Source organism: Sinomonas terricola (genome assembly GCF_034931225.1).
Taxonomy (GTDB): Bacteria; Actinomycetota; Actinomycetes; order Actinomycetales; family Micrococcaceae; genus Sinomonas; species Sinomonas terricola.
This window is the reverse complement of the sequence record NZ_JAYGGQ010000022.1, coordinates 1-52400: the sequence shown is the minus strand read 5'-3', so window position 1 is coordinate 52400 and position 52400 is coordinate 1. Positions and strand designations below refer to the sequence as shown.

The 52400-nt window shown below is 70.9% G+C and carries 58 protein-coding genes; 16 read left to right on the top strand and 42 right to left on the bottom strand.

Features of this window, described 5'->3' with window-relative positions; translation table 11 throughout:
* The coding region (locus SPF06_RS20755; RefSeq protein WP_323281065.1) for a hypothetical protein at nucleotides 1–207 on the top strand (207 nt) is incomplete at its 5' end.
* A gap of 97 nt (nucleotides 208–304) precedes the next feature.
* Here the strand turns inward: SPF06_RS20755 and SPF06_RS20750 are convergent.
* Genes SPF06_RS20750 through SPF06_RS20695 form a run of 12 tightly spaced genes read right to left on the bottom strand, consistent with a single transcriptional unit; the run spans nucleotide 305 to nucleotide 10597 of the window.
* A complete protein-coding gene (locus SPF06_RS20750; protein ID WP_323281064.1) occupies nucleotides 305–1480 on the bottom strand; it encodes a flagellar hook protein FlgE in 1176 nt (391 codons plus the stop codon).
* Nucleotides 1481–1519: 39 nt separating this feature from the next.
* Nucleotides 1520–1939 (bottom strand): flagellar hook assembly protein FlgD, encoded by a 420-nt coding sequence (locus tag SPF06_RS20745; protein ID WP_323281063.1) that lies wholly within the window; start codon nucleotides 1937–1939, stop codon nucleotides 1520–1522.
* A 14-nt stretch (nucleotides 1940–1953) separates the two neighbouring features.
* On the bottom strand, nucleotides 1954–3459 hold the full coding sequence (locus SPF06_RS20740) for a flagellar hook-length control protein FliK (RefSeq protein WP_323281062.1): 1506 nt from the start codon (nucleotides 3457–3459) through the stop codon (nucleotides 1954–1956).
* Nucleotides 3456–4505, bottom strand: coding sequence for a C40 family peptidase (locus SPF06_RS20735; protein WP_323281061.1), 1050 nt, complete (start codon nucleotides 4503–4505; stop codon nucleotides 3456–3458). Before SPF06_RS20735 ends, SPF06_RS20740 begins: the two co-directional genes overlap by 4 nt.
* Nucleotides 4502–4945 (bottom strand): flagellar export protein FliJ, encoded by a 444-nt coding sequence (locus tag SPF06_RS20730; RefSeq protein ID WP_323281060.1) that lies wholly within the window; start codon nucleotides 4943–4945, stop codon nucleotides 4502–4504. Before SPF06_RS20730 ends, SPF06_RS20735 begins: the two co-directional genes overlap by 4 nt.
* Nucleotides 4942–6252 carry a FliI/YscN family ATPase gene (locus tag SPF06_RS20725; RefSeq protein WP_323281059.1) on the bottom strand — a complete coding sequence of 437 codons (1311 nt, stop codon included), beginning with the start codon at nucleotides 6250–6252 and terminating at the stop codon, nucleotides 4942–4944. The genes SPF06_RS20730 and SPF06_RS20725 overlap by 4 nt, the downstream gene beginning before the upstream one ends.
* Nucleotides 6249–6893: a FliH/SctL family protein gene (locus SPF06_RS20720; protein WP_323281058.1), complete on the bottom strand. Its 645-nt coding sequence runs from the start codon at nucleotides 6891–6893 to the stop codon at nucleotides 6249–6251. Before SPF06_RS20720 ends, SPF06_RS20725 begins: the two co-directional genes overlap by 4 nt.
* On the bottom strand, nucleotides 6883–7902 hold the full coding sequence (fliG, locus tag SPF06_RS20715) for a flagellar motor switch protein FliG (RefSeq protein ID WP_428985811.1): 1020 nt from the start codon (nucleotides 7900–7902) through the stop codon (nucleotides 6883–6885). The genes SPF06_RS20720 and fliG overlap by 11 nt, the downstream gene beginning before the upstream one ends.
* Complete coding sequence (fliF, locus tag SPF06_RS20710; protein WP_323281057.1) at nucleotides 7899–9527, bottom strand: flagellar basal-body MS-ring/collar protein FliF; 1629 nt, start codon at nucleotides 9525–9527, stop codon at nucleotides 7899–7901. Before fliF ends, fliG begins: the two co-directional genes overlap by 4 nt.
* Nucleotides 9527–9853: a flagellar hook-basal body complex protein FliE gene (fliE, locus tag SPF06_RS20705; protein ID WP_323281056.1), complete on the bottom strand. Its 327-nt coding sequence runs from the start codon at nucleotides 9851–9853 to the stop codon at nucleotides 9527–9529. Before fliE ends, fliF begins: the two co-directional genes overlap by 1 nt.
* Complete coding sequence (locus SPF06_RS20700) at nucleotides 9850–10245, bottom strand: flagellar basal body rod protein FlgC (protein ID WP_323281055.1); 396 nt, start codon at nucleotides 10243–10245, stop codon at nucleotides 9850–9852. Before SPF06_RS20700 ends, fliE begins: the two co-directional genes overlap by 4 nt.
* Before the next feature lie 10 nt (nucleotides 10246–10255).
* Entirely contained in the window at nucleotides 10256–10597 is a 342-nt protein-coding gene (locus SPF06_RS20695) for a flagellar basal body rod protein FlgB (RefSeq protein ID WP_323281054.1), read from the bottom strand.
* 234 nt (nucleotides 10598–10831) lie between these two features.
* Here SPF06_RS20695 and SPF06_RS20690 point away from each other — a divergent pair, with 234 nt between their 5' ends.
* Both SPF06_RS20690 and SPF06_RS20685 read left to right on the top strand, forming a co-directional pair.
* Nucleotides 10832–11401: an SRPBCC family protein gene (locus SPF06_RS20690; protein WP_323281053.1), complete on the top strand. Its 570-nt coding sequence runs from the start codon at nucleotides 10832–10834 to the stop codon at nucleotides 11399–11401.
* A 169-nt stretch (nucleotides 11402–11570) separates the two neighbouring features.
* The gene (locus SPF06_RS20685) at nucleotides 11571–11918 is read left to right on the top strand and encodes a VOC family protein (protein WP_323281052.1); all 348 of its coding nucleotides are present in this window, start codon (nucleotides 11571–11573) and stop codon (nucleotides 11916–11918) included.
* A gap of 27 nt (nucleotides 11919–11945) precedes the next feature.
* On the opposite strand, the gene SPF06_RS20680 is transcribed toward SPF06_RS20685, so the two are convergent.
* Together SPF06_RS20680 and ilvD are read right to left on the bottom strand one after the other, a co-directional pair.
* Nucleotides 11946–13604 (bottom strand): HNH endonuclease signature motif containing protein, encoded by a 1659-nt coding sequence (locus tag SPF06_RS20680; protein WP_323281051.1) that lies wholly within the window; start codon nucleotides 13602–13604, stop codon nucleotides 11946–11948.
* Nucleotides 13605–13936: 332 nt separating this feature from the next.
* Nucleotides 13937–15820, bottom strand: a complete 1884-nt coding sequence (ilvD, locus tag SPF06_RS20675) for a dihydroxy-acid dehydratase (RefSeq protein ID WP_323281050.1) — start codon at nucleotides 15818–15820, stop codon at nucleotides 13937–13939.
* Between the two features lie 77 nt (nucleotides 15821–15897).
* On the opposite strand from ilvD, the gene SPF06_RS20670 reads away from it, so the two are divergent.
* Entirely contained in the window at nucleotides 15898–16761 is an 864-nt protein-coding gene (locus SPF06_RS20670) for a helix-turn-helix transcriptional regulator (protein ID WP_323281049.1), read from the top strand.
* 7 nt (nucleotides 16762–16768) lie between these two features.
* A complete protein-coding gene (locus tag SPF06_RS20665; RefSeq protein WP_323281048.1) occupies nucleotides 16769–17404 on the top strand; it encodes a VanZ family protein in 636 nt (211 codons plus the stop codon).
* 57 nt (nucleotides 17405–17461) lie between these two features.
* Here the strand turns inward: SPF06_RS20665 and pdxR are convergent, their stop codons facing one another.
* On the bottom strand, nucleotides 17462–18802 hold the full coding sequence (gene pdxR, locus SPF06_RS20660; RefSeq protein WP_323281047.1) for a MocR-like pyridoxine biosynthesis transcription factor PdxR: 1341 nt from the start codon (nucleotides 18800–18802) through the stop codon (nucleotides 17462–17464).
* A gap of 72 nt (nucleotides 18803–18874) precedes the next feature.
* Here pdxR and SPF06_RS20655 point away from each other — a divergent pair, with 72 nt between their 5' ends.
* Nucleotides 18875–19552 (top strand): pyridoxamine 5'-phosphate oxidase family protein, encoded by a 678-nt coding sequence (locus SPF06_RS20655; protein ID WP_323281046.1) that lies wholly within the window; start codon nucleotides 18875–18877, stop codon nucleotides 19550–19552.
* Nucleotides 19553–19560: 8 nt separating this feature from the next.
* On the opposite strand, the gene SPF06_RS20650 is transcribed toward SPF06_RS20655, so the two are convergent.
* The 7 genes from SPF06_RS20650 to SPF06_RS20620 all read right to left on the bottom strand — a co-directional run bounded on the left by SPF06_RS20650 (nucleotide 19561) and on the right by SPF06_RS20620 (nucleotide 25706).
* Nucleotides 19561–19854: a hypothetical protein gene (locus tag SPF06_RS20650; RefSeq protein WP_323281045.1), complete on the bottom strand. Its 294-nt coding sequence runs from the start codon at nucleotides 19852–19854 to the stop codon at nucleotides 19561–19563.
* Complete coding sequence (gene fliS / locus SPF06_RS20645; RefSeq protein ID WP_323281044.1) at nucleotides 19847–20263, bottom strand: flagellar export chaperone FliS; 417 nt, start codon at nucleotides 20261–20263, stop codon at nucleotides 19847–19849. The genes SPF06_RS20650 and fliS overlap by 8 nt, the downstream gene beginning before the upstream one ends.
* Nucleotides 20264–20273: 10 nt before the next feature.
* Nucleotides 20274–21686: a flagellar filament capping protein FliD gene (gene fliD, locus SPF06_RS20640; protein ID WP_323281043.1), complete on the bottom strand. Its 1413-nt coding sequence runs from the start codon at nucleotides 21684–21686 to the stop codon at nucleotides 20274–20276.
* Nucleotides 21687–21789: 103 nt separating this feature from the next.
* Complete coding sequence (locus SPF06_RS20635) at nucleotides 21790–22653, bottom strand: flagellin N-terminal helical domain-containing protein (protein ID WP_323281042.1); 864 nt, start codon at nucleotides 22651–22653, stop codon at nucleotides 21790–21792.
* Between the two features lie 91 nt (nucleotides 22654–22744).
* Complete coding sequence (locus SPF06_RS20630; protein WP_323281041.1) at nucleotides 22745–23158, bottom strand: DUF1801 domain-containing protein; 414 nt, start codon at nucleotides 23156–23158, stop codon at nucleotides 22745–22747.
* Nucleotides 23155–23976: an SMP-30/gluconolactonase/LRE family protein gene (locus SPF06_RS20625; RefSeq protein ID WP_323281040.1), complete on the bottom strand. Its 822-nt coding sequence runs from the start codon at nucleotides 23974–23976 to the stop codon at nucleotides 23155–23157. The genes SPF06_RS20630 and SPF06_RS20625 overlap by 4 nt, the downstream gene beginning before the upstream one ends.
* Before the next feature lie 182 nt (nucleotides 23977–24158).
* On the bottom strand, nucleotides 24159–25706 hold the full coding sequence (locus tag SPF06_RS20620; RefSeq protein ID WP_323281039.1) for an FAD-dependent oxidoreductase: 1548 nt from the start codon (nucleotides 25704–25706) through the stop codon (nucleotides 24159–24161).
* A 208-nt stretch (nucleotides 25707–25914) separates the two neighbouring features.
* Here SPF06_RS20620 and SPF06_RS20615 point away from each other — a divergent pair, with 208 nt between their 5' ends.
* The 5 genes from SPF06_RS20615 (at nucleotide 25915) to SPF06_RS20595 (ending at nucleotide 30385) form a co-directional block, all read left to right on the top strand.
* Nucleotides 25915–26397, top strand: coding sequence for a flagellar protein FlgN (locus SPF06_RS20615; protein ID WP_323281038.1), 483 nt, complete (start codon nucleotides 25915–25917; stop codon nucleotides 26395–26397).
* 14 nt (nucleotides 26398–26411) lie between these two features.
* Entirely contained in the window at nucleotides 26412–27833 is a 1422-nt protein-coding gene (flgK, locus tag SPF06_RS20610) for a flagellar hook-associated protein FlgK (protein WP_323281037.1), read from the top strand.
* A 1-nt stretch (nucleotide 27834) separates the two neighbouring features.
* Nucleotides 27835–28719, top strand: coding sequence for a flagellar hook-associated protein FlgL (gene flgL, locus SPF06_RS20605; RefSeq protein WP_323281036.1), 885 nt, complete (start codon nucleotides 27835–27837; stop codon nucleotides 28717–28719).
* Nucleotides 28716–29087 (top strand): flagellar assembly protein FliW, encoded by a 372-nt coding sequence (locus tag SPF06_RS20600; RefSeq protein ID WP_323281035.1) that lies wholly within the window; start codon nucleotides 28716–28718, stop codon nucleotides 29085–29087. The genes flgL and SPF06_RS20600 overlap by 4 nt, the downstream gene beginning before the upstream one ends.
* A gap of 113 nt (nucleotides 29088–29200) precedes the next feature.
* Complete coding sequence (locus tag SPF06_RS20595) at nucleotides 29201–30385, top strand: permease (RefSeq protein WP_323281034.1); 1185 nt, start codon at nucleotides 29201–29203, stop codon at nucleotides 30383–30385.
* Between the two features lie 44 nt (nucleotides 30386–30429).
* Here the strand turns inward: SPF06_RS20595 and SPF06_RS20590 are convergent, their stop codons facing one another.
* From SPF06_RS20590 to SPF06_RS20565, 6 genes are all read right to left on the bottom strand, one after another.
* The gene (locus SPF06_RS20590) at nucleotides 30430–30984 is read right to left on the bottom strand and encodes a sulfocyanin-like copper-binding protein (RefSeq protein WP_323281033.1); all 555 of its coding nucleotides are present in this window, start codon (nucleotides 30982–30984) and stop codon (nucleotides 30430–30432) included.
* A 10-nt stretch (nucleotides 30985–30994) separates the two neighbouring features.
* Nucleotides 30995–31258: an SHOCT domain-containing protein gene (locus tag SPF06_RS20585; protein WP_323281032.1), complete on the bottom strand. Its 264-nt coding sequence runs from the start codon at nucleotides 31256–31258 to the stop codon at nucleotides 30995–30997.
* Nucleotides 31259–31383: 125 nt separating this feature from the next.
* A complete protein-coding gene (locus SPF06_RS20580) occupies nucleotides 31384–32775 on the bottom strand; it encodes a phenylacetate--CoA ligase family protein (RefSeq protein WP_323281031.1) in 1392 nt (463 codons plus the stop codon).
* Between the two features lie 44 nt (nucleotides 32776–32819).
* Nucleotides 32820–33557 (bottom strand): ABC transporter ATP-binding protein, encoded by a 738-nt coding sequence (locus SPF06_RS20575; protein ID WP_323281030.1) that lies wholly within the window; start codon nucleotides 33555–33557, stop codon nucleotides 32820–32822.
* A complete protein-coding gene (locus tag SPF06_RS20570) occupies nucleotides 33554–34660 on the bottom strand; it encodes an ABC transporter permease (protein ID WP_323281029.1) in 1107 nt (368 codons plus the stop codon). The genes SPF06_RS20575 and SPF06_RS20570 overlap by 4 nt, the downstream gene beginning before the upstream one ends.
* A 189-nt stretch (nucleotides 34661–34849) precedes the next feature.
* Nucleotides 34850–35539, bottom strand: a complete 690-nt coding sequence (locus tag SPF06_RS20565; protein WP_323281028.1) for a hypothetical protein — start codon at nucleotides 35537–35539, stop codon at nucleotides 34850–34852.
* Between the two features lie 271 nt (nucleotides 35540–35810).
* Here SPF06_RS20565 and SPF06_RS20560 point away from each other — a divergent pair, with 271 nt between their 5' ends.
* Genes SPF06_RS20560 through SPF06_RS20550 form a run of 3 tightly spaced genes read left to right on the top strand, consistent with a single transcriptional unit; the run spans nucleotide 35811 to nucleotide 37721 of the window.
* Complete coding sequence (locus SPF06_RS20560; RefSeq protein ID WP_323281027.1) at nucleotides 35811–36296, top strand: hypothetical protein; 486 nt, start codon at nucleotides 35811–35813, stop codon at nucleotides 36294–36296.
* A complete protein-coding gene (locus SPF06_RS20555) occupies nucleotides 36293–37279 on the top strand; it encodes a hypothetical protein (protein ID WP_323281026.1) in 987 nt (328 codons plus the stop codon). The genes SPF06_RS20560 and SPF06_RS20555 overlap by 4 nt, the downstream gene beginning before the upstream one ends.
* Entirely contained in the window at nucleotides 37272–37721 is a 450-nt protein-coding gene (locus SPF06_RS20550) for a hypothetical protein (protein ID WP_323281025.1), read from the top strand. Before SPF06_RS20555 ends, SPF06_RS20550 begins: the two co-directional genes overlap by 8 nt.
* A gap of 24 nt (nucleotides 37722–37745) precedes the next feature.
* On the opposite strand, the gene SPF06_RS20545 is transcribed toward SPF06_RS20550, so the two are convergent.
* The 8 genes from SPF06_RS20545 to SPF06_RS20510 all read right to left on the bottom strand — a co-directional run bounded on the left by SPF06_RS20545 (nucleotide 37746) and on the right by SPF06_RS20510 (nucleotide 45845).
* Nucleotides 37746–38180: a VOC family protein gene (locus SPF06_RS20545; protein WP_323281024.1), complete on the bottom strand. Its 435-nt coding sequence runs from the start codon at nucleotides 38178–38180 to the stop codon at nucleotides 37746–37748.
* A gap of 104 nt (nucleotides 38181–38284) precedes the next feature.
* Entirely contained in the window at nucleotides 38285–39859 is a 1575-nt protein-coding gene (locus tag SPF06_RS20540; RefSeq protein ID WP_323281023.1) for a hydrogenase large subunit, read from the bottom strand.
* On the bottom strand, nucleotides 39856–41364 hold the full coding sequence (locus SPF06_RS20535) for a proton-conducting transporter transmembrane domain-containing protein (protein WP_323281022.1): 1509 nt from the start codon (nucleotides 41362–41364) through the stop codon (nucleotides 39856–39858). Before SPF06_RS20535 ends, SPF06_RS20540 begins: the two co-directional genes overlap by 4 nt.
* The gene (locus SPF06_RS20530; protein WP_323281021.1) at nucleotides 41364–42026 is read right to left on the bottom strand and encodes a hypothetical protein; all 663 of its coding nucleotides are present in this window, start codon (nucleotides 42024–42026) and stop codon (nucleotides 41364–41366) included. The genes SPF06_RS20535 and SPF06_RS20530 overlap by 1 nt, the downstream gene beginning before the upstream one ends.
* Nucleotides 42023–42979 carry a respiratory chain complex I subunit 1 family protein gene (locus SPF06_RS20525; protein WP_323281020.1) on the bottom strand — a complete coding sequence of 319 codons (957 nt, stop codon included), beginning with the start codon at nucleotides 42977–42979 and terminating at the stop codon, nucleotides 42023–42025. Before SPF06_RS20525 ends, SPF06_RS20530 begins: the two co-directional genes overlap by 4 nt.
* A complete protein-coding gene (locus SPF06_RS20520; protein WP_323281019.1) occupies nucleotides 42976–45018 on the bottom strand; it encodes a proton-conducting transporter transmembrane domain-containing protein in 2043 nt (680 codons plus the stop codon). The genes SPF06_RS20525 and SPF06_RS20520 overlap by 4 nt, the downstream gene beginning before the upstream one ends.
* Complete coding sequence (locus SPF06_RS20515) at nucleotides 45015–45500, bottom strand: NADH-quinone oxidoreductase subunit B family protein (protein ID WP_323281018.1); 486 nt, start codon at nucleotides 45498–45500, stop codon at nucleotides 45015–45017. Before SPF06_RS20515 ends, SPF06_RS20520 begins: the two co-directional genes overlap by 4 nt.
* A 6-nt stretch (nucleotides 45501–45506) precedes the next feature.
* Nucleotides 45507–45845, bottom strand: a complete 339-nt coding sequence (locus SPF06_RS20510) for an ArsR/SmtB family transcription factor (protein WP_323281017.1) — start codon at nucleotides 45843–45845, stop codon at nucleotides 45507–45509.
* A 93-nt stretch (nucleotides 45846–45938) separates the two neighbouring features.
* Here SPF06_RS20510 and SPF06_RS20505 point away from each other — a divergent pair, with 93 nt between their 5' ends.
* Nucleotides 45939–46217, top strand: a complete 279-nt coding sequence (locus tag SPF06_RS20505; protein WP_323281016.1) for a YciI family protein — start codon at nucleotides 45939–45941, stop codon at nucleotides 46215–46217.
* 16 nt (nucleotides 46218–46233) lie between these two features.
* Here SPF06_RS20505 and SPF06_RS20500 read toward each other — a convergent pair whose 3' ends face one another.
* Nucleotides 46234–47463: a helix-turn-helix domain-containing protein gene (locus SPF06_RS20500; protein WP_323281015.1), complete on the bottom strand. Its 1230-nt coding sequence runs from the start codon at nucleotides 47461–47463 to the stop codon at nucleotides 46234–46236.
* A gap of 85 nt (nucleotides 47464–47548) precedes the next feature.
* Nucleotides 47549–47737, bottom strand: a complete 189-nt coding sequence (locus SPF06_RS20495; RefSeq protein ID WP_323281014.1) for a YegP family protein — start codon at nucleotides 47735–47737, stop codon at nucleotides 47549–47551.
* Nucleotides 47738–48111: 374 nt separating this feature from the next.
* On the opposite strand from SPF06_RS20495, the gene SPF06_RS20490 reads away from it, so the two are divergent.
* Nucleotides 48112–48354 (top strand): hypothetical protein, encoded by a 243-nt coding sequence (locus tag SPF06_RS20490; RefSeq protein WP_323281013.1) that lies wholly within the window; start codon nucleotides 48112–48114, stop codon nucleotides 48352–48354.
* Nucleotides 48355–48363: 9 nt separating this feature from the next.
* Here the strand turns inward: SPF06_RS20490 and SPF06_RS20485 are convergent, their stop codons facing one another.
* The 4 genes from SPF06_RS20485 to SPF06_RS20470 form a co-directional block, all read right to left on the bottom strand.
* Nucleotides 48364–48648, bottom strand: coding sequence for a MoaD/ThiS family protein (locus SPF06_RS20485; protein ID WP_323281012.1), 285 nt, complete (start codon nucleotides 48646–48648; stop codon nucleotides 48364–48366).
* Nucleotides 48649–48651: 3 nt separating this feature from the next.
* The gene (locus SPF06_RS20480) at nucleotides 48652–49791 is read right to left on the bottom strand and encodes a WD40/YVTN/BNR-like repeat-containing protein (protein ID WP_323281011.1); all 1140 of its coding nucleotides are present in this window, start codon (nucleotides 49789–49791) and stop codon (nucleotides 48652–48654) included.
* A gap of 242 nt (nucleotides 49792–50033) precedes the next feature.
* Nucleotides 50034–50393 carry a UBP-type zinc finger domain-containing protein gene (locus tag SPF06_RS20475; RefSeq protein WP_323281066.1) on the bottom strand — a complete coding sequence of 120 codons (360 nt, stop codon included), beginning with the start codon at nucleotides 50391–50393 and terminating at the stop codon, nucleotides 50034–50036.
* Between the two features lie 111 nt (nucleotides 50394–50504).
* A complete protein-coding gene (locus SPF06_RS20470; protein WP_323281010.1) occupies nucleotides 50505–51971 on the bottom strand; it encodes an alkaline phosphatase family protein in 1467 nt (488 codons plus the stop codon).
* Nucleotides 51972–52400 lie beyond the last annotated feature (429 nt).

Here is a 52400-nt window from a genome sequence, read left to right as displayed (position 1 = left end):
ATCCCGGACGCCCAGGAGAAGACCTTCACCACCGCCGACGGCCGCTTCACCGGCACCCGCGCGGACCTGGTCTTCGGCTCGAACTCCGAGCTCCGCGCCCTCGCCGAGGTCTACGCCTCGGACGACGCGAAGGAGAAGTTCGTCGCCGACTTCGTCAAGGCCTGGGCCAAGGTCATGGACAACGACCGCTTCGACCTGAAGAAGTAGGGCCCGGCCCCGGGCTGCCGTAGGTGCCCGCGGTTTCGGACTTTGCCCGCCGCCGAAGCTGAAGGCTGTGTCCGAAACCCGCGGCGGCTCCGGCGGATCAGTGCTTCAGGTCCACCAGCTCCTGCAGCACCTGGTCCGACGTCGTGATGATGCGCGCGTTCGCCTGGAAGCCGCGTTGCGCGACGATGAGGTTCGTGAACTCCTGGGAGAGGTCCACGTTGGACATCTCGAGCGCCCCACCCGTGAGAGTGCCGAAGCCGGGCGTCCCCGCCTGGCCGATTTGCGCGGTCCCCGAGTTCGCGGTGCCGGTGTAGGACGAGTCGCCGGCCTTCTCGAGCCCGCCCGGGTTCGTGAACTTCGCGAGCGCCACGCGGCCCACGGTCTGCTTGAGGCCATTGCTGAACGCGCCGACGAGCGAGCCGTCGCTTCCGAGCGTGAAGGACTCCAACGTGCCCGCGGCCGAGCCGTTCTGGCCGATCGCCGCGATGGTCGTCATGCCTGCGTATCCTGTGACGGTCGAAAGGTCCACGGTGATGCCGCCCACCGCGAGCGAGCCGCCCGACGTGAGCGTGCCATTGGTGAACGCGAGCGAGCCGGTGCCCGTGCTCCCGTTCGCGTCCGCGCCCGCAACGTCCCAGCCCGCGGCGGTCCGCGTGAAGGTGAGAGCCAGATTCCGGCTCACGCCCGCGCCGTCGTACACGCGGACGTCCCGCTCGAGGGTCGCGCCGACGGCGGCGTCCGAGGGCAGGTTCCCGTCGACGGTCGCTGCCGTCGTCGCGACGGCGGGGATCGTCGCGGTGGGCGAGAGGGCGATCGTCCCGAGCGGCGCGCCCGTGTTGACCACTCCGGAAGCATCGGCGGTCCAGCCTTGGAGGAGGCCGCCGTCGGGCGTCACGAGCTGCCCCGACGCATCGAAGCCGAACGACCCCGCGCGAGTGTAGAGCTGCTGGCCCCCGCGGCTCGTCACAAAGAAACCGTCGCCGGAGATCATCATGTCCGTGGCCTTGCCCGTGGACTGGGCTGAGCCCTGGTTGAAGTTGGTGGCGACGGCGGCCACCTTGACCCCGAGGCCGATCTGGGCGGGATTCGTTCCGCCCGTCGTGGGCTGCGGCCCCGAAGCGCCCTGTGTGAGCTGCGAGAGCGTGTCCTCGAACTCCGTCGCGGACCCCTTGAAGCCCACGGTGTTGACGTTCGCGATGTTGTTGCCCGTGACGTCGAGCATGGTCTGGTGGGCGCGGAGGCCGGAAATGCCCGAGTAGAGGGAGCGGAGCATGGTGCTGCCTTTCTGTGGGTTGGGAGGCGGGCCGGGGTGTCAGGCGCCCGTGATACCCGTGATCGCGGTCAGGGGGATGGAAGCGCCGCCCACCGACAACGAGGGCACGCTGCCGCTGTACGAGACCGAGCCCACGGTGCCGCTTCCCGAGGCGCCGCCCGCGGTCAGGTAGGTCACCGAGCGCCCGAGGAGCGCCGCGGCCTCGGACCGCTGCTGCACGGACAGCCCCGACGCGGAGTCCGTCGCGAGCTGGGTGAGCTTCTCCATCATCGAGAGCTGCGTGGTCTGGCTGATCATCGCGTTCGTGTCCATGGGGGAGCTCGGGTCCTGATTCTTGAGCTGCGTGACGAGCAGCGACATGAACACGGTCGAGTCCATGGTCTGCTGCGGCGCGCGCGTCGGCGCCGCGGACGTGAGGCTCGTCGGGCCGACAGGCGCGGCGATGGGGCTGATGCTCATGGTTCTGCTTTCCCTTACGCGAGGATGTCGAGGCCGGTGTCATGGGAACCCGGCGGAGCGGGCGACGCGCGGGCCCCGACGAGGCGCGCAAGGCTCACCCCGGCCGTCTGGCGCCCATGCTGGGTGCCCCGATCCGCGGTGCCGCCGCTCCCGCGCTGCCCGCCAGCGCCGGAATCCTGCGGCGTGCTGCGGCTCGAGAGGTCGAGGCTCGCCCCGATCCCCGAGCTCGCGAGGTCGCGCCGGAGCTCGGGGAGCGCGGCCTGGACGGCGGCCCGCCCGGCGTCCGTGGGCGCGAACAGCTCGACCCGCACGCCGCCCGCGCCGATGTGCGCCTGCACCGTGACGGGCCCGAGATCCTCGGGCGTGACCTTGACGATCATGACGTGCTCGCCCGGCGCCGCGGCCGTCAGCGTGAAGAGCGGCTTCGCAAGCTGGGGCGCGAACGACGGCGGCGCAGGCACCGGCACGCCTTGGGCGGCCTCAAGAACGACGGCGCCTCGCGTCGCGTACGGCGCGGGAGGAGCGAACGACGGCGGGAGTCCGGCCGACGGTGCCTGGGGTGCGTCGGCAGAGCTCGCGGTCTCGCGACGCCCCGACGCGGCGCCCGCGGCGAGGGCCGGCTGCCAGTCGCTGCCCGACGCGGGAGGGGCCACGGAACCAGCCGGGATTCCGGCGGCCCCGGGCGGGCCCGCCACGCGATCCGCCCCCGCCGGGATCAGCGCTCGAGCGCCACCGGCGGCTCCAACACCTCCGGCCGCTCCAGCGCCTCCGGGCGCCGCGGGATCGAGGCCACCCGCACCGGCACCCGTGCCGAGGGCCGCACTGCCACCCGCACTGGCGCCCGCGCCGTGGACCGCACTGCCACCACCCGCACCAGCGCTGCCGACGGCGTCGGCGCCCTCCTGCCCCCTAGGAACCGCGCCCGGGCCTAACCCGACGGACCCCAACGTTCCGGTCCCCGAAGCTGGCGAGGCGGCGCCGTCGTCCACACCGATCCCACCGGCAGCCACCGCATCTCCGACCATCACCCCAGCCGTCGAAAGCCCGGCCGCGCCCACGGCGCCGGGAAACGGCCCGCTGGGATCGGGCACGCGTGAACCTGTGCCCTCCTGCCCCGGCAGCTCCGTCCGCATCACGCCCGCCCCCGGCAGGCCCGGCCCCCCGGCCGCCACCAACGCGCTGGCCGACCCGGGCGTTGGCTCTCCTCCCCCACCGTTCGCGTCGAGGCGCGGCACGAGGCCCGCGCACGAGGCGACCAGCAGCGGATCCTGCGCGTCGGACGGCGCGGTGGCGGCGCCGTCGTCGTCCGTCGTGTCAGCCCGCGCTCCCTCGGGACGCACGCGGTCGTGCCGAGGTGCCGCACCGTCGGCGCCGCGGCCTCGCGCGAGCGATCCGGCGTCCATCCCCGCGAGCGCCGCGGCGAACGCGCCAGCGGAGTCCCGGCCGGAGGCCGAGCCGGCAGCCGACCCGGACGAGCCCGCGGGCTGCGCGACGGGCGGGGCGACGGTCATCGACGTCATGCGGCACCTCCGAGTCCAGCGGCGATCTGGCGGGCGGCCGGCTCCCAGGCCGCGTACGCGTCCGGGTAGGCCGAGCGCTGGACGGCCTGGTCCGCGACAGTGACCGGGAGGCTCTGCCAGCCCGGAATCGCTGTGAGGCGATCGAGGAACATATCCGTGGACCGCACGGGATCCATCGCGTCCGCGACCGTGCCCCACGAGAACTGGCTCCCGTTGACCTGCTGCTGGAACAGCCCGACCGAGAAGCCGTCGGTGCCACGCGCGGACGGGTCGGGCGCAAGGGCCTGCGAGCCGGGCACCTTGGGGTTCCAGTACATGCGCAGCGACGATTCCTGCAGGGCCGTCGAGACGGCGGCGACCGCGGCCTGCGCGGGAAGCCCGCGAGCGCGCACCTCGCCCACGATCGCCCGCGCGTAGCCGAGCTGGGTCGCGTCGAGCCCCGCGACGCCGTGCCGTGCCGCGCCCGGCCTGTCCGGCAGCGGCCCGTCCGGCACGATCCGGCGGATTGCGGTGAGGCTCGCGTGCTGCTCCCACGCGTCCCGAACCTGGATCGTCTTGCCGGGCTCGGGCGCGTCGATGGCCTTGCCGTTGCCGAGGTAGATGGCCACGTGCTCGCCGCCGAAGCTCACGAGAAGGTCTCCCGGGCGGGCGTCGGCGAGCGACGCAACCGGCGTCCCCTCCCGCATCTGGTCGTGCACGACGCGCGGGAGCCGGATCCCGAGGTCGGCGTAGACCCGCTGGACGAACCCGGAGCAGTCCATCCCCGTGGCGGGATCCGTCCCGCCCCACACGTAGGGCACGCCGACGTAGCGCTGCGCGTCGGCGGCGACGGCGTCCCCGGTCACCCCGGCGCCCGTGGCCCCGGTGTCGCCCGCCCCGACGGCGCCCGCGAGCGCGGCGCCGAACGCGCCCGAGGCGCTGCCGAGGGCGTCCGACGACGACACGCGGCCCGCCATGCGAGTCCCCGCGGGCGTGTGCGACGGGTCGAGCCGGCCGAGGGCCGACTGGATCTCGTTGATCCGGCCGATCGCGGCGTCGAGTGTCACGGTGTTACCCCTGTGTCGCCACGATCCCCGCCGGGCCGGGCGCCGGACCCGAGGTCGTCAAGGAGACCCTGCTCGGCCGCGAGGTCCGCGGCCGCCACGGCGTCGGCGTGGCGGGCCTCGAGCTTCTCGAGCCCGATCGTCCGGGCGCGGGCCGCTCCGAACTCGAGCAGTGCCTCGTCGCGTTCGGCGTCGGCGAGCTCGGCAAGGGCGTGGAGTTCGGCGAGCATGCCGAGCGAGGAGGCTCGCGCGGCGGCGACCGCGCGCAGGGCAGCCGCGCCGTCGACGTCGGACGAGATCCGCTCGGCCTCCGCCCTCGCCGCGTCCTCGCGCGCCGACAGGGCGCGGAGGCGCGCGTTGGCGGCGCCGAGCCGCGCGGCGGCCTGATCCTGCTCGAGGCGGCGGAGCCGCAGGAGCCCCGCGAGCGGGAACTGGGGGTTCATCGGGCACCTCCGAGGGTCGCGTCGAGCCGCGCGAGACGATCCCAGGCCTCGGGGCTCGGCGTGCGGTCGTCAAGGGGCTGGCGGAGGAACTCGCCGATCTCGGCCTCGTGGGCGAGGGCCGCGTCGACGAGCGGGCTGCTCCCTCGCTGGTAAGCGCCCACGTCGATGAGGTCCTGCGCGGCCTTCCGTGCGGCGAGCACGCGTCGGAGGCCCGCTGCGAGCTCGGTGCGCTCGGGCGGGTTCACCTTCGCCGCGACGCGTGAGACCGAGCCGAGCACGTCGATCGGCGGGTAGTGGCCGCTCACGGCGAGGCGCCGGTCGAGGACCAGGTGGCCGTCGAGGATCGAGCGAGCGGCATCGGCGACGGGCTCGTTGTGGTCGTCGCCGTCGACGAGGACCGTGTAGATGCCGGTCACCGAACCCGCCTCGGCCGTGCCTGCGCGTTCGAGGAGCCGTGCGAGGAGGGCGAAGGTCGACGGCGGGTAGCCGCGGGTCGCGGGCGGCTCGCCCGCGGAGAGCCCGATCTCGCGCTGAGCCATCGCGACGCGTGTGAGCGAATCCATCATGAGCAGCGCGTGGGCGCCGCGGTCGCGGAAGGACTCGGCGATGCGGGTCGCCGTGAACGCGGCGCGGCGCCGCATGAGGGCGGGCTCGTCCGACGTCGCGACGACGACGACCGCGCGAGCGAGCCCCTCCGGGCCGAGGTCGTCGTCGAGGAACTCGCGGACTTCGCGGCCGCGCTCCCCCACGAGCGCGATGACGGAAACCTCTGCCTGCGTGCCGCGCGCGATCATCGACAAGAGCGAGGACTTCCCGACACCCGACCCCGCGAAGAGGCCCAGGCGCTGGCCGCGCCCGAGCGTCACGAGGGTGTCGAGCGCGCGCACGCCGGTCTCGAGTGGCGCGTCGATGCGCGCTCGGTCCATTGCGCGCGGTGCCTCGCGGTCGAGCGGGACGCGTTCGACGGCGCCGAGCGGCCCCTTCCCGTCGATGGGCCGGCCGAGGCCGTCGAGCACCCTCCCGAGCAGGCCCGCGCCGGTCGGGACGACGTCGCCGCCTCGCCGCGCGCGCACAGGGTCGCCCGGGCGGAGGCCGGTGATGCGGCCGAGCGGCATGCACGTGGCCCGACCCCGCGCGGAGGCGACGACTTCCGCTTCGGTGGCGGCGCCGTCGTCGTTCGTCACGACGACGAGGTCGCCGACGGCACACGGCAGCCCGGCTGTTTCGAGGCCCAGCCCGAGCACCGAGGTGACCACTCCGACGCGCTCTGGCGCGGCCGCCTCAAGCGCCGCAGCGAGGCCCCTCACGCGCACTCCTCGGCGAGCGCCTCGGCCGCACGCGCAAGCGCCGTCCCGATCCGAGCGTCAAGCTCGCCATCGGGATAGACAGCGACGGCGTCGCCGCGCGCGAGCGTCGGGTCTGCGACGAGGACGACGGCGGGCGGCGCGCCGGGCGATGTGCCGGCGTCGGGCGCGCCCTCGCGCAGACCCTCAAGGAGCGCAAGATCGTCGGGGTGCAGCCGCACGCGGAGGACGCTCGCGGCATCCGGGGCGGACAGCGCGCGCTCGAGCGCGGCGCGGGCGGCGCGCGGGGCGTCGCTCAGCTCGCGCCCGAGCACGGCCTCGGCGAGGGCGACGGCGGCCGCGGCGAGCTGGGCCTCCGCCTCGGAAAGGACCGGGGCGACACGCTGCGCGAGGGCGTCCGCGGCGGTGTCGAGAACGGTGACGGCCCGCTCGACCCGCTCGCGGCCGGCCGCGAGGATGGTGGCGAGTTCGGCGTCGTGCTCCGCGCGCCGCGCCCGTGCCTCGGCCTCGGCGCGGCGCAGCCCGGCGGCGTAGCCGGCCGCGTGACCGCGCGTGAAGCCCTCGGACTCCCCCGGCGCGCGGAGGGCGGGGAAGACGACGGGCTGAACCTCCGTGCGAGGCTCGGCAAACAGCTCAGTAGACAAGGTCGTCCTCCTCCCCGCGGCGCACGGTGATCGCGCCCGACGCCTCGAGCTCGCGGATGGCCCGGACGATCGACGCGCGGGCCTCCTGCACCTCGGAAGCCCGGACGGGCCCGACGGCGGCGATCTCGGACTGGAGGATCTCGCGATTGCGGTCGGAGACGTTGCCGTTGATCGCGTCGAGCACGGGCTGTGCCGCCCCTTTCATGGCGCGCGCGAGGACGCCCGCGTCGACGCCACGGAGGATCTGCTGGATGTCGCGCCGCTCGAGCTTGACGATGTCCGCGAACGTGAGCATCTTCGAGCGGACCTCCTCGGCGAGCTCGGGATCGCGCTCGTGGAGGCCGTCGAGGACCGTGCGCTCGGTCGCGATGTCGGAGCGGTTGATGATGTCGACGAGGGGCTGCACCCCGCCGAGGATCTCGACCTGCCGGCGCCCCGGGGCGAGCGCGGTCCCGGTGCGTGCCCTGAGGCTCTCGGCGACGATGCTCACGGCCTCTGGCGTCGCGGAGCCCATCGTCGCGAGGGCCTGGGCGACGTCGATCGCCTGGCCCTCGCCGAGGCCGGCCATGACGGCGGAGGCCCTGTCCGGCCGCAGATGCGCGAGGACGAGGGCGATGGTCTCGGGGAGCTCGCCGTCGAGGAGCGTGAGGAGCTGAGAGGGGTCCACGGACTCGAGGAATTCGAACGACTTGCCCGCCATCGTCGAGGCGAGGCGGCCCATGACGCCCGCGGCCCTGTCCGCCCCGAGCGAGGATTCGAGGAGGCCGGCGGCGAGCTCGCGCCCGCCGCGGGTCGTGCGCCGCCCGGCCACCGCGATCTCGTGGAACTCGGCGATGACCTCCTCGGAGAGGGCCGGATCGACGCGGCTCAGCCGCACGATCTCCGCCGCGACGTCCTCGGCCTCGGCCTCGCTGAACTGGGCCATGACCTTCGCCGCGTTCTCGGGGCGCATCTGCATGAGCACGATCGCGACCTTCTGCGTGCCCGTGAGGGTCGCCATCGGGCTCATACGGGCTGCCTCTCGTCCATGAGCCCGCGCAGGTACTCGGCCGTCTTCTGCGGGTCCGTCGCGCCGAGGCGGTCGATCTGGGCGCGGCGCCGCTCGGCGTCGAGCACCTCGACGGCGGGATCGGGAAGCGCGGGGAGCTGTTCCGCGACGGGGAGCGCCGCCGTCGCCGGAGCCTCGATCGCGATGGGCTCCTCGATCTCGTCGAACACGATGCTCGCGCCGACGTCGAGGGGCTCGCGGATCGCCCCGCGGCGGGCCCGCAGCCACGCGATGGCCGCGGCCGCGAGGATCGCGAGCAGCGCGATCGCCGCCCACATGATGTTCGTCCACATGGCCGCCTGCGCCTTCGCGGCGTCGTCGGCCTGCGCCTGCGCGAGCTGGGCCTTGGCCTGGTCCGCGGCCGCCGTGCTGAACGGGACCACCTGCATCGAGAGCACATCGCCGCGCGCCGTGTCGATCCCTGCCGCGGCGGAGACGAGCGCGTTGAGGTTCTGGATGTTGAGGCCGTTCGCCGCGGCCTGGTTGATCGCGACGGAGACGGACTGGCGCTTGAGCGCGCCCGCGGGGACCGTGCGATCCTCGGTCACCTTGTTGACGGCATTGTCCCGCGTGTCCGTCGTCGAATCGTACGTGCCGTTCTGTCCTGCACCACCCACGCCGCCCGAACCCCCGCCGGACGGGACGGCGATGTTGTCCGGCCCCAGCACGCCCGATGCCCCCGAGCCCCCGGTTCCCGTGTACTTCTCGGACTTCGAGGACTGGCTCAGAGGGGCCGTGTCCTTCGAGCTCGAGAACGTCTCCGACTTCTGCTGCGCGGATTCCTGGTTGACGTCGGGGATGACCGCGACCGTCGCATTGCCCGGCCCGACCACGCGATCGAGCACGGCCTGCACGGCCGCCTGCGTCCGCACCTGGTAGTCCGCTGCTTGCTTCGCACCGTTCCCGGACGTCCCGGCCCCCACCGCGGAGAGCACGTTCCCCTGCGAGTCCACGACCGAGACGTTGGCCGGCTTGAGGCCCTGGACCGCGGCTGAGGTGAGGTGGACGATCGCGTCGACCTTGTCGCTCGCGAGGGCCATGCCCGGCTGCGTCTGCACGAAGACGGACGCGGTCGGATCCTGCTGCTGGGACGTGAAGACCGTCTTCTCGGGGATCGCGAGCTGCACCGTCGCGGCCCGGACCCCGTCGAGGTGCGAGATCGTCGTGCCGAGCTCGCCCTCGATGGCCCTCTTGTACGTCACGTTCTGCTGGAACTCCGAGGACGTGACGCCCATCTTGTCGAGGAGCGAATACCCCGTTGCCGGGGCCGCGGGAAGGCCCGCGGAGGCGGCCCTGAGCCGCTCGTCGTACACCTTGTCCTGCGGGACGAGGACGGTGGCCCCGCCGTCGGCCAGCTGATACGGCACGTTGTCCTTGCCGAGCTGCTGCACGACGGCGCTCGCGTCCGAGCTCTGCAGGCCCGTGAAGAGCGGCGCGTAGCTCGGCTTCGTGAGCCACGAGACGAGCGCGGCCGATCCGAGGGCGAGGACCGCCAATCCGATGATCGCGACGGTGCGCTGGCCGAGCGTGAAGCCCCTCACGGTCGCGGAGAAGCGGCGGAACGCGGCGGTGGCAAACGGCGGCATCAGCCCTGCATCCTCATGATCTCGTTGAACGCGTCGACGCCCTTGTTGCGGACGGTGGCCGCGAGCTCGAGCGTCACCTGGGCGCGAGTGGCGGCAAGCGTGGCCTTGTGGATGTCATCGAGGTTCCCGGTCACGGCCTGCACGGCGAGCTGGTTCGACGTCGACTGGAGCTGCTGGAGGTTGTCGACGGCGCCCGCGAGGCTCGCCGCGAAGTCGCCGCCCGCCGTCGTCGGCCCTGGCGCGAACGACGGCGGGGTCCCCTGCGCCGCTTGGGCGGCGTAACCCTCGAGCGGGCCCCCCAGGGAAGAGATCGGTGCGACGCTCATGCCTGCTTCCCGATCTGGAGCGCGGCCTCGTAGATGTCCCGCGCCCGGTCCACGACCTGGGCGTTCGCCTGGTACCCGCGCTGCGCCATGATGAGCGCCCCCATCTGCTCGTTGAGGTCGATGTTTGGGTACCGCACGTAGCCGTCCTTGTCCGCTAGCGGGCTGTCGGGCTGGTAGACGAGGCGGCCGGTCGCGTCGCCCTCGGGCGTGCCCTTGATGTAGACGCCGCTCGTGCCGGGCCCTGCCTGCGCCTCGATGTACCGGGCCTGGAACGCGGGCCCGCTCGTCGGGGCTGCCGTGTTGACGTTGGCCAGATTGTCCGAGATCGCGTCGAGCCACTTGCGGTGCACGGTGAGCGCAGTGCCCGCGATGCCGATCGTGTCGAAAGTCATTCTGCTGCCCTCACGCGGTCCGCATCGCCGTGCGCAGCCCCGAGAACTCCGCTCCCGCCGCCTGCGAAGCGAACTGGAACCGGAGCACCGTGTCGATGTTCGAGAGCGTCTCGGTGTCGAGGTTCACGTTGTTCCCGTCGAGCCGCGTGGGCTCGAGCGACGTCGCAGTGGTCGCGGCGGCGTGCCCGTCACCCGCCTGCACGGAAGCGGCCAGGGCGTCCTCGAACCGGACCCGCTTGGCGTGGTAGCCGGGCGTGTTGACGTTGGCGATGTTGTCGGCGATGGCCTGCTGGCGCAGCGAGAGGCCGTCGAGTGCGCTTGAGAGCGCGGCAGAGGTCACAGAATCGAGCACACAATCCTGCCTGGGGTACGAATGGTGCCGGCCGGTCCGTGGCCAGAGTGTCGAGCAGTCCGTGCTCAGTGGGGACTATCGGCAACGAGCTGCGAACGGTTAGCAGCAGGCGCCGCCGGACGGCGGAGCGCGTCGGCAAGGCAGTGGTCGTGCGCCGTCCGGGCTGTTTCCGATCCATTGCGGGGCGTCCGGGCCGAACTTAGACTGCGCGCAAAAGGGAGGAGCAGGAGCATCGTGACTGCGCGGTATCACTTCATCAGCACCTTTCGATTCGACGGCGCTCTCGATCCGGTGTGGACCGAACTCATGGAAGTCGAGCAATGGCCGCAGTGGTGGCCATGGCTGAAACGCGTCGAGGTTCTGCGAGCTTCTGTCGGCGACGGCGTAGGGGCTGTGTATCGCAACACGGTGCGCGCGCCAGCCGGGTACGGCTTCGTCTACGAGACCGAAACCACCGCCGTCGAGCCACGCCGGCTGATTGACGCGCGGTCGTCCGGAGACCTCGTAGGCAGAGGGCGTCTCGCCGTCGAGTCATCCTCTGGCTCCGAGTTCACGTTGCGGTTCGCTTGGCTGGTGGAGACCCCGAAACTCTGGATGCGGGCGTTGGCGCCCATCGCACGCCCCGCGTTCACCTGGAATCACGGGTGGATGATGAACGCCTTCGGTGCAGGTCTGGCCGATCGATCGGGCGCCCGCCTCGTCTCATCGGAACACACCACCATCAAGCCGGGCCGTCCGGGCTTCTGGATCATGCCCGAATTCGGCGGCAACACAGACCCGAACGCCAAGGCCGACGAGGTGTAGCGCGTGGCCCGGGGCGCCTCACGAACGGACACCTGACCTTGCGCAGTCTTGTCGGGGTTTCTTGGCCGCGTTAGCCTGCAGCAGGGATCTTGGTCGAGGGGCATCCGAAGGAGGCGAGTCGACCTTGGCAAACAGCACAAGGCTAGGACATGCGCAGGCGTACGCGACCATGCCCGCCCAAGATATTGACCGGGCGCGGCGGTTCTATTCCCAGACGCTGGGCCTTGTTCCAACCGACGATACGGCGGACGGCCTGACGTACGAGCTGGGCCAGGGCAGTCGGCTGCTGGTCTTCCCGAGTTCGGGCAAGGCAAGCGGAGACCACACCCAAATCGCCTTCTCGACCGCAGACGTCGAAGCCGCGGTGGAGGAGCTCCGCTCTCGGGGAGTCCAGTTCGAGGAATACGATCTGCCCGGTCTCAAGACCGTGAACGGCATTGCCGACATGGGTGGGCGACGCTCCGCGTGGTTCCACGACTCTGAGGGCAATCTGCTCGCCGTCACTCAGCCCAGCTGAATCAAGCTGTCATAGTCACGTGGGAGCTTAGAACGGTGGCGGTGGGTCGCCTTCGGGGTAGGTGACGTATCTCCGGCCGGAAGGCGCGGTCCACTCGAGGGTCCCGGGCGGCGGGGAGGCTCCCCGGCTGGCGGTGCGGGCGCTGGGGGTGCCGGGCACGTCGGGGGGTGCGGGGTCGGCGGGGTCGTCTGGGACACGGGTGGTTGCGGGGTCGGCGGGGGCGGTGCCGGCCTGGCGGACCTCCCAGTGCCCGAGGGTCTTGAGCCGATGGTGCTGCGGGCACAGCAGGGCGAGGTTGCCCGTGTCTGTCGCGCCGCCCTCGGACCATTCCCGGGTGTGGTCCGCCTCGGTGGCGGCCGCGGGCTTGTCGCAGCCGGGGAATCTGCAGGCCCGGTCGCGGGCCCCGAGGAAGCGGCGCATCGCCGGGGTCGGGGTGTAGCGCCGCCTGCCCAAGGCGAGCGGGGCGCCGGTGCCGGGCTCGACGCAGAGCCGGGACCACGTCGCGGCCTCGGCGGCCAGCAGCCGCACCGCGCCGGCGTCGATCGGCCCGTAGCCGACGATCTCCCCCGGTGCGTCCTCCCCCGCGTCGTCCTCGCCCGGGGCGTCGGCCCCCCGCGTGAGGGTGCGGGCCGGGACGGTGACGATCAGCTCGGTGCGCACCCCGCCCAGCGGGGAGGAGCCGGTGCCGGCGAGGAGGTCCGCGAGGGCGTCGGCGCGCAGCTGGCCGAGGGTGCGCTCCTCGCCCGGGCCCTGCAGGGACCGGGCGATGGCCTCAAGCCGGGTGTCGATCGCGGCCCCGGCCTCCAGCGGCAGGTACGCGCTCAGCCAGCACATCCCCTCATGGTCCGGCTCGAGATCGACCCGCCGGTGGGCGGCCGCCCGCTCCTTCCGCACCACCAGGGGCTCGCCCGCGTGCCTCTCCGCCAGGCGGCGCAGGCGCCGCCTCAGCGCCCCCTGGGCGGGGATGCCCTCCGAATCGGGCGGGTTGGCGATGGCCGCCGCCTCGGCGGCGAACTCGTCGAGCCGCTCCGGGGGCACGGGGGCGGCGGCGTCGAGGATCGCGGCCGCGCGGCGGCGCGGCAGGGCGCCGGAGGCCATCCCCTCCAGCACCGGCGCCCACGGGGCCTTGGTGACGGCGAGGGCCTCGGCGACCGCGGCGGAGGCCGTGCGCTGGGAGATCCGCAGGGCCGCGGCCAGCTCCGACGCGGCCACAGTGGGGGCGTCCAGCCTGCGCGCGGGGTCCTCCGAGGAGCCGCCCACGGCCGCGGTCAGCGCCGCGAGGGTGACCGCCCTGCGGGCCTCGAGCCGCGCCTGCGCCGCATCGATGCGCTCCAGCTCAGCGACAAGCCCGTCGGCGCGCTCTGCCCGCGCCCGCGCCATGAGCGCCGCCGGGGGAAGCGCCGCCTCCCACAGGAACTCGGCCTCCGGGTCCTCCTCGCCCAGCCCGTCGAACGCCTCGAACACGGACGGGTCCACGGCCGGGGGCTCGACCAGCCGCGCCAACGGATCCCCATAGAAGTCCCAGCCCACCGCGCCCAACGGATCGGCACCCCACGGCCCCGCGCCCGGCCGATCCGCGCCCAACAGATCCGCGCCCAACAGATCCGCGCCCAGCCGTCCCGCGCCCCGCGGATCCGCGCAAACGCGGTCCCCCTCCACGGGGCTCAGGACCTCCTCGACGATCATGGAACGAGTCTCCCCGAGGGGTCCGACAAACTAAGCGCCCCGCCCCGCGAGGATCGCATCCGTGAGACCCGCCTTGAGTCACCCCTCAGGCACGGCATTCGCCTGAGACCCAAGGCAGCCGCCGCCTCCGTCGTTCCCAGAGGAGTCCCGTCCTGACTCGACTGGGGCGGGCGGGCGAGCGCGAGCGGCCCTCTGTCATCCGCGATCCCGAGCCGCGGAACAGTCGCCCCGGCGCGAGCGTGACCTGTGATTCTGCCGCGGCGCGCGGCCAATGAAGCGCCCAAGACAGCCCGCGCCGCCCAAAGGACAGCGGTCCCGCCAGGTGTAGTCCGTCAGGCCACCGGCTGGGGCGACGTCAGACGCGTGAGGGCGTCGACGTCGCGCACGGCCCCCTTGTCCGCCGAGGTCGCCATCGCAGCGTACGCGCGCAGCGCTGCCGAGACGGCCCGCTCGCGGTTCGCCGGGTGGTAGCCCGTGGTCGCCTCGAGACGTTCGCGGCGGGCGTCGAGCTCGGCCGCGTCCACGAGCAGCTCGAGCGAGCGGCTCGGGATGTCGATACGGATGAGGTCGCCGTCCTCGACGAGGGCGATCATGCCGCCCGAGGCCGCCTCCGGCGAGATGTGCCCGATCGAGAGCCCCGAGGTTCCGCCCGAGAAGCGGCCGTCCGTGATGAGCGCGCACTTCTTGCCGAGGCCGCGACCCTTGAGGAACGACGTCGGGTACAGCATCTCCTGCATGCCCGGCCCGCCCTTGGGGCCCTCGTAGCGGATGACGACGACGTCGCCCTCCTTGACCGTCTTGTCGAGGATCTTCGAGACGGCCTCCTCTTGCGACTCGCACACGACAGCTGGTCCCTCGAAGGTCCAGATCGACTCGTCGACGCCTGCGGTCTTCACGACGGCGCCATCCACAGCGATGTTCCCCCGCAGCACGGCGAGGCCGCCGTCCTTCGAGTACGCGTGCTCGGCGGAGCGGATGCAGCCGCCCTCGGCGTCCGTGTCGAGCGACGTCCACTCGCTCGACTGCGAGAACGCCGTCGCGGAGCGCTGCCCGCCGGGCGCGGCGTGCCAGAGCCGCTGCGCTTCCTCGGTCGCCTTGCCGCTGCGGATGTCCCATGCGTCGAGCCAGGACTCGAGGTCCGGGGAGTGGACCGAGTGCACGTCCGTGTGGAGCAGGCCCGCGCGGTGAAGCTCGCCGAGCAGCGCGGGGATGCCGCCCGCGCGGTGCACGTCCTCCATGTAATACGTCTTGCCCTTCGCGACGTTCGGCGCGACCTTCGCGAGGCACGGCACGCGGCGGGACTTCGCGTCGATCTCGGCGAGCCCGTACTCGACGCCGGCCTCCTGCGCAGCGGCGAGGAGGTGCAGGATCGTGTTGGTCGAGCCGCCCATCGCGATGTCGAGCGCCATCGCGTTGTCGAATGCGGCGGCGGTCGCGATCGAGCGCGGGAGCACGGAGGCGTCGTCGTCCGCGTAGTAGCGCGTGGCGAGGTCGACGACGGCGGCGCCCGCCTTCTCATACAGCGCCTTGCGCGCGGTGTGGGTTGCGAGGAGGGAGCCGTTGCCCGGGAGCGAGAGGCCGATCGCCTCGGTGAGGCAGTTCATCGAGTTGGCCGTGAACATGCCGGAGCACGAGCCGCACGTGGGGCACGCGTTCTCCTCGATGAGCTGGATGTCCGCGTCGGAGATCGACTCGTCAACCGCGTCGGAGATCGCGTTGACAAGGTCGAGGGAACGGACCGAGCCGTCGCTGAGCGTCACGCGACCGGCCTCCATCGGCCCGCCGGAGACGAAGATCGTGGGGATGTTGAGGCGCAGCGCGGCCATGAGCATCCCAGGCGTGATCTTGTCGCAGTTGGAGATGCACACGAGAGCGTCCGCGCAGTGCGCGTTGACCATGTATTCAACCGAGTCGGCGATGAGATCGCGCGAGGGCAGCGAGTAGAGCATGCCGCCGTGGCCCATCGCAATGCCGTCGTCGACGGCGATCGTGTTGAACTCGCGCGGGACGGCGCCGGCCGCCTTGATCGCCTCGGAGACAATGCGGCCCACGGGGGCGAGGTGCGTGTGGCCGGGCACGAACTCCGTGAAGGAGTTGGCGACGGCGATGATCGGCTTCCCGATGTCGGAATCGGCGACGCCGGAGGCGCGCATCAGTGCGCGGGCGCCGGCCATGTTGCGGCCGTGGGTGACTGTACGAGAGCGGAGGATCGGCATTGGACCAATCAATCACGCGCGCGCGGGCGCATGCCAGTGGCCGCTGCTACTAGTAGTGAGAGTGCTAGCGTTGAGGCGTGGACCGCCTCGACGCCGTGGATCCCGCCGAGGAGCGGCGCAAGGAGCTCGGCGCCTTCCTGCGCAAGCGGCGCGAACGCCTCGTGCGCGCCGACTTCGACCTGCCTCCCGCAGGCCGCGGGCGCACGCTCGGGCTGCGCCGGGAAGAGGTCGCGTTCCTCTCGGGCGTCTCCGTCACGTGGTACTCATGGCTCGAGCAGGGTCGGGACATCAACCCCTCGCGCCAGGTGCTCGACGCCGTCGCCGTCAACCTCCGCCTGAGCGCCCCCGAACACGACTACATCCTCGGCCTGTGCGGCCTAGCCCCCGCGCCGCGGGCCACGCCGTCGGCCCCCGAGCCCGTCCCTGCCCACGTGCAGCACCTCCTCGAGGCGCTCGACCCGACGCCAGCGTTCGCGCTCACCTCGACGTGGCACATCGGCGCCTGGAACCGCGGCTACGAGGCGCTGTTCCCGGGCATCACGAGTGTTCCCGCCCGCGACCGCAACCTCCTGCGCCTCACGTTCACCGACCCCTATGTGCGCGGCATGCTGCCCGACTGGGAAGTCACGAGCCGAAGCTTCCTCGCCGACTACCGCGCCGGGGCCGGCTCCCACACCGACCGCTCGGCGCACGTCGAGCTCGTGACGCGTCTCCGCGAGGAGAGCGAGGACTTCGCCCGGGCCTGGGACGACCACGAAGTGCGGCGATTCGCCTCGCGCGCCCGCACGTTCCTGCACCCGGTCGCGGGGCGGCTCGAGTTCGAGCAGCACCAGCTCGTCCCGTCGGACGCACCGAGCCTGCGGATCATCGCCTACCTGCCAGCGCCTGGCACGGACACCCGCGAGCGCATGGCCGAGCTCGTCGCGTCGACGCGGACATGACGACGGGGTGCTGCTGACCAGGTCTCACAGGAGCACGACAGGTTCCCTCTGTACGGTCCTGCGGATGGGCGTACAACCGAAACCCACCGCGGTCGCGGATGATGTGCCGAGCTGGCGACTCACCGAGAAACGGGCGAAAGCGGAGACCCTAGCCATCTTCGCCGTCTTCGCCCTCTACGCGGCCTTCCTGCTGAAGCTGCTTCTCTTCTCTCGTGCACCGGGTTCGGAGAGATCGATCAATCTCATCCCGTTCGCAAGTATCGCGGAATATGCGTTCAGCCACTCTCCCGGGACCGAGAGAGCGGCGTTCGCCAACGTCGTCGGGAACATCCTGATCTTCATCCCGCTCGGAGTGTACGCATCGTGGCTCCGACGTCGGGCAGCCGCATGGCTCACCATGCTCATAGTCGCCTCGGTCAGCGTCGCCGCAGAGATCATCCAGGGCGTGTTCGCAGTGGGCGCATCGGACATCGACGACGTGATCCTGAACTGCGTCGGAGGACTCATCGGAATGCTCGTATTCTGGCTGCTCTCCGCGATCCTGCGCGAGCGATCTCGAGTACGGACCGCGATGGCCGTGTTGTCACTGCTTTCGATGCCAGTGTGGTGCTACTTCCTCTTCATCATCCGACTGCACATGTGAACACAGGCCCAACAATCCCCCCGCAGCGAAGTGCCAGCACGCGCAACCGCCGGGATCTCACCCCTCCCGCAACCCGCCCGCCATCGCCGCGAGCGCGCGGTCGAGCTCCTCGTCCGTGACGCCGCCGAAGCCCACGACGAGCCCGGTGAGCGGGCTGCTCCGCGCATACGAGCTGAGGAGGTTGACCTCAAACCCGGCCTCCCGGGCGGCAGCCCGCGCCCGCAGCGCTTGAGCCTCCGGCATGAGCCAGCACGAGTACATCCCTGCGAGCGGGCCGGCGGGCGTCGCATAGGGAGACAGGGCCGCCGCAACCCGAGGTGCCCGTTCGGCGTACACCCGCCGCGCTGCCTTGACGGCCTTGTCGAGCCAGCCGTCGCGCAGGAGCGTGAGGAGCGCCCGCTGGGAGGGCCAGGCCGCGCCCGCATGGGTGACCTCCCGCCGTCGGACGATCGCCTCGAGCACGTCGGGCGGCGGGACGAGCCAGCCGAGGCGCAAGGTGGGGATCACAGACTTCGCCGCGGTCCCGACGTAGGCCACCCGCTCGCGGTCGAGGGCCGCGAGCGCAGGGACGGGCGCGACGTCGTACCGGAACTCCGAGTCGTAGTCGTCCTCGATGACGAGGGCATCGGCGGAGCGGGCGGCGTCGAGCAGTGAGAGCCGCTCGGCGGCGGGCATGACGCGGCCGAGCGGATGCTGATGGGCGGGGGTCACGTACGCGGCCGCGAACCCGGTCAGCGATTCGACGGGCCCGCCCGCCGGGAGATCGACGACGTCGCGGCCGAACGAGCGCGCGGTCTCGACGGCGGCCCGGTAACCCGGGTCCTCGATGCCCACGGGGCCGGGCGGCAGCTCGGGAAGGAGCTGCCGTAGCGCGTCGGTGGTCCCGGCGGTCACGATGATCGCGTTGGGGTCCACGGTGAGGCCCCGGGTCCGTGCGAGGCGGGCAGCAAGCGCCTCACGGAGCTCGGGGAGACCTCGGGGATCGTCGTAGCCGCGCGGCGGCACCGACGTGGAGACCTCGCGCCAGGCCCGCCGCCAGCCCGCAAGTCCGCGCGGATCGGTCCACGGCGTCCCGGCGTCGAGCCGCACGAGGCCTCTGGGACGCGGCGAAGGAGCCGACGCCGGCGCGAGCGGGCGCGGTCCTGCTCCCGGCGGGGACGCGACGTACGTCCCGGCGCCGCGCCTGGTCTCGACCCAGCCCTCGGCGACGAGCTGTTCGTAGGCGAGCTCGGTCACGCTCCGCGAGACGCCGAGGTCCGCCGCGAGCGAGCGGCTCGAGGGAAGCCTGTCGCCGCGCGCAAGGGTTCCGGCGAGGATGAGCTCGCGGATCTGCGCCGAAAGCTGCGCCGGAAGGGGCGCCTCGCTCGCACGGTCCAGTCGGAGGGGGAGGGCCTGCATCAGAAGTGTCCTGTCATTCTGCTTGAGAATTGGCCCGTGCCAACAGGCCACTTGGATTCGATGATAGTCATCATGAACACGCTCTCCCCGACGCCCCGAACCCAAGTGAACCGCGGCAAGAACCGCGCCGTGCTGGATCGCAGCGCCCTCCACGACTTCCTCTCGGACGCTCTCCTGGCCCACCTCGGCGTCATCGCGGGAAGCCATCCCGTGGTGCTCCCGACGGCTTTCGGCGTGAACCTCGACGGCCCCGACGACGGCGGAACGCTCTACCTCCACGGCTCGGTCGCCGCGGGCTGGCTCGCCAAGGCCCTCGAGCACGACGTGTGCGTCACGATCACGGAGCTCGACGGCCTCGTCGCGGGCCGCAGCGCCTTCCATCACTCGATGAACTACCGCAGCGCCGTCGTCATCGGCCGAGCGCGCCGGGTCGAGGATCCGACCGAACGGGAGCGGGCCCTCGCGGCGATCGTCGACCACATGATCCCCCGGCGCTGGGAGACCCTGCGCCCGAGCACGCGCAAGGAGCTCGCCGCGACGGCAGTGCTCGCGGTGCCGCTCGCGGAGGCCTCGCTCAAGGTCCGCGCGGGCGGGCCCGTCGACGAGCCGGAGGACGTTGCGGACGGGATCTGGGGCGGGCACATCCCCTTGCGACGCGTCGCGGAGGCGCCGGTGCCCGACGCGGATTCCGAGGGAGCCCCTCCGCCCGCGGACGTCGCGGCGCGGGCGGCGTCCTTCGCCGTCGCCTGAAAACCCGCCTACCCCTCGACGTCGAGGTACAGCGCGCCCCCGCCACGCCCGAGCGGCACTGAGCTCACGGCGGCGAGGTGCCGGGCGGCGTCGTCCTTCGCCTCGGCAAGCCGCGTGGCAAGGCGACGCTGCCGCTCCTGGACCGCGAGCGCGCGCCCGATGAGCTGCTCGGGGATCGGCCCCAAGAACGACGGCGGCGCCCACCCTGCGAGCGCGGGGTCGCCCGAGCCGCGGAGCTGGCGAGCCGCGCCGTCGAGGTCCTCCTCGAGCCGCGCGAGCACGTCCTCCCAACTCTCAGCCAAGCCCGTACCCTCCCGTGGGCGACGGCTCCGCGGGGACCGACGCCGCGGCCGCGTGCCACGACTGCCGAAGCGGCTCGAGGAGCGCCGCGGCCTCGCGGGTCCGGGCGACGTCCCGGTGGATGTTGGCGTGGATGAGAGCCGTGTGCACGTAGTCGTAGATGCCCCGGAGCCCGGCCGCGCCGTCCCAGGCTCCCGGCCTGAGCGTCGCGGTGAGCTCCGCCACGATGTCCTGGGCGTGCAGCAGGTTCTCCCTCGCCCCGAGCCACTCGCCCGCCTCCTGCGCGGCCTCGGCGCGGCGCAGGTCGAGGAGGAGCCGGTCGTAGAGCATCGTCAGGAGCCGGATGGGGCTGGCCGAGAGGATCGCGTCGCGGCTGTACTGCTGCCGAGCGCGGGCTGCGGAGATGGTCACGGTCGCATCCTCACTTCGAGGTCGAGGTCGAGTAGCTGGGCAGGCCGGCGATCTGGCTCGTGAGCCACGCCTGCTGCGACTTGAGCGTTCCGAGGGACGTGTCCATCGCGTTGAAGAGAGCCGTGAGCGCGGCCTTGCGGGTCGCGAGCCGTGCGTCCCAGTCGCTGATCTGGTTGCCGAGGTCGGAAACCTCGGCCTGGCGCCCGGAGACGAGGGCGGTGACGGATCCGGTCACGGGGTCCGACGCGTTCTTCGCTGCCGCCGCGACGCGCGAGGCGATCTCCTGGAGCGAGGCCTGCGTGCCCTTCGGGTCTGCTGCAAGGGCCGCGTCGAGCTTGGACTGGTCGAACACGAACGAGCCGTCCTGCTGGATGCCGATGCCGAGGTCGGACGGCGACTTGCCGCTGCTCGTCGGCAGGTAGACGGCGTTCGTGACGGCGTCCGCGACGCCGCCGATCGTCGAATCGCCGGTGAACACCCCGCCCGAGGCGGTCGAGCTGCCGGAGGTGATCGTCGTCGCGACGGCCGAGTTCTGCGAGATGTAGCCGAGCAGGTCGTTGACCGAGCTGACGAGGCTGCCCGCCTGCTTCTCGATTCCCGCGGTGTCGCTCGCGACCGTCACGGTCACGGTGCTGCCCACGGCAGCCGCGCCCGCGGTGACGTTCACGCCGGGGACGAGGTTGGCGAACGTGTTCGTCGAGGACGTGATGGCCTGCTGCGCGGCGGTCCCCGCATAGAGCGTCGCCTTCGCGTCCTGGGCCGAGAGGACGACGGCGGCGCCCGGCTGGGCCATGAGATCGCTCGCCGTGCCTGCGCTCACCTGGGCGGCGGTGCCGACGTACGCCTCGAACGCGCCCGCGGCGCCGGACTTCGAGGCCGTGAGCTGGAGCCGGTAGAGCGGGTTCCCGGAGGCGTCGGTCCCGGCGGCGACCTTCATCGCCGTCGCCGGTCCGCCCGCCGCGTTGATGGCGGAGACGACGTCGTCGAGCGACGTCGAGGCGGGATTCACCTGCGTCTGCTTGCCGGTCGAGTCGACGAGGGTCAGCGCGGCAGGGGCCCCGGAGGCGTCCGTGGTCCACGCCCCCATGGCCGCGGTGACGTCAACTTGGGACTGCGCGACCTGGCTGATCTGCACGCTCACGGTGCCGGGCGTCGCCGTCGTTCCCGCCGTCGCGGTCACCGCGGGGTTGGTCGTCGTGGCCGTGGACAGGTCGAGGGCGCCCGGCGCGGAGAGATTCGTCGCGAGCGTCGCGAGGGCCGACGCCTTGCCGTTGAGGAGCTGCAGGTTCGTGATGACGCTCTGGTCAGTGAGCTGGGCCTTCTGCAGCTGCTGTTGCGGCAGCGCCTCGACCTGCATGAGGGCGTTGATCATCGACGTGATGTCCATGCCGCTGCCGAGGCCGTTCATCGAGAGGGTCGACACGTTCGCTCCTTCTCACTGTGCTCGCCGTGGGGTTCCGACGCCGAGGGCGGCCGCGGGGATCCCGCGGCCGCCACCAGCTCCGGAAGGGGGCTCTCGGAAGGGATCAGCCGAGGAGCTTGAGGACGCTCTGGCCCGACTGGTTGGCCTGGGCGAGCATCGCCGTGCCGGCCTGCGAGAGGATCGAGTCCTTCGTGTAGTTGACCATCTCCTGCGCCATGTCCGTATCCGTGATGTGGGACTTGGCCGCCGACAGGTTCTGCGCCGACGTGTTGAGCACGTTGATCGCGTGCGTCAGGCGGTTCTGCGAGGCGCCGAGGCCCGAGCGCTGCGCCGAGACGGCCGCGATCGCGGTGTCGAGGTTGGTGACCGTGGTCGCCGCGTTGGCCGCCGTGTCCACGAGGAACGCCGCCGAGCCGGCCGCGCCGGAGAACGCGCCGCCGCCTGTGGTCAGCGAGGTCGTCAGGTTGCCGAAGTCGACCTTGATCTGGCTGTTCGCCGTGCCATCGGCGCCAACCTGGAAGCTCAGGGCCGAGGCACCGCCCGCGGTGCCGTCCAGCAGCTTGATGCCGTTGAAGTTCGTCGAGTTCGTGATGCGGTCGAGTTCCTCGCCCAGGGCGTCGCCCTCGGTCTTGATGGCCGTGCGGGACGCAGCGTTGTTCGAGTCGTTGCCCGCCTGGACCGCAAGGTCGCGCATGCGCTGGAGGATCGAGTGGACCTCCCCGAGCGCGCCTTCCGCCGTCTGGATCACGTTGACGCCGTCCTGCGCGTTGCGGGCCGCGATCTGGCTGCCGCTGGCCTGCGACTGGAGGCCCTCCGAGATGGAGAGGCCGGCCGCGTCGTCGGCCGCCGTGTTGATGCGGAGGCCGCTCGAGAGCTTGGCCATCGAGCTCGCCATGTCCGAGGACGTCTTGTTGAGGTTGAGGTAGGCCTGCATGGCCGAGAGGTTGGTGTTGATGGTGAGTCCCATGACTCTTTCCTCCGTGAACTTGAAGTGGGGTGGTGCTCCGGGCCCGTCCGTGGGCCCTCACCGTGGCTTATCGGCAGGCGTCGCGATCGCGTTAGGCGCCCTTGTCCCCGCGTGCTGCCTTGAGGCGTCGCCAACCGCCGGCGCGGTTGTTCGCGACGACGGCCCTGAACATCTCCTGCATGGCCGCCCAGTCAACGTCGTCGCCGCGATAGATCTGGACACTGCGTGCCGTGGCGTTGCCCTGCCCTTGATTGATGATGCCGTTCGGGTCAGGCGCAAGGGGGTCGTAGATGAAGACGTTGACGTGGTCTTTCGCCGCCAGCAGGGCGCAGATGTTCCCCTGGAGCACGAAGTAGGGCCGCACGGTTCGCTTGATCGTCTCGTGGACCTCGGGGTCGGCGGCGTGCGCCTCGGCCCGCACGCGGCGGCAGATCGCCTGCTGCCACTCGGGAAGGCGGTCGATGTACTCGTCGACCCGGGGGTCCTGGCGTGGGCCGTCCGTCATGCCGCCGCGCTCGGGACGTCGACCTGGACGGAAAGCACCCGGCCGGCGGGGGTGCGGAAGTCATTCGGGAAACGCGAGGTCACGATGTAGAGCGTCCTGCCGTCGGGCCCTCCGAGCGCGCACGCGTAACAGCCGAGGTCGGCGTCGATCGTCTGGACGACCTCACCGCCCTCGCGCACCCGCACGCAATGTCGGTTGCCGACGTCGGCCGCCCAGACCGCGCCCTCGGCATCCAGGCAGATCCCATCCGGGTGATCGCCCGGGAGCTCGGCCCACACACGACGATCGGACAACGAGCCGTCCTCGCCGATGGCGAAGGCGGTCAGCCGGTTCCCGTATGACTCCGCGACGATCAGCGTCCCGTCGTCGGGGGTGACGACCATCCCGTTCGGGAACGCGAGGCCCTCGGCGGCGCGTCGTGCCGTTCCATCCGGAGTGACGACCGCGAGGATTCCCGGAGCATACCCGCCGCCCGGAAAGTCGAAGCCGATGCAGCCGACGAACGCGTTCCCCCGCTTGTCGACGGCGATGTCGTTCCACGCGTGCGGATCCAGGTTCCGTAGCTCGGCGTGTGTCACCAGGGTGCCGTCCTGTTCCTGCCGCACGAGCCGGTCGCCCGAGACCAGCAGCAGCCGCCCATCGGGAAGCCAGTCGATGCAGCAGGGAATCGCGGTGGGACGTTCGACGACCTCGCGCGTGCCGTCCGCATCCAGCGTGATCAACTCGTGGGCGGCCCAATCCGCGACCCACAGCCTGCCGTCGTGCCAGCGCGGCGACTCGCCGAGGATGAGCCCGTCCAAGACCACGTTCAAGGTCACTGCCGCCTCCGTCGCGAGAAGCCGTCGAGGGCGGAAGCATGCGCCCCGCCCGCCGTGCTGATGCCATCAGGGTGGCGGCGCCCGTCTCCCTGGCGCAAGAGCGGGAGGAGCGGCGCCCCTCATGACTTCAACCATGATCCTGCCGAGATCAGCGAGAGGGCTGAAGGGCCGGCTGGACGCGGTCATTCGAAACCTTCAGGGAGACGGGACGGTCCCGGAGGGAGGTTTTTGGCGGCCGGTCCATGGATGACGGTGCCGTCGATGGCGAATCGGGAGCCATGGCATGGGCAGTCCCACGTGGTATCGCTGGGGTTGAAGCCGACAGTGCAGCCAAGGTGGGTGCACGTTGCGGAGAGCGAGTGGACCTGGCCATCGTCGTCCTTGTACACGGCGATCTCCTGGCCGCCGACTTTGATGACTGCTCCCGCCCCGGGGGTCAGAGCGTCGCGACCGGTTCGCCCGCGCGGCTTGCTCGTCAGGACCGCCGTCATGGTCTTGGCGTTCTCCGTGATGAACCTGCTGGCGCTGGCGACGGGCGTGATCCGATTGCTGTTGAACGCTCGCGCCCATCGGTTCTCCCGACCGTTCAACGTGTCGGCGAGGATGAGGGCGGCGGCGGTCCCGTTGGACAGGCCCCATTTGCGAAGGCCCGTGATCACATGCACGTGCCTGGCGAGCGGGGACACGAGTCCGACGTAGGGCAGCCCGTCAAGCGGCATCCCATCCTGCGTTGACCAGCGGTAGGCCACCTCGCCGACACTGAGGCGGTCGTGGGCAAAGCCGGCGAGTCTGTTGTAGCGCCCCGCGGTGTCTCCGGCCTCCGACACGCGATGGCCTTCGCCGCCGGCCAGCACGTAACTCGTGCCGCCGAGGTCGACGGTGAGAATGGAGCGCAGCGGTTCGTCGGCGCTGATGAAAGTTGCGTCCAGCGGCGGGGTGTCCACTCGTCCCGCGACGATGTAAGAGCGGTGCGGGTGGCAGCGAAGGAAGAACAATCCGAGGCTGCCGAACGCCACATTGGTGGCCAAGACAATGTCATGAGCGTGGACCGCTCCCTGCTCGGTGTCGACCGTGCACGGGGTCCCGTCGTGCACTTGCTGCACGGGTGTTTGCTCGAATACGAAGCTGCCTTCGCCGTCGACCGCCCGGGCGAGTCCTTGGAGGTACTTCACGGGGTGGACTTGCGCCTGACCGTCGAACCGGATCGCGCCCTTGACCGGAAAGGCCAGCGGCACGTCGCTCGTGAACGTGGACGGTAGACCGAGTCTAGAGGCCAGGGCAGCTTCGGCGCGGACGAGTTCGAGACCGTCATCGGATTCGGCGTAGGTGTAGTTGGCGACTCGGCGGAAGCCGCAGTCGATGGCCTCGTCAGCCACGACGTGCGCAATGTGCTCGATCGCCGCTTCGTTCGCCTGTCCGTAGGCGCGGGCCGTGCCGGTGCCGTGGCTGCGCGCAAGTCGGGCATAGGCCAGACGGTGCAGGGACGTGATCTTGCCAGTGGTATGGCCGGTGACGCCAGTTCCAACACGGGCGGCCTCGATGACCGCAACCGTGCGGCCGGCGCGTTTGAGCGCGAGCGCGGTGGTCAGCCCCGCGATGCCGGCGCCGACCACCGCCACATCGACTTCGATCTGCCCGCCCAGAGCAGGGTAATCGGTGGTTCCGGCGGTAGCGACCCAGAGCGAGACGGGTTCACCTTCTGGCCGAGCGTCGTTCGATGCGGGAGTCACCACGACACCTCCGGATCGGTGACAATGCCCGGGAAGTCTCCGCGGGCTTGAGTGCAGCCCATGGTAGGACCGCCACGCAGGCCAGGAATAGAGGCAACAACGAGGTGCGCGACACCCTTACCAATCCCCCATCCCAGCCGATAGTGCGAGTCACACGGCGTTCCGCGCAGCGCAGCGCCGCACAGCCTTATTGACGGGGGACCAACGAATGGCGATTCAAGACCTCTCGGCACAGCTCTGGCACGAGCGCGAACTGCTGGACCTGCTGACCTTCAAGCTCGAGGAGGAACAGCTCCTCCTCACCGCGGGGAAGACGAGATGGCTCTCGCACGCGACGCGTGAGGTCGAGCAGGTCCTCGACCGCCTCGCCGCGGCGGGCCTCGCGCGCGCGGTGACGGCCGCCGTCGTCGCCCGCGAATGGGGACTCCCCGACGAGGCGACCCTCCGGGAGCTCGCCGCCGGCGCTCCCGACGGTCCGTGGGGCGCGATCCTCTCGGCCCACCTCACGGCGATGACAGAGCAGACGACGGCGATCCGGCAGCTCCGCGACGCGAACGCCCAGTTCCTGCGGGCCGCGTCGCGCTCCGCCCAGGAGACCCTCGCCGACGGCCAGCCGGCCGCCAAGACGTACGACGCGCGGGGGCGGGCCGCGGGGGCAAGCAGCGCGCGCCTCTTTGACCGGGACCTGTGAGCGAAGGACCACCCATGAGCACCTTCGGAGCCCTCTCGACGGCGTACAGCGGCCTTGTCGCCGCGCAGCAGGCCCTCGACGTCGCAGGTCAGAACGTCGCGAACGCAGGCACGGACGGCTACACGCGGCAGCGCGTCGACCAGGCCGCCGTCGGGCCGTCTGGCCCAGAAGGCCTCGCCTGGGCCGGGGGCCCGCGCGCGGGCGAGGGCGTCGCCGTGCAGCGGATCGAGCGCCTCGGGAACGCATTGCTCGACGCGAGCGTGCGAAGTACGACAGCGGCGTCCGGCTACGCGGCGCAGCGTTCGGCCGCGTATCAGGGCATCGAGGCGGCGCTGCAGGAGCCCGGGAGCGGCGGCGTCTCGGCGCAGCTCCAGTCGTTCTGGGCCGCGTGGCACGACGTGGCGAATCAGCCCGGCGAGCCGGCTCCCGCATCGGTCCTCCTCGACAGCGGGAGGCAGCTCGCGGCGCGGCTTTCGGCCGGGTACGCGGCCCTCTCGGGTCAATGGTCGGCGGCCCGCGCCGACGCCGCGACGATGGTGACGGCCGTCAACGACGCCGCACGACAGATCGCGGCGCTCAATGTGCGCATCCGCTCGGCCGTCGCGGCGGGCGGCTCGGCGAACGAGCTCGTCGACGCGCGCAGCCGCCTCACGGAGACGGTTGCGTCGCTCGCGGGCGGAACAGTCCGCGAGCACGCAGACGGCACGGTCACAGTATCGGTGGGCGGGAACGCGCTCGTCGACGGCGACGCCGCGCGCGCGATCGAGCTCGCTGGCGGCACGACGATGGGGGCCGCACCCGGGCCGTCCCTCGTCTGGGCGGACCGGCCGTCGGTGCCCGCGAGCCTGGACGGCGGCTCGCTCGCCGGCGCGCTCTCGGTGCTCGCCCCCGCGAACGCCCAGGGCACGGGCGGCCCCATCGCGGAGGCCGCGGCGGGCTACAGCGCCCTCGCGGCAACCCTCGCGGCGGCCGTCAACACGGTGCACGCCGCGGGGCAGACGACGGGCGGCGCGACCGGCCTCGCGTTCTTCGCCCTCGACCCCAGCGTCCCGGCGGCCGAGGGCCTCTCCGTCGTGCCGACGGACGCGAGCGGCGTTGCGGCGGGGGCTGCGGGGGCGGGCGCCTACGACGGAGCGACCGCGGACGCCATCGCGCAGCTCGGCGCGGCGAACGGATCCCCGGACAGCCAATGGGCCGGATTCGTCACGGCGCTCGGCAGCTCATCGAAGGCCACGCAGCAGGAGGAATCGCTCGCGGCCACAGCGGCCTCGAGCGCGAAGACGGCCCAGACCTCGAGCGCGTCGGTGAGCCTCGACGAGGAGAACATGGGCCTCGTCGCGGGGCAGCACGCGTATCAGGCCGCGGCCCGCGTCATGAGCGCGATCGACCAGGCGCTCGACACCCTCATCAACCACACGGGAACGGTAGGACTCTGACATGCTCCGCGTGACCAGCCAGACCATGATGATGGCGGCCGAGCGCAGCCTCGGGGCGGGCCAGGCGCGGCTCGCGGCCGCGCAGGACCGCGCGAGCTCGGGCCGCCGGATCGCGAGGCCCTCCGACGATCCACTCGGGACGGGGGACGCGCTGCGCGTGCATGCCGAGATAGCCGCCACAGCCCAGTACAGGCGCAACATCGACAACGGCACGGCCTGGCTCACGACGCTCGATTCGGCGCTCGGCGGCGCGACAGCGCTCTTGCGGCAGGTCCGCGACCTCGCGGTCCAGGGCGGCAACGGCTCCCTGACCCCGGACGGGAAAAAGGCCCTCGCGGACCAGGTCGACGGCGCGCGCAAGGACCTCCTCGCGGCCGCGAACACGCAGTACCTCGGCCGGAACGTCTTCGCGGGGACGTCGGACGCGCCGAGCGCGTTCATCGACGGCGCCCCGCCCGTGTTCAACGGCTCCCCCGGCGGATCGGTCCAACGTCGGCTTTCGGCGGATCAGACCGTGCGGGTGGACGCGGACGGAGCGGCCGTGTTCGGGACGGGCGCGGCGTCAGTCTTCTCGGTCCTCGACGGCATCGCGGCGGATCTGCGCAGCGGCGCGGATCCGACGGCGCGGCTCCAAGCGCTCGACGGCGGCATCCGGGCCGTCCTGAGTGGGCGCGCCGACGTCGGGACTCGCCTTGCACAGCTCGAACGGGCAGGATCGGATCTCATGGCACACCAGACCGCGCTCGAGTCGCAGCGCTCGGGCATCGAGGACGTCGATCTCGGGAAGGCGGCCCTCGACCTGCAGCTCCAGCAGACCGCGTATCAGGCCGCCCTCGCGGTCACGGCCCGCGCCCTTCCGCCGAGCCTCATGGACTTCCTCAAGTGAGCGCGCCCCTCACCCTCGTCGAGCCGCTCCCGGGCCTCGCCCCGCACATCGAGTACTCGCTCGACGCCGTCGAGGGCGCCGCCGGACTCTTCAGCCTTCGCCCGGCCGCGAGGCCGGACGTGCGGCTGTTCGCGGTGGACGCCGCCGTGTACGTCCCCGACTACGCCCCCGAGATCGCGGCACCGTGCCGCGCGATCGGCCTCGAGGATGCGGCGGCCGCGCGCATCCTCGTCGTCGCGACTCCCGGCGCGGGCGGGACCACGGTCAACCTCATGGCTCCGCTGCTCGTCAACGAAACGACGGGCCGCGGCATCCAGGCCATCCTCGACGGGCAGGGGTGGCCGCTCCGCGCGGCGCTCGGCGGTTAGAAGGTCTCCGACGCCCACGGCGCGCGACTCCGGCGATCAAACGCTGGCCAACTCTCGCAGGGCGCGGAAGCATTGAAGGCGGGAGCGCGGGAGGAGCGCGAGGGATGGATGTCGTGAGCCCAGTGCTGCGCGCCCTCGCGGCGGCGGGGTCGATGGCGTGGGAGATCCTGTGGCCGCTGATGTTGGGCTTCGCGCTCTCCGGAATCGTCCAGGCCCTCGTGCGCCGGGAGCAGGTCACCCGGCTCCTGGCTGGGGACTCGCCCCGGGCTCTGGCCGCCGCCACCGGGCTCGGGGCGGCGTCGTCGTCGTGCTCGTACGCCGCAGTCGCCCTGGCCAGAGCCCTGTTCCGCAAGGGCGCAAGCTTCACCTCGGCCATGGCCTTCGAGATCGCCTCGACGAACCTCGTCATCGAGCTTGGGCTGATTCTGGCCCTGCTGATGGGCTGGCAGTTCACGCTCGCCGAATTCATCGGCGGACCGATCATGATCGTCCTGGTCGCGCTCTTCTTCCGGCTCTGGGTGCGCGGGAAGATCGTCGACGCCGCCCGAGAGCAGGCCGAGAAGGGCATCGCCGGGTCGATGGAGGGCCACGCCGCCATGGACATGTCTGTCCCGGGCGAGGGCGGCTTCTGGGCCCGGCTCTTCTCCCGGCCGGGCCTCGACGCGGTCGCCGCCTATTTCGTCATGGACTGGGCCGCCGTGTGGCGGGATGTTGTCGGCGGGCTGCTGATCGCCGGCGCAATCGACGCGTGGGTTCCGAAGGAGTGGCTGCGTTCCTTCTTCTTCGAGGGAAACGACGTGCTGGCGGCGCTATGGGGTCCGATCATCGGCCCGATCGTGTCGGTGCTCAGCTTCGTGTGCTCGGTCGGGAACGTCCCTCTCGCGGCGGTCCTGTGGAACGGGGGCATCAGCTTCGGTGGGGTCGCGAGCTTCATCTTCGCGGACCTGATCGTCGTCCCGATCATCCTGATCTACCGGAAGTACTACGGCACCAAGGCCGCCCTCAGCATCACGGGCACCTTCTACCTTGCCATGGTCCTGGCCGGCTACGCCGTCGAACTGCTCTTCGCGGTGACTGGCCTCACCCCGCACACCCGCAACGCCACGGTCCTCGAAGCAGCGGTCTCGTGGAACTACACCACGTGGCTGAATATCGCCTTCCTCGCCCTCGCCGCACTCTTGGTGGCCCGGTTCCTGCTCAAAGGCGGGGCGAAGATGCTGAAGATGATGAACGCCGGTCCCGAGCCGGGCCACTCGCATGGGCATGGGCATGACGACGGCCACCACCACGAGCACTGACGCGGCACTGCCGTGCGTCATTGACGCCGTTCAGCCCCAGAGGATCAGCTCACCGTGAGTTCCCCGTACATGCCCGCCGCGTAGTGGCCGGGGTAGTTGCAGACGAGCTCATAGCGGCCGGCGGGAAGGTTGAGGGTGACCCACGAGACGGCGCCCGGGGCGATGCCCTCACCCGCTCCGCCCGCGCACGACCCCGACGCCTCGCCGAGGAGCCCGGCCTCGTCGATCCGTCCGTCTGGCCCGCTGATCCTCGTGCCCGGGGTCTGCCCGCCGGGAAGGGGCAGGACGAGAAGCTCGTGTGGGACGTACCCCAGATTCGTCACGGCGATCGAGACCTGGCCGCGCGGGACGGAAGTCCTGTCCGCAGAGAGCCTCATCGCCCCGCGCATCATGGGAGAGCCCATCACGCTCACACCCAGGTCCGTCTCTGAGACCCTGATCAGGGTGCCGGGAAGGCTCGGGGCGCTGCAGGCCGGAGGTCCCACCGTTTGGAAGCCTGTGGGCGCGCCCAGAAGGGCCAAACCGAGTAGGGACGCGGCCGTCAGCAGGAGTGCGGCCCCGGCGGCGACGAGGATGGTGACAAGGCCGGAGCGCCTCACGGCCTGCCCCTCACGGCCTGCGCCTGAGCGCTTCGAGCCGGGCCTTGTACTCGGCCTCGTCGATTTCTCCGCGGGCGAAGCGCTGGCCGAGGATCCGCTCCGGGTCATCCGGCGAGGGGCCCGCCGGCGGGTAGTATCCGCCTCCGCCCCAGCCACCCCTGGCCCCGCGGACGAGAACGACGATGAGTGCCGCCACGCCGCCCCAGAACAAGAGCATCACGATGCCCATGGCCACCCAGCCCCAGACGCCCCACGTGCCGTAGCCGTACATCATCTCGTTCTCCTCCCTTGTCCCGGAGTTTCGGCCCTCGGCCAGGCCATTGGACAGGGCCGTTGGACCCGGAATCGGCCGCTGGGACTCCGGTCGAGGCTCCGCGGGCCGTTGATCATCCGTTCACTTCACGGCGTCCCGCTTCCCATGGGCGGCGACGCCGACGGCGGTCGGAGCGCCCGGACCAGCGGAGCCTTGCCCAACGCGGTGCGGGGGATCTCCTCGACCACCATCCATCGCACCGCCGTTTCTCCGGCTCCCGCCCTCTCGAGGGCTTGCTCTAGCTCGCGGCCGAGAGCGACCAGAGCGACATCCGGCGGCGGGCCAGCGAGCAGGACGGTCAGGCCGTCCGCTTCTTGCCGAACCTGCCATCCGGTGGCCCCGGCGGTGTCGAGGATCGCGTGGAAGACGTTCGGATGGACCTCTGCCGTTCCGGATGGGCCGGGCAGGTGCAGGACGTCTTCGAGGCGCCCCACGACACCGCTGACCTGGACAAAGCGCCGGCCGCACGGGCACTCCCTGCCGTCGACGGAGAGCTGGTCGGTCAGCTCGTAGCGGATCAGCGGGATGGTCCGGGAGAAGAGGACGGTGACCAGGAGCTTCGCCGCGACGGTCCCGGGAGGAACGGGCGAACCCGAGGCGTCGACGGGTTCGAGGACGAGAAGGTCCTCGTAGAGATGGCGGTTCTTGTAGCGGCATGGGGAGGCCACCCCCGCTGTCTCGGTCGCGGCGTAGACGTCGAGAGGCGCCGACCCCCAGGCCTCTTCCATCTCCTTCGCCGCCGAGGGGGCGAGCACCTCGGAGGCGGAGACAACGCGCTGCGGCCGGATCGCGAGCCGGCCGGCCTGCTGCTCTGCCGCGAGGGGGCGCAGCGCCGAGGCGTAGCCCACGAGCAGGCGCGGCTGGAACCGGTTCAGGGCTGCGACCGTCTCGGCGCGCGGGGCCGTCGCGTCGAGCCTGAGCGTGGGCACGAACCGCGAGTCCAGAGTCGCTCCGACCACTGCGGACTGGTGGGTGGGCAGGCGTGAACTGACGACGGCGACGCTCAGCGGGCGCGTCAGCCCCGCCGGCACCTCGGCCCAGTCGTTCGCCCGGGCGTAGGAGGCGAGGACGGTGGACCATTCGCGACGGTCCCAGACGAAAACGCCCCGGCGCCCAGTCGTGCCGGCGGTCTGGGCGGCCCACCAGCGGCCCCGCCACGGCTGTCCCGGATCGCCTTCGCTCCGGACGAGCTCGCTCAGGTGGGCCTCGACGTCGGCCAGGCGAACCTGTGGGTCCGTGACGACATCGTCGAAGCTCTCCATCAGCTGTGCCTTCGTCACCGGTGGCAGCTCCGTGAGCGGAGCGCCCTGAAGGCCCGCATGGTGGCGCCGGTAGAAGGCGGACCGGGCATACGCATAGCCGCGGAGGACAGCGAGTGCCCGATCCTGGTGGTCACGGATCTGCGGTTCGCCCCAATGGTCGCGTCGCCTCCACAGCGCACGCGTGCCGAGCAGCGAGGCAAGCATTCGGAGGTCCATGGCTCTCCCTATGGCCCGTCTGAATCCACGGCAGGCTCCTCTCTTCAGACCGCGCGCGCTTCAGGCGCCGCAGAATGCATCGGGCAGTTCAGGTCGTGGTCTCCGGGCTCGACGGCGGTCAGCCGCCCGTCCTCGATGGTGATGACTCTCTTGGCGGCGTCGCGCAGCCGCAGGTCGTGGCTGACGATGATGACAGCCCGGTTCTCCCGGCACGCGATCTCGCACAGCAGGAGCGTGACCTCACGCCCTGTCCGGCCGTCCAGATTCGCGGTCGGCTCGTCGGCCAGAACCAGCGCGGGGCCGTTGGCTAGGGCGCGGGCGACGGCGACCCTCTGCTTCTCACCGCCGGAAAGGTCCCGCGGGAGGCTGCGCAGGCGGTGCCCGAGTCCGAGCTTCTCCAGGGCCCGTCTCGCCTCGGCCTTGGCTTGGCGGCGTGGGATCCCTGCGGTCACGAGCGGGAGCATCACGTTCTCCTCGGCGGTCAGGGCCGAAAGCAGGTTGAAGGTCTGGAACACGAACCCGAACTCGTGCAGCCGCAAATCCGCGAGCTGCCGGCCGCCGAGGTGGGAAACGTCGCGCCCGCCGATGAAGATCTGACCTTCGCTGGGGCGCATGAGCGTTCCGATCATCGACAGGAGCGTGGTCTTCCCCGATCCGGAGGGCCCGATCACGAGCACGATGTCTCCGGGGTCGACGTCGAGCGAGACACCATCGACTGCTCGGACTGCCGTATGGCCCGTCCCGAAAGTCTTGCCGAGGTTCTGCACGCTCAGGACTCTCATGCCCTGAACACCTCCGCGGGATCGATCCGGGCCAGGCGGTGTGCGGGCAGCAAGGCCGCTGCCACTGCCATGGCGAGGGTGACGGCGAAGATCCAGCCGTAGTCCGTCCAGCGCAGCTCGGTGATGAACTCAGGCACGAAGCCTCCGGCCACGGCACTCACCCCGGCGGAGAGCAGCGCCCCGATCGCGTACCCCGCGACCGCAGCCGCGAGGGCCTGCTCCACGACCACGCCGTAGAGCTGGGAATTGCGGATGCCAATGGCCTTGAGGACACCGTACTCACGGGCCTTCTCGATGGTGGACGTGAAGATCGTCAGCCCGATCACCGTCATGCCGACCGCAATCCCGATCACTAGCAGGACCAGGATGATCGGCAGGAAGGTGTCGGTGATGATGCTCGTGTTGTTCTGGACGAACCTCTCCTTGGAGATCGCCTCCACCCCGGGGATCGCGTTGATCCGGTCCGCCACGGCGCCGAGCGAGGCGTCCGGCTTGAGGGCGACGAGGAAGAAGTTGGTGTCTCCGGGAAGCTGGAGGATGGCTTGGGCATCGGCCGGGGCGGTGAAGGCGAAGGAGGTGGCCAGGACGTAGCCTCCCTCCGAGAAGCCAGCAACTCTCAGCGGGTGCCCCGCGAGGTCAAGGCTGTCGCCGATGCGGATGCCCTCGCTGCGGGCCACCACCCGGTCGACAATGATCTCGCCCTGGGACGGCACAGCCTTGCCCTCGACGACGCGGGCCGGGGCGCCGACGTCGTTCTGGCTGTCGTAGGCGATGACGTACAGGTTGACGTCCTTGCCGTCGTGCTCGAAAACCCCGCGCCGGCCGCTGAACGGCTTGGCGCTGGCCACCCCGTCCAGGCCGGCGAGCTCAGGCTGGAGGCTGAGCGGCAGGACCGAAGGGGTGTGGAACATGTCCGCAGCCCCGCGCTGGGCGACCCAGTAGTCGGCCGGTACCGTGCGGATGTATCCCGCGGCGTTGTCCGACCAGCCCTGGTACAGGCCTTGGATGCTCATGATCAGCAGCACGCTGAAGGCGACCCCGCCGATGCTGATGAGAAGACGCGTCTTCTCCTGGATCAGGTTCTTCACTGCGAGCAGCAGCATGGCCACCCTCCCGTCGGCCCGGGCACGCGCTTCCGTCCGACCGGAACTTCGCCGGCACGCGCGGTGTGATCGGCCCCGAACTCGGCCATGGCACGAATTTATCGCGGCCCATCATCGCCCCGGCAGAGCCCTTGGACCCGAAGGATACCGGCCAGCAAGGCCGAGGCCACGGGCCTCATCTAGGGGCGGCTAGCGGCCGTTCCCGCTTCCGTTGCCGCTGCTGTTCCCGTTCCCGTTCCCGTGCGAGCCAGCCTGCCCCGCGGCCTTCGCGGCTATTGCGAACGGCGCCGGCGCAAGCGACTTCGGCAGCCCGAGCCACTGGCTCACCTCGCGCGCGAGCTTGCCCGTCGCGTCGGTCGTGGCCGAGTTGGCGAGCGTCCCGACGCCCCCGAGCACTCCGCTGCCCTGCTGCGCACCGCCTTGCGAGGCGTTGCCCTGCACCGCGTTGCGGCTTCCCGCCGCCGAGTGGCCCTGCGCGTTCGACGCCCCGCGCCCGGGGTTGCCAGCCTGCTGGCCGGGCGGGGTGCCCTGTCCGGCACCTGGCTGGCCGCCGTCGCCCCGCTGATCAGCGTCGGCCGGCACGGCGGAGGCGTCGTCGTCGGCCTGGGGCTCCGGATCCGCGGCGGTCGGCGCGGGCTGGGGGCGACCATCGACGACGGCGCCGCACCCTGCGCTCGCGCACGCGGCGGCCGTCTGACTCGCCATGGCGGCCTGCAATGCGTGTGGTGCCTCGGCGCCGTCGTCGGTCGGCCGGGCGCTCGGTGCGGCGGCCGCGAGCGCGACGACGGCGGCACTCGCCGAAGCGCTTGACCGCGCGGCCTCGACCGCGGCGCCGTAAGAATGCAGGGGTCCGTTGATGCTCGCTTGGAGTGCGCTCACTCCGCAGAACGTCAGCACGGCGGTGCCACCGATGACAGCGGGGAACTGCCACAACCGTTTGATCACTGTTCAGCCTTGAGTGCGCGCGTACGTCGAACGGCCGAACAGCCGTCACGCGAGAACTCTACTGAGCAACGTTTGTGACTGTCTATGCCTTTCCGATCCGCGATATCTCGCGGAATATCCATGTCGGATGTTCTTCAAATTGACATGTCTAAATCCCTGCTATCCTTGGCCGAAAGTCCACCGGCGAAACCCCAAGGACGGCGTCATGGACATGGAGGAGCTGCGAGGTCAGGCGGCCGCTGCTTTTCGCGCCCTCGACGTCCCGGACGAGCTCACGCTCGACGCCCTCCGGACGCTCCTCGAAGAAGACCGCGGCAAGGAGATCATCGTCCGCCCGGTCGAACGGCTCGGGCGGGACAAGGTCTCCGGGCTCTGGTTCTCCCTCCCCCATGCCGACCTCATCCTCCACGCGGACACGGCCTCGCCGCTGCACCGCGAGCAGATCATCCTCCACGAATTCGCGCACATGGTCCTCGACCACGAGCGCCTCATGGGGGACGAGACGCATCTCGCCTCGCTCCTCCCGGACCTGAACCCGAGCATGGTGAGCCGCTGCCTCGCGCGGTGCCAACGGCAGTCCGAGCCCGAGATCGTTGCCGAATCGCTCGCCGACCTCTTCGCGGACGCGATCGCCAGGACGCGCCGGGCCGGGCGCGTCGAGCCGCTCAACTTCCGGGGGGTCTTCGGATGAGCATCCTCGTGGCCTCGATCCTCGCCGTCTGGCTCCTCGTGCTGTCCCGGCTCGGCCCGTGCATCCGGCACCGCGGGGATCTCGTGTTCTTCGTGGCCCTCCCTGCCGCCCTCGCGGCGACGATCAACCATCCCGCGGTCTTCCGCGTTGTTGACACCGCACTGGGCTTCCCGGGCGTCTCGAGCCTCCTGAGCGGCACGCTCATCATGCTCGCGTTCGGCCTCTTCCGGTCCGCGATCGTCAAGGCGGTCGTGGCAGCGGACAAGCAAGAGGCCGTGCTGCGCCGCGGGCTCCTGCAGACGACGGCGGCGATCACCGTCTTCTGCGTCGCGTTCGGCTGCGCGGCGATCGAGGGAGCCGTCTCGGCGTCGCTCTCGCCGGACCGCACGTCGATCGATCCGGCGTCGCAGAGCGACATCGGGGTATTCGTGTTCATGTCGACGCTGTGCATCTATATGATCGCCGTCTCGATCGAAGTCGCGCTCGTGTGCGTCAAGTACCTCCCGCGCATGGCGTCGGCGCTGTTCCGGGTGGGCTTCGGGGCCGTCGCGATCGGCTGCACAGTCGCGGTCGCGGCGCTTGTCGCGAAGCTGCTGCGGCAGATCATCGTCCTGACGTACGTCGGCCTTGACTATGAGTCCTTCCTCCAAGGCACGTTTGACGCACTTCAGGCCCTCTGCGCCCTGTTCATCGCGTTCGGCCTCATGTTGCCTGCAATGTCGGGCCGCGTGACGGCGTGGCAGGTGTACGAACGGTACCGTCTCCTGCGCCTCCACCGGCTCTGGCGGCGAACGGTGGTGGCGAACGTCGTCATAGACTCGGTGTCCATACCTCTCAAGGGAGTGATCAGCAGAAATCCCCGGGCGCGGCTGCACCGGGCTCTCGTGGAGATCTTGGACAGCGACCTCGCTGCCGGGGGAACTCTGCTGAATTCGTCGGATTCGAAGCTTGTCAAGAAGTCGGAGGGAGCACTCTATGCCTGACCAGTTGCCCCAGAGGCCCGAAGGCATTCTGGCAGAGCGTCTCAACACGCTCTTGGATGTCGTCGAAGCCGAAGGCGGCCACCGTTACACCTTCCCGGACATCAAGAAGGCCGTCGAGGACCGCGGCCTGCACATCTCGCGCCAGCGGTGGCACTACATGCGGGCCGGAACCGGGCCCATGACGCCGGACACGAACCTGCTCGAGGCCCTCGCCGACTTCTTCGGGGTGCCCGCAGCGTTCCTCACGGAGGCGGAGGCCAAGACGCCCGAGCGCGTGGCCGCGCAACTCGATCTCCTCCGCGCCATGCGCGAAGCCGAGGTCAGGAGCTTCGCCGCCCGGACTCTCACGAGCGATCTCTCCCCCGAGACGCTGCGCGAGATCAGGGACATCATCGACGAGACGCTCACCCGGCAGTCGCGGGAGGCCCGCGACGCCGGGTGAGCGTCACCCGAGGGCAGTCCCGGGTCACGCCTGAGGCGCGCCCTCGGCAGGCTGGCCCGCGATGTTGACGAGCCACGCGACGCCGAACTTGTCGACGAGCATGCCGAAGGTATCGCCCCACATCGCCTTCTCGAGCGGCATCGTGACGGTCGCGCCATCGCTGAGCCTGTCCCAGTAGCCACGGAGCTCGGCCTCGTCGTCGCCGCTCAGGGAGATCGAGAAGTTCGTGCCCGGCCGGAACTCCATACGGGAGGGCGTGTCGGAGCCCATGAGCGTCAGGCCGTTCGGGGCCGTGAGCTGGGAGTGCATCACGAGCGGGCCCTCGGACGGATCCTGCGCGGCGTGGAAATCGTCGAACGTGGAGACGGTCAGCTCGCCGCCGAGCACCGACTTGTAGAACTCCATCGCCTCGCGGGCGTTGTCCTTGAAGCTGAGGTACGGGTTGAGAATCGTGGGCATGGCAGTTCCCTCCTGGTCGTTGGTGGCGCCGGGATCTCCGACTCACTCGGAGCCTACGTTCGGGGACCGACAGAACACCATAGCCCGGGGGCACGCTTCGGGCCCTACAGGTCGTTGCCCGCGTAGGAGAGGTTGAAGCTCTTGTTGGCGAGCGGGAAGTCCGGAACGATCGTGTCCGCCATCGCCACGGGCAAGGCGGGCCAGTTCATGAAGCTCGGGTCCACGATCTTGACGCGCGAGGTACGCGCCTCGCCGTCGTCGAGCGCGATCTCGACCCGATGCACGATCGTGCCACGCCATCCCTCGGCGATGCCCACGCCGGAGCGCAGCCCCGAGGGGAGGGCCACATCGGCCAGGAGCTGGCGGGCGGGCCCCCCGAGGTATCCCCCGAGCGCACGCACCGATTCGATGGCGAAGCGCACGGACGCGGCAACTTCCTCGGCGCGGACGCTGAACCGCGCGAGCACGTCCCCACCTGTGTGCGCGTGCTGGATCCGCGGGAGGACGACGCCGGGGACGGGGTGCCCGTGGCGCGCGTCGGCGTCGAGCCCGCTCGCCCGAGCGACGTAGCCGAGCGTGCCGAGGTCCCGCGCCTGCTCGTAGGTGAGCACCGCGGTGCCCGTGAAGCGGTCGCGGACAATGCTCTGCCCGAGCGCAAGGCTCGCGATCTCGGCGGCGTCCTCGCCGATGGCTGCGAGTTCGTCCACGTCGGGGAGCCGCCGGACCAGCACACCGCCCGGGTGGATCCCCCCGCGCAGGAGGCGATGCCCCGTCATGCTGTCGTTGAGCCGGAGCATCCGCTCGCGGAGACGCTGGGCGTGGGCGTTGAGGATCGCGTGGCCCACGTCGTTGCACAGCGCACCGAGGTCGGCAACGTGGTTGTGGATGCGTTCGAGCTCGAGGAGGAGGGCCCGAAGGAGGCGGTCCTCGGCCCGCACGGGCACGCCGAGGGCGTCTTCGACGGCGGTGGAGTACGCGAGCGCGTGCCCGACGGCGGTGTCACCGCTCACGCGTTCGGCGTATTCCACGCCGTCGTGCGGCGGGAGCCCTTCGAACAGCTTCTCGATGCCCCGGTGCACGAACCAGAGCCTTGCCTTGAGGTTGAGGACCGTCTCGCCCACGACGGAGAACCGGAAGTGGCCCGGCTCGATCATGCCCGCGTGCACGGGGCCGACCGGGATCTCATAGACCCCGGAACCCTCGACCGTGCGGAACGGGTACGGGTCGGCGACGACGGGAAACTCCGAGGGATCCCCGGAATCACTGCGCATCGGGTACCAGCCCTGCGGCCAGTGCGCGTGGCGGACCATCCGCCGCGGCAGCGGATGCCCGTCGGGGACGAGCCCAAAGAGGTCGCGCATCTCGCGCTCGAAGCGCCCTGCCGTGAACGAGATGCCCGCGAGGCTGGGCACGTGGGGGCGGTCGCGGTCGAGGTGCACGGACAGCTCGACGCGGCGGTCCGGGTCCGGGGCGGTGAAGAGGTAGACGGCGCGCAGCCCGCCGGCTGGGCCGTCGTCGTGCCCCGCGACGAGCGCCACGCGGTAGCCATCGCCGAGGAGGCCCGCCGCCGTGCCCGCGAGCTGCTCGGGCCCGACGACGGCGCCGGTGCGGCGGTGCCCGATGGGCTCGCCGGGCTGTGGCCCGGCAGGCGCCTGTTCGGGGGTGTGCTCGGAGGTCATGGCGCTCCCGTCAGGCTCTGGGCGGCGGCATCGAGGACCGCGGCGAGCGGGCCCGCGGTCACGCCGAGCGCGGAGCACACGACGAGGCCGAGGAGGAGCGGCATGGCCGCGAGCCGCCGCGGGAGGGCGGGTTCCGGCTCGGGGCCGGACGGGCTGGGCGGGCCGGACGGCTCATCCGCCGCACTCGGGCGTGCAAACAGCATGCGGCTCGTGTGCACCACGAGGGCCGCGGCGATGACGAGGACAAGCACGAGCGCGGGCACTGCCGCCCATCCGAGGCCCGTCGCGAACCCCGCGCGCACGATCCCGAGCTCGCTCGCGAACACGGAGAACGGCGGGAACCCGATGAGGGCGAGCACCCCGACTCCGACGCAGCCGGCCACGATCGGAGCGCGTGCCGCAAGCCCACGAACGGCGTCGATCCGGCTCGTGCCGGTGGTCTGCAGGACCTGCCCGGCGCCGAGGAAGAGGACTCCCTTGACCAGTCCGTGCCCGAGGACGTGCAGGAGCACGGCCGCGGTCCCGAGCGGCCCGCCCGCTGCGGCCCCGAACGCGATGATCCCGAGGTGTTCCATGCTCGAATACGCGAGCATGCGCTTGTAGTCGCGCTGGCGGATCATGAGCGAGGCGGAGACGGCGAGCGTCGCGAGCGCGATCGCGACGAGCAGGGTCCGGGCGAAGCCAACGCCGAGCGCGGCGTCGGAGACCGCCTTGACCCGGAGGACCACGGAGAAGGCGACCGCGAGGAGCACCCCGGACATGAGGGCCGAGACGGGCGCGGGCGCCTGGCCGTGGGCGTCGGGCAGCCACGAATGCAGCGGGGCAAGGCCCGCCTTCGTGCCGAACCCCACAATCATGAGAGCGACGGCGATGCGGGTGACGCCGGGGTCGAGATGCGGGGCCGCGGAGACGAGCTCCACCCAGTCGAGCCCGACGTGGCCGGGCACATGGCTCGCGGCGGAATCGAGCAGGAGGATGCCCAGGAGCGCGACGGCGATGCCCGTCGAGCAGATCACCACGTACTTCCACGCCGCCTCGACCGCCGCACGGCTCCGCCGCTGGCCCACAAGGAACGCCGTCACGATCGTCGTGGCCTCGATAGAGACCCACACCATCCCGACGTTCGCAGCCATGACGGCCCATGCCATGGCGGCGAGGAATAGCTGCACGAGCAGGCTGTGGCGGGCCGCGGTGCGCGGCTCGGCTCGGCCCGCGGCGATCTCGCCGCGGAGCCACGCGGGCGTCGCACTCGCTGCGAGGAGGGCGACGGCGCCGACCACGACGAGCATGAAGGCGGCGAGCGCGTCGACGCGGACGAGTCCGAGGAGGCCCATCCGGGGGCCGTGCTGCAGCACGTCCGCGGCGAGCAACGCGCCGGAGGCGAGCACGAGGGCGGCGCTCACGGTGGCGGTCCACGCCGTCGTCGGCCGCCAGCCGAAGACCACATAGACCGCGGCGCCCACAAGCGGGGCGAGGACGGGTACGAGCAGGATCACGTCGTTCATCAGTCGTGCAGCTCCCGGAGGTCGTCCAGATCGGCCGTGCCGAAGGCCTCGCGCATGCGGTTCGCGAGGACGTAGAGCACGAGCACCGCCATGAGGACGTCGAGCGAGATGCCCAGCTCGACGACGAGGGCCACGCCGGTGGTCGCAAGGAAGCCAACCGCCGTGATGCCGTTGTCCATGAGCAGGAACCCGACGAGCTGCGAGAGCGCATGGCGGCGTGTGACGAGCGCGAAGAAGCCGATGAGCACCACGGCCATGCCGACGGGAATCGCGGTGCTCGCCGCCGAGGGGAAGAGCTCCACGAGGGGCTGCGAGACGGCGTAGGCGATGAGCACGAGGACGGCCGCCGCGAGGAGCGAGGCCGCGACGTTGACGAGCGGGCGCGCCTCGTGCTGCTCGTTCCCCGCGGCCGCGAGGGCGCGGCGGAGAAGCCACGGCAGCACGCCGGCGCGCAGCACGAGGAGGCCGACGGCGATCCCGCCGAGCGTGGGGTCGTTCTCGTGGGCTGCCAGGACGCCGACGAGGAGCGAGAGCGCGAGCCCCTGCACGGCGAAGACCCGCACGATCGCCGTGAGCCGTCGGCGCCAGAGGATGACGACGGCGGTCAGGAGCAGGGCGCCGCCCGCGAGGTCGAGCAGCTGCACGTACAGCGCGTCGCTCATGGCTGCCTCGACAGGAAGAAGGACGCGGCGACGGCGAGCAGCCCGAGGAGGAAGGATCCCGCCAAGAGCTCGGGAACCCGGAAGAGGCGAAGCTTCGCGACGAACACCTCTCCGACGGCCACCGCCGTGCCGAGCACGAGGACCTTCGCCGCGAACACGACCACGCCGACGGCGAGCGGCACGGGGGCGAGCGACGTCGCGATGCCCCACGGCGCGAAAAGGCTCGCGAGCAGGCCGAGGAACACGCTGAGCCGCATGGACGCGGACAGCTCGACGAGCGCGAGGTCCGGCCCCGAGTACTCGAGGACCATGGCCTCGTGGATCATCGTGAGCTCGAGATGGGTCGAGGGGTTGTCGACGGGGAGTCGGCCCGTCTCCGCGACGGTGACCATGAGCAGGGCCACCGCCGCGAGGAGGCTCGCGGGCGAGAGCACCTGCGCGGGGTTCCGGAGCGCCGAGTGGACAATCGAGGCGAGGTTCGTGGACCCGACGGGAACGGACAGGGCGAAGATCGCCATGAGCAGGCTGGGCTCGACGAGGGCGATGATCGTCGTCGCCCGGCTCGCGCCCATGCCCCCGAAGGCCGTCCCCGTATCGAGGCCCGCGAGCGCGAGCGTCGCCGTCCCCATGGCGAGGAGGGCGACGACGGCGAAGAGGTCGGCGCCGGGTCCGAGGGCCGAGGCGTCGGTCACGAAGGGGATCGCCGCGGCCACGACGAGCGTCGACCCGACGAGCACGAGCGGGGTGAATCTGAAGACCTCGCTCGTCCCGGCCGGGACGATCGCCTCCTTTCCGAAGAGCTTGCGGAGGTCGCGCCACGGCTGGGCGACGCCAGCCCCGACGCGCCCCTCGAGCCGGGCCCGGATCTGCCGCATCCATCCGACGAGGAGCGGCGATCCCGCGATGACGAGCGCGGCCTGAAGCACGCCGCCGACGATGCCGAGCGCGCTCACCGGGTCACCGCCAGCGCGACGAGCAGGCCGATGAGCACGAAGAAGCCGTACGCGAGGTACTGGTGGATGCTCCCGCTCGCGAGCCGTCGTCCTGCGCTCCCCCACGCGGAGACGAGCGAGAGGATCGGGCGGTAGAGGCGGCGCTCGATGCGGTCCGGCACCGTCCGCCGGTATTCGACGAGCTCCACGAGGTAGTGGGACTCGTCGGGGTGGGTCACGTCCACGCCAGTTTCCGGGGCGACGACGTTGTCGAACACGCGCTGGAGCGGTTCGGCGAACGAGGTCGCGGTGTATTCCATGCGGGGCGTGAGGGGGCCCGCACCGCAGTCCCACAGCCTCGCGGCGCGGCGCGCGCGGCGGACGGCCAACGACCGGACAGCCAGCGCCCGGACGGCTCCGGCCGCGAGGACGACGGCGACGAGGAGGCCGACGGCGAGGACGAGCGGCGAGAGCGATCCGGCGACGCCCGAGAGCTCGAGGGTCACGGCGCCGTCGACCGTCGTCCCTGCGGCGCCCGTCAGCGAGGCGGCCACGCGCCCGAGCCCCGGAAGCACGAGCGAGGGGAGGCCGGCGAGGATCGCGCACGCCGCGCCCGTGAGGCCCATCGCCACGAGCGCGGTCGCAGGGGCCTCGGTCGCCCGGCCCGCGGCCTCGCTGCGGGGCCTGGCCAGGAATCCGACCCCGAACGCCTTGACGAACGTGGCCACTGAGAGGCCCGCCGTGAGCGCGACCGCGCCCACCGCGACGGGCAGGACGACGGAGCTCGCCACGCCGGAGGCCCCGAGCCCGTGGATGAGGGCCTGGATGAGCAGCCATTCCGAGACGAACGCCGTGCCCGGGGGCAGTGCGGAGGCGGCCAGGGCACCCCAGCCGAACGCCGCCGTCGTTCCCGGCATTCTGGGACGCAGGCCGCCCAGCTCGTCGAGGTCCCGCGTTCCCGTCGCGTCGACCGTGGATCCCGCGGCCTGGAACAGGAGCGCCTTGAAGGCCGAATGGTTGACCGTGTGGAGGAGCGCCGCGACGAGGGCCAGCCCGGCGAGGGCGTGGCTCCCGGACGAGGCGAACAGCCCGGCGGCCCCGACGCCCGCGAGAATGAGCCCCATGTTCTCCGTCGAGGAGAAGCTCAGCAGGCGCAGCAGGTCTGAGCTCATCGCGGCCTGGAGGATCCCGTAGACCGCGGATCCTGCGCCGAGGAGGAGGGCGCCGATCCACCACCAGCGAGCGGTGTCGGACCTGGCGCCGTCGAGGAAGTCGAAGCCGACCCGCACAATCCCGTACACGCCGAGGTTGGCCATGGCCGCGGACATGAGGACCGCGGCGTGGCCGGGCGCCGCCGAATAGGCGCGCGACATCCACCCGTGCAGCGGCAGGATCCCCGACTTCGAGCCGAAGCCGAGGACCGCGAGCACGAACACCGTGCCTCCCACCACGGGCGGCACGCTGCCCGCGCCCGCGCGCAGGGCCGCGAACGAGTCGCCGCCCGCGTGGGCCACGAGGATCATGAGCGCGATCATGATCGCGACGAGGCCGAGGTGCGTCATCACTGCGTACCAGCGGCCCGCCTCGGCGGCGTCCGCGCGGCGGCGGCCCGAGAGCACGAGCAAGAGCGACGTGAGGGCCATGAGCTCCCACAGCGCGAGGAACGAGCCCACCCCGGATGCCATCGGAACGATGAGGAGCGACGACGCGAAGAGCGGCATGACGACGCTTGTGGCGCGCGACCCGCCGTCCCGCCGCGCAGGCCGGATCCCGTAGACGCCGGCTGCCACGGCCGCGCCGCCCGCGACGGCCACGAACAGCCCGCCGAGGGGATCCGCCTCGAGGGAAACCCCGAAGAGCGGGAGCACCCACGGCAGCGACAGCGCGAAGGGCTGGCCGAGCACGGCGGCGGCTCCCGCTGCCGCCCCGGCGGCACCCACAAGGGCCGTGCCGGCTCCGGACACGGCGGCGTGCAAGCGAGAAGGGACGACGACGGCGAGCACCGCGGTCACGACGCTCGCGGCCGCCGCGGCGGCGAGCCCCCCGGCAACGAGGTTCATCGGCCGGTGAGCTTCCTGACCGCGTCCACGATCGCCTCGGGACGCGGCGGGCAGCCGGCCACCTCGACGTCGACCGGGACGAAGTCCGCGACCGCCCCTGCGACGCCGTAGGCCTTCGCGAAGACCCCGCAGTTCCGGGCGCAGTCGCCGACGGCGACGACGAGCTTCGGCGCCGGGACGGCTTCGTAGGTGCGGCGCAGCGGCACGAGCATGTTGCGCGTCACGGGCCCCGTCACCATGAGGGCATCGGCGTGCCGCGGCGAGGCAACGTGCCGCGCGCCGTAGCGTTCGGCGTCGTAGACCGGGCCGAACGCGGCCGCGACCTCGATCTCGCAGCCGTTGCACGATCCCGCATCGACGTGCCGGATCTGCACGGAGCCGCGCAGCCCTGCTGCGGCCGCGGCGGGGTCCGCGACCGGCTTCTCAGGAGCCCGCTCGGCGATGCGGCCGATCCGACGGATCCTCTGCCATAGCTTCAGCAAGGCTGCTCACGCCCCCGCGACCGGGGCGCGCAGGTCATCGAGAATCTCGGCCTGCCCAGAGAGCACGCTCGTCAGGATGAGCCTGGCCACGCGCATGAGCTCCGCGACGTCGGGGCTCGTGACCGAGTAGTAGACGGACGAGCCCTCCTTGCGGGTGGCCACGAGGCCCGCGCGGCGCAGCACGGCGAGATGCTGCGAGAGGTTGGCCGGCTCGATGCCGACCTCGGGAAGCATCTCGGCCACGGCGTGTTCGCGCACGGACAGCAGTTCGAGGACTCGGATCCTCACCGGGTGTCCCAATGTCCTGAAGAACTCGGCCTTGACCTGGTAGAGCGGCCTCGTCATGCCCACCTCCTGAGAACAATCGCAATTTCACATATTAGCAAGTCATTGCAGGTGCACGGGAAACGCGAGGACGCGCCGCGTAGGATCCGACGCATGGAGTTCGTGGTGATGTACCGCCTGCGCGAGGGCGTCGACCGCTCGCGCGCCCTCGAGGTGTTCCCCCGGCACAAGGCGTTCTACGAGGCGTTCCGCGCCGACGGCGGCGGCCTCGTCGCGCTCGGCGCGTTCGGAACCCCGGATCCGGCTGCGAGCTCGATGGGCATCTTCACGTCGCGAGAGGACGCCGAGCGCTTCATCGCGGCCGATCCGTTCGTCACCGAAGGCCTCGCCGAGGGCCGCATCCTCGAGTGGAACGCCGTGCGCTTCGAGTAGCGCGCACAGGGCAGGGTCAGGCGATGAGGAGCCGTTCGAGATGGGCGACGACGACGGCCCGCCTCGGCGAGCGCGGCGGAAGGAGGCGGAGAGCGGTCTGCCAGGCTTCGGCGTCGTTCTCCGCCTCGGGGAGCTGGAGGTAGCTCATGAGGACGTCGACTCCCGCGCTCCCGACAACCGCCTCCCGAAGCGTCGCGGAGAGCTCGTCGCGGAGCTCGGCGATCGCGGGCGCGTCGGAGCGCGGCAGGATCTGCCCCGCGTAGGAGTTGAGCGCGAGGCGGTGCGAGCCGTGCTCGAGCTGGGCGAGCGCGTGGACGGAGTCGACCTCGATCCCCTCCACCCGGTACGGCCGCGAGGAGAAGCGCACACCCGCGCCGAACGCGTCGAGCACCTTGCGCAGCCGCACGAGCTCGGCCCGCAGGGTGACGGCCGGAACGGCCTGCTCATACAGCCGGTCGGCGAGTTCCTCGGCGGTGAGCCCGCGCGGATTGCTCGCGAGGAGCACGAGAATTTCCGAGTGCCTCATCGAGAGGCTCAGCGTACGCTCGCCGCAGCGGAGCACCCCGTGGTCCCTGCCCGTGACGGAAAGAACCGCCGTTCCAACGGACGACGGCGCGCGGCGGCCTGCGCGGGACGCGGCGGCGAGCGCGCGGAGACGCTCCTCGGCCGCGGTCACGGCGGCGCGCACGAGCGGGAGGGCGTACCCCGAGACGGCCGCGTCGCCGCCCGTGATGTCGACGACGCCGATGGGCTGGCCGGAGAACGGGTCCCGGATCGGGACCGCGGTGCACGAGAACGCCTCGACGAGGGGGCTGAAATGCTCTGCGCCGGCGATCTGCACCGCGGCCGCGGTCGCGAGCGCGGTGCCGGGCGCGCTCGTCCCGACGCTCGTCTCGGACCAGTCGGCGCCCTCGAGGAACGCCATGCCCTCCGCGCGTCGCCGGACGGCAGAGTCGCCGTCGATCCACAGGAGCCTGCCGGCCTCGTCGCCGATCGCGACGACCGTCCCCGCGTCCTCCGCGGGCTGAACGAGGAGGTCTCGGATGAGCGGGGTGACGGCGGCGAGACGGTGGGCGTCGCGATAGGCAACGAGGTCGCCCTCGGAGAGGACACTCGAGACGGCCGCGTCCTCGCGCCGCGGGTGCGCCTCGAAGGACCGGCGCCAAGAATCTTCCACGACAGCGCGCAGCGATCCGCGTCTCGCGGCCGTCAGCTGCTGTGCCCGCACGTCCACCCACTCCCTCATGTGTGCCGTGCACCACAGTGTACGCGCCACATCTGGGGGATGCGCGGGCGAAGGTTGCATCGACGTTGCAGCCAGCCCCGCGGAGTCAGACGCTCTTGGTGAGATCCACGACGAGGCCCATCGACGCGCCCTCCCGGACGGCGGCGATGACGCCCTTGACGGCGTCGAGTGATTGGAGCCCCTGGGCGAGGGCGATGACTGTGCCTTCCGCCGAGCGGAGCTGGACCCGATAACAGCGGGCCCCGTCGTTGAGGACTTCGAATCGTGCCGCCACCGCGTGTGCCCCTTCGCCGACCGTGTGGAGTTGTGCTCGCCGGCAGGTCATGCCAGCGTCATTCGTGACCGTACCGTGCGAAAACGCGTACACAACACCCTTACCGGCGGGTACACAGCTCGGGGCCAACATTTTTTCGTACTGTGAATGCGGAATTTATAAACTATTTACAGCGCATGCGGCGTGTCCAATCGAGCCGTGGTGTATGAGTCGACCGGGGGCCGCGGACTGTGACGGGGGCAACATTCCATGTTCACGGAAACGCCTCCGCAGTGCACTCCTTACCGCCCCCACATGCGCAGGAAACCGACCGGTAACAGCGGCGTACAAGACTGTGTGAGGTCGGAACACCACTGACGCATGAAGGAGCCCCGATGACCAGCGAAACCCACCGCCGCATCCGGAAGCTCAGCGAACTCCGCCGCGGGGACCTCATCGAGGCCCGCAGCGGCGTCACTGTCCTCCGGGGGACCGTCTACGACACCGCGCCAGGCATCGGCCTCGTCTGGATCCGGGACGAGGACACCCATTACCGCCGTGCGATCCAAGAGGAAGACTTCTCCCTCTGGCACGTCCAGTCCGACGTGACGTTCAAGGGACGCGACCTCGTCGCGTAGTCCCGTCCCTCAGCCGCCCGCGACGGACTGGATGACGATGATCTCCTGCCCGTCCGCCACGGCGGTATCGAGCCCCTCGCGACGCCGAACATCCTCCCCGTCCACGTACACGTTCACGAAGCGCCGAAGCCGGCCGGTCTCATCCCGGAGCCTCCGCGCCAGGATCGGGTACGGGGCGGCCAGACTGTCGAGGACGGCGCGCACGGAGTCCACTCCGGTCACGGAGAGCTCCGTGTGCCCGCCGGCGACGTCGGCGAGGATCTGAGGCAGCACAACACTCACGCTCCCAGCCATGCGTCAGCCCGCCGTCGTCCGTTCCGCCGCCCCCGCCACCGCGCTCGGATCAGCCCAGCCGTCGAGCACCACGGCCCGCACGCACAGCACGTCCGGAAGGCCCGTCGCGACCGCCACGAAGGATTCGCCCTCATCCGAGCTCGCGAACACTGAGCCCCCGCGCGTCCCGAAGTACACGCCCACCGGCTCTCCCGCGTCGACGCACGCGGCATCGCGGAGCACGGTGTTGAAGTCGACCGCGGGGAGCCCGCCGTCGAAGGCCCGCCAGGTCTCGCCGGCGTCGTCCGTGCGGTGCACCGCGAGGTGCCCGCCAGGGGCGATGCGCTCGAAGTCGGAGACGAGCGGGATGACCCACGCCGTCCCGCCGCGCCGCGGATGCGTGAGCATGACGAACCCGAAGTCCGCCGGCAGGCCGTCCGCGATCGAGACCCATTGCTCGCCCTGGTTGTCGCTCCGGAACACACCCCTGTGGTTCTGCGCGTAGAGGCGTCCGTCCGGGTCCGCCGAGATCTTGTGCACACACTGGCCGATCTCCGGCTCAGGGTCCGGGAGGAAGTACGCCGAGATCCCCTTGCTCGCGCGCTCCCAGCTCGCCCCGCCGTCGCGCGAGCGATACACGCCGCCCGTGCTCATGGCGATGTGCACAAGGCCCGGGTCCCGCGAGTCCGGAACGATCGAGTGCGCGGCCGCCCCGCCATAGCCCGCCCCCCACTCGCCCTTGTCGGGGTGCTCCCAGAGCGCGCGGTTGAGTTCGAAGGTCTCCCCGCCGTCGGTCGACTTCCACACCGAGATGGGCTGCGCGCCAGCCCAGACGACGCCGGGACGGCCTTCAGCGTCGGGGAGGATCTGCCAGATGCGTTCGACGGCGGCGCCGTCGCCTTCGTCGAACGCGATCGACGCGCGGTCCGGCTCGTTCCAGGACGCGCCGAGATCGTCGGAGTGGACAACAGTCGGCCCGAAATGCTCCGAGCGGACGCCGACGAGAAGCCGGGTCCGGCCACCGCGCGTATCGATCCCGATCGCCGGGATCTCCTGCATGAGGAAGTGCGGTTGCGAGACGTCCCACGAGCGACGATCGGTGCTCCTGGCAAGCCACAGGCCCTTCTTGGTGCCGATGGCCAAGAGATAAGCAGGGGTGTCCATGTGCCTATCCGAGCACGAGCAGCTCACGCGGACAAGGCTTCGCACGCCAACGGGACCGCGCACACTCTTGCGCCGGGAGGCGGCTCCCAAATTATTGACAGAATATGCTTGGCAAACTTGCCGCGGCTTCTCTAGGCTGGTGCGCAGGCCTGAGTGCCCCCAAGACTGCCCCGGAGCGCGCATCCCCCAATCGTCGCTCCGGGGCTTCCTTGTGTCCGGGACCTGCCTAAGGGTCAGGCCATTCATCGCGCGCGGGCGAGCTGCTTCCGCCAGTCGGCAGGAACGCGGCTTTCCGGACCCGGCGCCGGCTGCGTGGTGGGATGGTGCGCGGGTGGAGGAAGCAGCGGTCCTTTCACCGCGCGTTCGCCGAGGTAATCCCAGAACCAGAGCTCGCCGGGCTCGAAGCTCTGGATGTACCGGTGCCCCGTGGCCTCGAAGTGTCGGCGGGCATGCTGCGCAAGGGAGTCGTCACAGCACCCGACATGGCCACAGCTGACGCACCGGCGCAGGTGGAACCACCAGCCGCCCACTTCATCGCATTCGACGCATCCTGCGCCCGAAGGCCCCGGGAGGGTCTCGACGGTCAAACCCGCGTCGACCATCAGATCCTCAATCTCTTCCGTCATGGGCACACTTTATGCCGTGGGCGCGGCGACCAGGAACGTTGCGCCTCCACCCCTTCCAGGGCGGGGGCGCAACACCGAGTGGCACTCCTAACGGAGCACGGTAGAGGCTGCGAATGGTGCGGTGATCGCCGGTGCGCCCGTCGCATTGGCTATGCGTGCGAGCCCGTACACGTCCTCGATGAGACCCAGCAGGCCGTAGTGGTTGGTGCTCTGCGAATACTGTCCGGCAAGCACGCTCGCCCCGCTCAGCACGGTCGCGATGTGGTTGTTGCTCGTCCCGTCGTCTTCGTCCCATGTGACGATGAGGAGGGAGTTGTGGGTCGTGGCCCATTGGGCATATCCGTCGAGGTTGGTCTTCAGCCATGCGTCTCCGGTGCCGACCGAGCAGTCGTGCATGTCGTTGCAGCGGTTTGGAACGACCATGGCCACGGTCGGCAGTTGCGTGAAATCCGTCGGGAAGTCGGTGAACGGGTGGCTCACCGTTGCCGGATAGTTGGTCCAGTTCACCCACGGGGCATGGTGGATCACATAGCCGTTGGTGTCTCCGCCGAGATAGCCGCTGTAGGGCAGCCCTTCAGCATAGGCGCCAAAGGACTTCCCCGCGGTGATCAACTGGTGGGCGAGGTTTTCGGTTGTGAATTGGTACGGCGCACCGGTGTTGTCGGTGACGCCTTGGTTGTCCCCGCCGAAGAAGTCGAGGTAGTTCGGCTGGGACGGGTGGGTCTCGGCGTACATTTCTGTCAGGTTTGCGGCTGAACTGGCCAGACTGTTGATGTACGGGGCATCGGCGTTCCCGATAATGCTCTGATACGGCTGGTTTTCGTCGATCACGACGACGATGTGGTCGAAGGCGGGAACGCCAGGCACCGTCGGTGTTGGCGTCGGAGAGGCGGTGGCGCTGGTGGTTGGCGTGGACGTGGCCGGCGCGGTGCTCGTGGAGGTCTCCGTCGGTGTCGGGTTCGCCGTCGCAGGGGGTGTCGTGGGTGCCGGTGCGTACGTCACAACAAGCTGCGGTGGATGGGTCGTCTCGCGGGAGGCCAAGCTGCCCTGCTCACCCGTGGTCGTGGTGAGACGGTAGCTGAATGAGCCTGTGCTAGCGATGGAGGTGACGGGCAAGAGCAAGCTCGCATATGCCACGTCCGGCAGACTTTCGACAGAGCGCCCCAGCTCTATGGATTGCGACGGTGGCTGATCGGCGTAGGTGACAGTCGCCTCGTCCCAATCATTGCCCGACGACTGCACCTCGAGGCTGCCGCTGACCGAATTGTTCGAATAGACTCTCAGGCTCACGCTCGTGACGCTGGCGCCGTCTGGCAGGGAGAGCTGGAATCGCATCAGGACCTGATACGAGTTCTGCGACACCGACATAGACGCGTCGCTCCCGAAGTTGCCGTTCGGGTCATGTTTGGAAACGTATGTGTCTGCAATGGCATTTGCGATCAGAGTCGTCGACTCGGCGGACGCGCTGGCGGAGGCGAAGCCAACTACCGCGAACGCGGCGCCAGTGACGAGTGCGATCACGGGCGCGATGAAGGTCCTCGCATGGGGGAACATTGGTCATTCCTTTGAAACAGTCCCAGATCCCCCCAGCGCAAGAGTTGGGAGCCAAACAGTGCAGCGAGCCCCGGTCCGGGGCAAGAGGTCAGATCCAGCCTGTCGTGTCGAGACGTCGGCGGGCCTTCTGGCGATTGCCAGCGGCACCGTCACACAACAGCAGGGGCGATGCAGATGTTCGAGCAACGCGTCCCAAGGATACACAGGCGGCCAGTCTGTGCTGCCGCCCTACAATTTTCCCTCTCGCAAGACCTGCGTCAAGGGACCCAGCGCACCCGATACGTGAAGCTGGGCTAGAAACCACCGCAGCGCTTGTTCGTGCCCGGCTCGGCCAGTTGTCGTGTTAAGTGTTCGAGGGCCCCACGTCGTCGTGGGGCCCTCGGGTGGTGTTGTCCGGCGGTGTCCTACTCTCCCACACCCTGGCGGGTG

Bases quoted from the DNA above. Each gene is read 5' to 3' on its own strand.
- SPF06_RS20555 (WP_323281026.1), top strand. From the start codon at position 36,293: ATGAGCATCCTCGTGGCCTCGATCCTCGCCGTCTGGCTCCTCGTGCTG.
- SPF06_RS20545 (WP_323281024.1), bottom strand. From the start codon at position 38,180: ATGCCCACGATTCTCAACCCGTACCTCAGCTTCAAGGACAACGCCCGC.
- SPF06_RS20580 (WP_323281031.1), bottom strand. From the start codon at position 32,775: ATGGACCTCCGAATGCTTGCCTCGCTGCTCGGCACGCGTGCGCTGTGG.
- SPF06_RS20730 (WP_323281060.1), bottom strand. From the start codon at position 4,945: ATGAACCCCCAGTTCCCGCTCGCGGGGCTCCTGCGGCTCCGCCGCCTC.
- SPF06_RS20740 (WP_323281062.1), bottom strand. From the start codon at position 3,459: ATGACGTCGATGACCGTCGCCCCGCCCGTCGCGCAGCCCGCGGGCTCG.
- SPF06_RS20615 (WP_323281038.1), top strand. From the start codon at position 25,915: ATGGCGATTCAAGACCTCTCGGCACAGCTCTGGCACGAGCGCGAACTG.
- SPF06_RS20510 (WP_323281017.1), bottom strand. From the start codon at position 45,845: ATGACGAGGCCGCTCTACCAGGTCAAGGCCGAGTTCTTCAGGACATTG.
- fliF (WP_323281057.1), bottom strand. From the start codon at position 9,527: ATGCCGCCGTTTGCCACCGCCGCGTTCCGCCGCTTCTCCGCGACCGTG.
- fliE (WP_323281056.1), bottom strand. From the start codon at position 9,853: ATGAGCGTCGCACCGATCTCTTCCCTGGGGGGCCCGCTCGAGGGTTAC.
- SPF06_RS20530 (WP_323281021.1), bottom strand. From the start codon at position 42,026: ATGAGCGACGCGCTGTACGTGCAGCTGCTCGACCTCGCGGGCGGCGCC.
- SPF06_RS20585 (WP_323281032.1), bottom strand. From the start codon at position 31,258: ATGATGTACGGCTACGGCACGTGGGGCGTCTGGGGCTGGGTGGCCATG.
- ilvD (WP_323281050.1), bottom strand. From the start codon at position 15,820: ATGCCGATCCTCCGCTCTCGTACAGTCACCCACGGCCGCAACATGGCC.
- SPF06_RS20470 (WP_323281010.1), bottom strand. From the start codon at position 51,971: ATGTTCCCCCATGCGAGGACCTTCATCGCGCCCGTGATCGCACTCGTC.
- SPF06_RS20505 (WP_323281016.1), top strand. From the start codon at position 45,939: ATGGAGTTCGTGGTGATGTACCGCCTGCGCGAGGGCGTCGACCGCTCG.
- SPF06_RS20575 (WP_323281030.1), bottom strand. From the start codon at position 33,557: ATGAGAGTCCTGAGCGTGCAGAACCTCGGCAAGACTTTCGGGACGGGC.
- SPF06_RS20540 (WP_323281023.1), bottom strand. From the start codon at position 39,859: ATGACCTCCGAGCACACCCCCGAACAGGCGCCTGCCGGGCCACAGCCC.
- fliG (WP_428985811.1), bottom strand. From the start codon at position 7,902: ATGAGCCCGATGGCGACCCTCACGGGCACGCAGAAGGTCGCGATCGTG.
- SPF06_RS20635 (WP_323281042.1), bottom strand. From the start codon at position 22,653: ATGGGACTCACCATCAACACCAACCTCTCGGCCATGCAGGCCTACCTC.
- SPF06_RS20485 (WP_323281012.1), bottom strand. From the start codon at position 48,648: ATGGCTGGGAGCGTGAGTGTTGTGCTGCCTCAGATCCTCGCCGACGTC.
- SPF06_RS20680 (WP_323281051.1), bottom strand. From the start codon at position 13,604: ATGATCGTCGAGGAGGTCCTGAGCCCCGTGGAGGGGGACCGCGTTTGC.
- SPF06_RS20750 (WP_323281064.1), bottom strand. From the start codon at position 1,480: ATGCTCCGCTCCCTCTACTCGGGCATTTCCGGCCTCCGCGCCCACCAG.
- SPF06_RS20685 (WP_323281052.1), top strand. From the start codon at position 11,571: ATGCCCGCCCAAGATATTGACCGGGCGCGGCGGTTCTATTCCCAGACG.
- SPF06_RS20475 (WP_323281066.1), bottom strand. From the start codon at position 50,393: ATGGTCGACGCGGGTTTGACCGTCGAGACCCTCCCGGGGCCTTCGGGC.
- SPF06_RS20550 (WP_323281025.1), top strand. From the start codon at position 37,272: ATGCCTGACCAGTTGCCCCAGAGGCCCGAAGGCATTCTGGCAGAGCGT.
- SPF06_RS20630 (WP_323281041.1), bottom strand. From the start codon at position 23,158: ATGACGGACGGCCCACGCCAGGACCCCCGGGTCGACGAGTACATCGAC.
- SPF06_RS20655 (WP_323281046.1), top strand. From the start codon at position 18,875: ATGAACACGCTCTCCCCGACGCCCCGAACCCAAGTGAACCGCGGCAAG.
- SPF06_RS20500 (WP_323281015.1), bottom strand. From the start codon at position 47,463: ATGAGGGAGTGGGTGGACGTGCGGGCACAGCAGCTGACGGCCGCGAGA.
- flgK (WP_323281037.1), top strand. From the start codon at position 26,412: ATGAGCACCTTCGGAGCCCTCTCGACGGCGTACAGCGGCCTTGTCGCC.
- SPF06_RS20560 (WP_323281027.1), top strand. From the start codon at position 35,811: ATGGACATGGAGGAGCTGCGAGGTCAGGCGGCCGCTGCTTTTCGCGCC.
- SPF06_RS20535 (WP_323281022.1), bottom strand. From the start codon at position 41,364: ATGAACGACGTGATCCTGCTCGTACCCGTCCTCGCCCCGCTTGTGGGC.
- SPF06_RS20490 (WP_323281013.1), top strand. From the start codon at position 48,112: ATGACCAGCGAAACCCACCGCCGCATCCGGAAGCTCAGCGAACTCCGC.
- SPF06_RS20480 (WP_323281011.1), bottom strand. From the start codon at position 49,791: ATGGACACCCCTGCTTATCTCTTGGCCATCGGCACCAAGAAGGGCCTG.
- SPF06_RS20745 (WP_323281063.1), bottom strand. From the start codon at position 1,939: ATGAGCATCAGCCCCATCGCCGCGCCTGTCGGCCCGACGAGCCTCACG.
- SPF06_RS20570 (WP_323281029.1), bottom strand. From the start codon at position 34,660: ATGCTGCTGCTCGCAGTGAAGAACCTGATCCAGGAGAAGACGCGTCTT.
- flgL (WP_323281036.1), top strand. From the start codon at position 27,835: ATGCTCCGCGTGACCAGCCAGACCATGATGATGGCGGCCGAGCGCAGC.
- SPF06_RS20700 (WP_323281055.1), bottom strand. From the start codon at position 10,245: ATGACTTTCGACACGATCGGCATCGCGGGCACTGCGCTCACCGTGCAC.
- SPF06_RS20520 (WP_323281019.1), bottom strand. From the start codon at position 45,018: ATGAACCTCGTTGCCGGGGGGCTCGCCGCCGCGGCGGCCGCGAGCGTC.
- pdxR (WP_323281047.1), bottom strand. From the start codon at position 18,802: ATGCAGGCCCTCCCCCTCCGACTGGACCGTGCGAGCGAGGCGCCCCTT.